At 47.4% G+C, this 57671-nt stretch carries 52 protein-coding genes, 1 tRNA gene and 1 pseudogene (1 of these 54 only partly in view); 36 read left to right on the forward strand and 18 right to left on the reverse strand.

The features are described from left to right. The 5 genes from tnpA to metA form a co-directional block, all read left to right on the forward strand. Positions 1-236, forward strand: a 236-nt coding sequence (tnpA, locus tag DWZ45_RS00135) for an IS200/IS605 family transposase (RefSeq protein ID WP_118467744.1), incomplete at its 5' end; no start/stop codon positions are given. 8 nt (positions 237-244) lie between these two features. Next, positions 245-1570, forward strand: coding sequence for an IS200/IS605 family accessory protein TnpB-related protein (locus tag DWZ45_RS00140; protein ID WP_118467001.1), 1326 nt, complete (start codon positions 245-247; stop codon positions 1568-1570). Between the two features lie 250 nt (positions 1571-1820). Beyond that, positions 1821-2609, forward strand: coding sequence for a pseudouridine synthase (locus tag DWZ45_RS00145; RefSeq protein WP_118467003.1), 789 nt, complete (start codon positions 1821-1823; stop codon positions 2607-2609). Positions 2610-2721: 112 nt separating this feature from the next. Next, a complete protein-coding gene (gene ligA, locus DWZ45_RS00150; RefSeq protein WP_118467005.1) occupies positions 2722-4683 on the forward strand; it encodes an NAD-dependent DNA ligase LigA in 1962 nt (653 codons plus the stop codon). A gap of 172 nt (positions 4684-4855) precedes the next feature. Then, positions 4856-5779 carry a homoserine O-succinyltransferase gene (gene metA, locus DWZ45_RS00155; RefSeq protein ID WP_118467007.1) on the forward strand — a complete coding sequence of 308 codons (924 nt, stop codon included), beginning with the start codon at positions 4856-4858 and terminating at the stop codon, positions 5777-5779. A gap of 308 nt (positions 5780-6087) precedes the next feature. On the opposite strand, the gene DWZ45_RS00165 is transcribed toward metA, so the two are convergent. The 4 genes from DWZ45_RS00165 to DWZ45_RS00180 all read right to left on the reverse strand — a co-directional run bounded on the left by DWZ45_RS00165 (position 6088) and on the right by DWZ45_RS00180 (position 11252). Next, on the reverse strand, positions 6088-7503 hold the full coding sequence (locus tag DWZ45_RS00165; protein ID WP_118467008.1) for an alanine/glycine:cation symporter family protein: 1416 nt from the start codon (positions 7501-7503) through the stop codon (positions 6088-6090). 40 nt (positions 7504-7543) lie between these two features. Further along, on the reverse strand, positions 7544-8476 hold the full coding sequence (gene glsA, locus DWZ45_RS00170; RefSeq protein WP_107001281.1) for a glutaminase A: 933 nt from the start codon (positions 8474-8476) through the stop codon (positions 7544-7546). Positions 8477-8710: 234 nt separating this feature from the next. After that, entirely contained in the window at positions 8711-9643 is a 933-nt protein-coding gene (locus DWZ45_RS00175; RefSeq protein ID WP_118467010.1) for a LysR family transcriptional regulator, read from the reverse strand. A gap of 118 nt (positions 9644-9761) precedes the next feature. Continuing rightward, positions 9762-11252, reverse strand: coding sequence for a polysaccharide biosynthesis protein (locus tag DWZ45_RS00180; RefSeq protein ID WP_118467012.1), 1491 nt, complete (start codon positions 11250-11252; stop codon positions 9762-9764). A 282-nt stretch (positions 11253-11534) separates the two neighbouring features. Between DWZ45_RS00180 and DWZ45_RS00185 the strand changes: the two genes are divergently transcribed. Both DWZ45_RS00185 and DWZ45_RS00190 read left to right on the forward strand, forming a co-directional pair. Beyond that, positions 11535-12830 carry a Na+/H+ antiporter NhaC family protein gene (locus tag DWZ45_RS00185; protein ID WP_118467014.1) on the forward strand — a complete coding sequence of 432 codons (1296 nt, stop codon included), beginning with the start codon at positions 11535-11537 and terminating at the stop codon, positions 12828-12830. A 19-nt stretch (positions 12831-12849) separates the two neighbouring features. Next, complete coding sequence (locus DWZ45_RS00190; protein WP_118467016.1) at positions 12850-13764, forward strand: AEC family transporter; 915 nt, start codon at positions 12850-12852, stop codon at positions 13762-13764. Between the two features lie 186 nt (positions 13765-13950). Here the strand turns inward: DWZ45_RS00190 and DWZ45_RS00195 are convergent, their stop codons facing one another. After that, positions 13951-14751 carry a helix-turn-helix transcriptional regulator gene (locus DWZ45_RS00195; RefSeq protein WP_118467018.1) on the reverse strand — a complete coding sequence of 267 codons (801 nt, stop codon included), beginning with the start codon at positions 14749-14751 and terminating at the stop codon, positions 13951-13953. A gap of 436 nt (positions 14752-15187) precedes the next feature. On the opposite strand from DWZ45_RS00195, the gene DWZ45_RS00200 reads away from it, so the two are divergent. Genes DWZ45_RS00200 through DWZ45_RS00210 form a run of 3 tightly spaced genes read left to right on the forward strand, consistent with a single transcriptional unit; the run spans position 15188 to position 18877 of the window. Beyond that, entirely contained in the window at positions 15188-15691 is a 504-nt protein-coding gene (locus tag DWZ45_RS00200; protein ID WP_107001275.1) for an NAD(P)H-dependent oxidoreductase subunit E, read from the forward strand. 1 nt (position 15692) lies between these two features. Beyond that, positions 15693-17156 (forward strand): NADH-quinone oxidoreductase subunit NuoF, encoded by a 1464-nt coding sequence (nuoF, locus tag DWZ45_RS00205; RefSeq protein WP_182426598.1) that lies wholly within the window; start codon positions 15693-15695, stop codon positions 17154-17156. Beyond that, positions 17153-18877 carry an NADH-dependent [FeFe] hydrogenase, group A6 gene (locus DWZ45_RS00210; protein ID WP_338126574.1) on the forward strand — a complete coding sequence of 575 codons (1725 nt, stop codon included), beginning with the start codon at positions 17153-17155 and terminating at the stop codon, positions 18875-18877. Before nuoF ends, DWZ45_RS00210 begins: the two co-directional genes overlap by 4 nt. Positions 18878-18883: 6 nt before the next feature. Here the strand turns inward: DWZ45_RS00210 and DWZ45_RS00215 are convergent, their stop codons facing one another. Further along, entirely contained in the window at positions 18884-19840 is a 957-nt protein-coding gene (locus DWZ45_RS00215; RefSeq protein WP_118467022.1) for a DUF3878 family protein, read from the reverse strand. A gap of 364 nt (positions 19841-20204) precedes the next feature. On the opposite strand from DWZ45_RS00215, the gene DWZ45_RS00220 reads away from it, so the two are divergent. Together DWZ45_RS00220 and DWZ45_RS00225 are read left to right on the forward strand one after the other, a co-directional pair. Next, positions 20205-20426 (forward strand): DUF1858 domain-containing protein, encoded by a 222-nt coding sequence (locus tag DWZ45_RS00220; protein WP_107001272.1) that lies wholly within the window; start codon positions 20205-20207, stop codon positions 20424-20426. Between the two features lie 312 nt (positions 20427-20738). Beyond that, positions 20739-21695 (forward strand): LysR family transcriptional regulator, encoded by a 957-nt coding sequence (locus DWZ45_RS00225; RefSeq protein ID WP_117795998.1) that lies wholly within the window; start codon positions 20739-20741, stop codon positions 21693-21695. A gap of 345 nt (positions 21696-22040) precedes the next feature. Here the strand turns inward: DWZ45_RS00225 and DWZ45_RS00230 are convergent. The 5 genes and pseudogenes from DWZ45_RS00230 to DWZ45_RS00250 form a co-directional block, all read right to left on the reverse strand. Then, a pseudogene (locus DWZ45_RS00230) lies at positions 22041-23306 on the reverse strand (recombinase family protein); the annotation flags it as partial. A 94-nt stretch (positions 23307-23400) separates the two neighbouring features. Then, positions 23401-23592: a hypothetical protein gene (locus tag DWZ45_RS00235; RefSeq protein ID WP_118467024.1), complete on the reverse strand. Its 192-nt coding sequence runs from the start codon at positions 23590-23592 to the stop codon at positions 23401-23403. A gap of 70 nt (positions 23593-23662) precedes the next feature. Next, positions 23663-24604, reverse strand: coding sequence for a MobV family relaxase (mobV, locus tag DWZ45_RS00240; protein ID WP_118467026.1), 942 nt, complete (start codon positions 24602-24604; stop codon positions 23663-23665). 185 nt (positions 24605-24789) lie between these two features. Continuing rightward, the gene (locus tag DWZ45_RS00245; RefSeq protein ID WP_118467027.1) at positions 24790-25185 is read right to left on the reverse strand and encodes a replication initiator protein A; all 396 of its coding nucleotides are present in this window, start codon (positions 25183-25185) and stop codon (positions 24790-24792) included. Positions 25186-25296: 111 nt separating this feature from the next. After that, positions 25297-25710, reverse strand: coding sequence for a cysteine-rich VLP domain-containing protein (locus tag DWZ45_RS00250; protein ID WP_117558696.1), 414 nt, complete (start codon positions 25708-25710; stop codon positions 25297-25299). Positions 25711-26041: 331 nt separating this feature from the next. On the opposite strand from DWZ45_RS00250, the gene DWZ45_RS00255 reads away from it, so the two are divergent. From DWZ45_RS00255 to DWZ45_RS00285, 6 genes are all read left to right on the forward strand, one after another. Beyond that, positions 26042-26842 carry a helix-turn-helix transcriptional regulator gene (locus DWZ45_RS00255; RefSeq protein ID WP_118467029.1) on the forward strand — a complete coding sequence of 267 codons (801 nt, stop codon included), beginning with the start codon at positions 26042-26044 and terminating at the stop codon, positions 26840-26842. Positions 26843-26888: 46 nt separating this feature from the next. Further along, complete coding sequence (locus tag DWZ45_RS00260) at positions 26889-28361, forward strand: glycoside hydrolase family 3 N-terminal domain-containing protein (protein ID WP_227589721.1); 1473 nt, start codon at positions 26889-26891, stop codon at positions 28359-28361. A 733-nt stretch (positions 28362-29094) separates the two neighbouring features. Beyond that, a complete protein-coding gene (locus tag DWZ45_RS00270) occupies positions 29095-30024 on the forward strand; it encodes a fumarylacetoacetate hydrolase family protein (protein ID WP_118467031.1) in 930 nt (309 codons plus the stop codon). Positions 30025-30090: 66 nt separating this feature from the next. Next, a complete protein-coding gene (locus tag DWZ45_RS00275) occupies positions 30091-30885 on the forward strand; it encodes an SDR family oxidoreductase (protein ID WP_107001269.1) in 795 nt (264 codons plus the stop codon). Positions 30886-31158: 273 nt separating this feature from the next. After that, on the forward strand, positions 31159-32406 hold the full coding sequence (locus DWZ45_RS00280) for a dicarboxylate/amino acid:cation symporter (protein ID WP_107001268.1): 1248 nt from the start codon (positions 31159-31161) through the stop codon (positions 32404-32406). A 129-nt stretch (positions 32407-32535) separates the two neighbouring features. Further along, entirely contained in the window at positions 32536-33714 is a 1179-nt protein-coding gene (locus DWZ45_RS00285) for a pyridoxal phosphate-dependent aminotransferase (RefSeq protein ID WP_107001267.1), read from the forward strand. Between the two features lie 270 nt (positions 33715-33984). On the opposite strand, the gene DWZ45_RS00290 is transcribed toward DWZ45_RS00285, so the two are convergent. After that, positions 33985-34923, reverse strand: coding sequence for a LysR family transcriptional regulator (locus tag DWZ45_RS00290; RefSeq protein ID WP_022358755.1), 939 nt, complete (start codon positions 34921-34923; stop codon positions 33985-33987). A gap of 781 nt (positions 34924-35704) precedes the next feature. On the opposite strand from DWZ45_RS00290, the gene nifS reads away from it, so the two are divergent. From nifS to DWZ45_RS00350, 12 genes are all read left to right on the forward strand, one after another. Continuing rightward, positions 35705-36892, forward strand: coding sequence for a cysteine desulfurase NifS (nifS, locus tag DWZ45_RS00295; RefSeq protein WP_022358754.1), 1188 nt, complete (start codon positions 35705-35707; stop codon positions 36890-36892). A gap of 64 nt (positions 36893-36956) precedes the next feature. Next, positions 36957-37394, forward strand: a complete 438-nt coding sequence (gene nifU / locus DWZ45_RS00300; protein WP_117795995.1) for a Fe-S cluster assembly scaffold protein NifU — start codon at positions 36957-36959, stop codon at positions 37392-37394. Further along, positions 37394-38473: a tRNA 2-thiouridine(34) synthase MnmA gene (mnmA, locus tag DWZ45_RS00305; protein WP_118467033.1), complete on the forward strand. Its 1080-nt coding sequence runs from the start codon at positions 37394-37396 to the stop codon at positions 38471-38473. The genes nifU and mnmA overlap by 1 nt, the downstream gene beginning before the upstream one ends. Before the next feature lie 145 nt (positions 38474-38618). Beyond that, positions 38619-39839: an N-acetylmuramoyl-L-alanine amidase gene (locus tag DWZ45_RS00310; protein WP_118467035.1), complete on the forward strand. Its 1221-nt coding sequence runs from the start codon at positions 38619-38621 to the stop codon at positions 39837-39839. A 300-nt stretch (positions 39840-40139) separates the two neighbouring features. Next, positions 40140-40898, forward strand: coding sequence for an IclR family transcriptional regulator (locus tag DWZ45_RS00315; RefSeq protein WP_118467037.1), 759 nt, complete (start codon positions 40140-40142; stop codon positions 40896-40898). A gap of 93 nt (positions 40899-40991) precedes the next feature. Next, positions 40992-41081, forward strand: a tRNA-Ser gene (locus tag DWZ45_RS00320). 343 nt (positions 41082-41424) lie between these two features. Beyond that, a complete protein-coding gene (locus tag DWZ45_RS00325; RefSeq protein ID WP_118467039.1) occupies positions 41425-42429 on the forward strand; it encodes a tripartite tricarboxylate transporter substrate binding protein in 1005 nt (334 codons plus the stop codon). Positions 42430-42438: 9 nt separating this feature from the next. Then, complete coding sequence (locus DWZ45_RS00330; RefSeq protein ID WP_118467041.1) at positions 42439-42888, forward strand: tripartite tricarboxylate transporter TctB family protein; 450 nt, start codon at positions 42439-42441, stop codon at positions 42886-42888. A gap of 11 nt (positions 42889-42899) precedes the next feature. Further along, on the forward strand, positions 42900-44402 hold the full coding sequence (locus tag DWZ45_RS00335; RefSeq protein WP_118467043.1) for a tripartite tricarboxylate transporter permease: 1503 nt from the start codon (positions 42900-42902) through the stop codon (positions 44400-44402). A gap of 309 nt (positions 44403-44711) precedes the next feature. After that, complete coding sequence (locus DWZ45_RS00340) at positions 44712-45542, forward strand: RraA family protein (RefSeq protein WP_118467046.1); 831 nt, start codon at positions 44712-44714, stop codon at positions 45540-45542. A 41-nt stretch (positions 45543-45583) separates the two neighbouring features. Beyond that, positions 45584-46375 (forward strand): RraA family protein, encoded by a 792-nt coding sequence (locus tag DWZ45_RS00345; RefSeq protein WP_118467048.1) that lies wholly within the window; start codon positions 45584-45586, stop codon positions 46373-46375. 250 nt (positions 46376-46625) lie between these two features. Further along, positions 46626-48008, forward strand: coding sequence for an MATE family efflux transporter (locus DWZ45_RS00350; RefSeq protein ID WP_118467050.1), 1383 nt, complete (start codon positions 46626-46628; stop codon positions 48006-48008). On the opposite strand, the gene DWZ45_RS00355 is transcribed toward DWZ45_RS00350, so the two are convergent. From DWZ45_RS00355 to DWZ45_RS00375, 4 genes are all read right to left on the reverse strand, one after another. Continuing rightward, on the reverse strand, positions 47983-48261 hold the full coding sequence (locus tag DWZ45_RS00355) for a DUF4160 domain-containing protein (protein WP_118467052.1): 279 nt from the start codon (positions 48259-48261) through the stop codon (positions 47983-47985). The genes DWZ45_RS00350 and DWZ45_RS00355 overlap by 26 nt on opposite strands. After that, positions 48245-48535, reverse strand: a complete 291-nt coding sequence (locus tag DWZ45_RS00360; protein ID WP_118467054.1) for a hypothetical protein — start codon at positions 48533-48535, stop codon at positions 48245-48247. The genes DWZ45_RS00355 and DWZ45_RS00360 overlap by 17 nt, the downstream gene beginning before the upstream one ends. Positions 48536-49015: 480 nt before the next feature. Beyond that, positions 49016-49864, reverse strand: coding sequence for an aminotransferase class IV (locus DWZ45_RS00370; protein ID WP_118467058.1), 849 nt, complete (start codon positions 49862-49864; stop codon positions 49016-49018). Positions 49865-49981: 117 nt separating this feature from the next. After that, positions 49982-51124, reverse strand: coding sequence for a hypothetical protein (locus DWZ45_RS00375; protein ID WP_107001263.1), 1143 nt, complete (start codon positions 51122-51124; stop codon positions 49982-49984). 212 nt (positions 51125-51336) lie between these two features. On the opposite strand from DWZ45_RS00375, the gene DWZ45_RS00380 reads away from it, so the two are divergent. Then, on the forward strand, positions 51337-52248 hold the full coding sequence (locus tag DWZ45_RS00380) for a LysR family transcriptional regulator (RefSeq protein ID WP_118467060.1): 912 nt from the start codon (positions 51337-51339) through the stop codon (positions 52246-52248). A gap of 210 nt (positions 52249-52458) precedes the next feature. Here the strand turns inward: DWZ45_RS00380 and DWZ45_RS00385 are convergent, their stop codons facing one another. Both DWZ45_RS00385 and DWZ45_RS00390 read right to left on the reverse strand, forming a co-directional pair. Continuing rightward, on the reverse strand, positions 52459-52803 hold the full coding sequence (locus DWZ45_RS00385; protein WP_107001261.1) for a cupin domain-containing protein: 345 nt from the start codon (positions 52801-52803) through the stop codon (positions 52459-52461). Between the two features lie 143 nt (positions 52804-52946). Beyond that, positions 52947-53744 carry a 4Fe-4S binding protein gene (locus tag DWZ45_RS00390; protein ID WP_107001302.1) on the reverse strand — a complete coding sequence of 266 codons (798 nt, stop codon included), beginning with the start codon at positions 53742-53744 and terminating at the stop codon, positions 52947-52949. 354 nt (positions 53745-54098) lie between these two features. Between DWZ45_RS00390 and DWZ45_RS00395 the strand changes: the two genes are divergently transcribed. From DWZ45_RS00395 to DWZ45_RS00415, 5 genes are all read left to right on the forward strand, one after another. Next, positions 54099-55274 (forward strand): aminotransferase class I/II-fold pyridoxal phosphate-dependent enzyme, encoded by a 1176-nt coding sequence (locus tag DWZ45_RS00395; protein WP_118467062.1) that lies wholly within the window; start codon positions 54099-54101, stop codon positions 55272-55274. 44 nt (positions 55275-55318) lie between these two features. Then, positions 55319-55888, forward strand: coding sequence for a VanZ family protein (locus DWZ45_RS00400; RefSeq protein WP_118467064.1), 570 nt, complete (start codon positions 55319-55321; stop codon positions 55886-55888). A 26-nt stretch (positions 55889-55914) separates the two neighbouring features. Next, positions 55915-56670, forward strand: coding sequence for a tRNA pseudouridine(38-40) synthase TruA (gene truA, locus DWZ45_RS00405; protein WP_118467066.1), 756 nt, complete (start codon positions 55915-55917; stop codon positions 56668-56670). A gap of 120 nt (positions 56671-56790) precedes the next feature. Then, complete coding sequence (locus DWZ45_RS00410) at positions 56791-57381, forward strand: sigma-70 family RNA polymerase sigma factor (RefSeq protein ID WP_118467068.1); 591 nt, start codon at positions 56791-56793, stop codon at positions 57379-57381. Continuing rightward, positions 57378-57671, forward strand: partial view of a hypothetical protein gene (locus DWZ45_RS00415; protein WP_118467070.1) — the 5' portion only. 1161 nt of this gene lie beyond the right edge of the window; the window shows 294 of its 1455 coding nt (coding positions 1-294); its start codon is at positions 57378-57380; the stop codon falls past the right edge of the window. Before DWZ45_RS00410 ends, DWZ45_RS00415 begins: the two co-directional genes overlap by 4 nt.

A 57671-nucleotide genomic window follows, 5' to 3' on the forward strand; every position in this document is an offset into this window, starting at 1 on the left:
ATCATATTCATTTACTTCTGGATTGCAAACCGCAATTTTTTATATCAGACATGATAAAGATTATGAAGGGGAATCTGGCACGTCAGTTGTTTCTTTCGCATCCAGAATTAAAACAGGAGCTGTGGGGAGGACATTTGTGGAATCCATCCTATTGTGCAGTCACCGTAAGTGACCGAAGCAGGGATCAGGTAGTGGCATACATTGAGGGACAAAAAGAGAAGGAAAAAAGAAAGTAGGAAACTTTATGCAGATTGTATCCAGCTATGGGGTAGAAATTAAAAAAAAGAATATACCGCTCCGCTCTACGCTGGATATTTTTCGGAAGGCAGTTTCCTATCTGATTCCGGTGTATGCAGAGACCTGGGAAGAACTTTCAGAAATCAGAAATCCACAAAAACGCTTTAATGAAGCGGAACATCTGGTACATGAGACAAAAAAGAATCATGCCAGATTTCTGTTTGACCGTCATTTCCCCAAGATGCCATCTTATCTGAGAAGAGCGGCGATTCAACACGCACTTGGAGCCGTGTCCTCCTATCAGACACGCCTTAGTTTGTGGGAAAAGGGAGAACTGAGAGGAAAACCGAAGCTGGTCTGTGAGAATCATGCGATGCCGGTATTTTATCGGGATGTCATGTATAAGGAAGCAGAACCGGGAGAAGATGCGGCACATTTAAAGCTGTTTGATGGGCGGGAGTGGAAGTGGTTTCAAGTAAAATTACTTCATACCGATATGGAATATCTGCGAAAAAAATGGAGTGGTAAAAAGGCATCTGCCCCTACTTTGGAAAGGAAACATCATAAATATTTCCTTCGGTTTTCATACACGGAGGAAGTAAGCTTATCAAAAACAGATGTAAAAGAGCAGGTGATATGCAGCGTTGATTTAGGAATCAATACGGATGCAGTCTGCAACATCATGCGTGCAGATGGCACTATCCTGGGACGTAAATTTATAAATTTCTCCAGTGATAAAGACCATTTGTATCATGTGCTTGGCAGAATCCGCCGTTTTCAGAGGGAACATTCCTCCAGACAGGTCCAAAGCCGATGGGATTATGCAAAAAGGCTGAATATGGAGCTGTCCCGCAAAATAGCTGCGGAGATCACGAAATATGCCGCAGAGTATCAGGCAGGTGTAATTGTGTTTGAGTATCTGGAAATGCAGGGAAAAATATCCGGAAAAAAGAAACAAAAGCTTCATTTATGGAGAAAGCGGGATATTCAGAAACTGTGTGAACATCAGGCACATCGGAACGGGATTCGTGTCTCAAGAGTCAGTGCCCGGAACACCAGCAGGCTGGCCTGTGACGGAAGCGGAGCGGTAGTAAGAAACCAGGAGAACCATAGCCTATGTACCTTCCGGACCGGAAAACAGTATAACTGCGACCTGTCAGCATCCTATAATATCGGAGCGAGATATTTTATACGGGAACTTTTAAAACCCTTGCCGGAAACGGAAAGGTCTTCACTGGAGGCAAAAGTACCTGCAGTGAAGCGTAGAACCTCCTGTGTTTATGCAGATTTGAGAAAGCTTTATGTAGAAGTAAACAATTTAAAAGCAGCATAAATGCAGGCAGATATACAGCGGACTACCTGTAATGTGGAAACCAGCCGTATCCGGCATGGGAAAAGTGCGTATCCGCACGAATTCTAAGTTACTGGCGTATCCGCCGATATTTAGTCTTGCCGTTTAAAACGGCTGAGAAGCATGTGACTTTAGCCATGTGAGGTTCACCCCCATGGACGAAAATGTTATAATTTTTATACTTTGGTTGCCGGAATCCTACGGCACAATAAATCGAAATGAGATGAATAAAATGCAAAAAAATCAAAATGATAAATCATACAAGAGAGTACAGCCAAGTGAAAAGCAGGAATCCCGGATTCCAGCGGAAGGCGTTCGTTTAAATCGCTTTTTGAGCGAGGCGGGCATCTGCTCCCGGCGGGAGGCGGATCGGCGGATCGCGGACGGGCGTGTGACGATCGATGGGCGCGTGGCAGAGGTCGGGCAGAAGCTGATGCCGGGACAGCGCGTGGCGTGCGATGGCGTAGCGGTGTCCGGCAAGGATGCACCGGTGCTTTTAGCGGTCAATAAGCCGCGGGGGATTGTCTGTACGACTTCTGATAAAGATCGGGCAGAAAATATCGTAGAATTTTTAGATTATCCGGTCCGGATTTACCCGATCGGGCGCCTGGACAAGGATTCAGAAGGGCTGCTTCTCATGACGAATGAGGGCGAGCTGGTCAACCGGATTCTAAGGGCTCGTTACGGACATGAAAAGGAATATCTGGTAACGGTGGATAAACCCATTGATAGTGAGTTTGTCCGGAAGATGAGCGCAGGAGTGAAGATTTTAGATACGGTTACCCGTCCTTGTGAGGTGGAAAAGACCGGGAAGACAAGTTTCCGGATCATCCTGACCCAGGGACTCAACCGCCAGATCCGCCGGATGTGCGAGGCGCTTGGGTACCAGGTACAGACATTAAAACGCGTCCGGATGCTGAACATTACGCTGGACGGACTGAAAACGGGCGAGTACCGGGAAGTGACAGTGGCAGAGAGACAGAAATTAGAAGATATTTTGAACGGAAAGAAGAATGGCTGAGACAATGTTGTCTGGCAGTCAGTGCAGGTTCACATATGAGGTTGCATAGAAATGCTTGAAAACGCATTCAGAGGCAGTTGGAGAGAGCGATGGGAAAGGTGGAGTCAGATAGATGGCAGAGGACAAGACAAAACGGATACGGGAGCTGATTGGGACGCTGCGGGCAGCAGGGCGCGCCTATTATCAGGAGAGCCGGGAGATCATGAGCAACTTTGAATATGACAAGCTCTATGATGAACTGGTTTCATTGGAGAAAGAGACAGGAATTGTGTTTGCAAACAGCCCGACGCAGAATGTAGGATATGAGGTGGTCAGCGCGCTTCCGAAGGAGCGCCATGAGAAGCCGATGCTGTCGTTAAATAAGACGAAGAGCGTGGAAGAACTGGCAGACTGGCTCGGCGGGCAGACCGGGCTTTTATCCTGGAAGATGGACGGTCTGACGATCGTCCTGACCTATCAGAATGGAACACTTGTCAAGGCGGTTACGCGTGGAAATGGTGAGATCGGCGAGGTTATCACGGCAAATGCAAAGGCGTTCGTCAATGTGCCGTTAAATATTTCCTACCAGGGTGAGCTTATCCTGCGCGGCGAGGCGATCATCCGGTATTCGGATTTTGAGAAGATCAATGAGCAGATCGAGGATGTCGATGCGAAATATAAGAATCCGCGAAACTTATGCAGCGGTTCGGTGCGTCAGTTAAACAGCGAAATCACAGCGCAGAGACAGGTCCATTTTTATGCGTTCAGCCTTGTAAAGGCGGATGGCATTGATTTCAAAAATTCGCGGAAAGAACAGTTTGAATGGCTGAAAACACAGGGGTTTGAGGTCGTAGAGTACCATGAGGTGACAAAAGAGACGCTGCCGGAGACGGTCAAAATGTATTCTGAGGCGATTGCGGAAAATGATACGCCGTCGGATGGACTGGTGCTTTTGTATGATGATATTGCCTACGGCCAGTCGCTGGGGCGGACGGCAAAATTCCCGCGCGATTCGATCGCATTCAAGTGGGCGGATGAGATTCAGGAGACGAAGCTTCTCTATATTGAATGGAGCGCGTCGAGAACGGGGCTGATTAACCCGGTGGCAGTATTTGAACCGGTTGAGCTGGAGGGAACGACGGTCAGCCGCGCCAGTGTTCACAACATCAGCATCATGGAGACGCTGGAACTGGGGTCAGGCGACCGGATTACGGTTTATAAGGCAAATATGATCATTCCGCAAATCGCGGATAACCTGACGCGCAGCGGCGTCCGGGATATTCCGGAGGCATGTCCGGTGTGCGGCGGTCAGACGGAGGTGCGCCAGCTCAACGATGTAAAATCACTCTACTGCACGAACCCGGACTGCCAGGCGAAGAAGATCAAGAGTTTTACTCTTTTTACAAGCCGCGATGCGTTAAATATTGCGGGGCTTTCAGAGGCGACGCTGGAGAAATTTATCGGCGTCGGCATGATTCATGAGTATGCGGATATTTTCCATCTGGACCGCCATCAGGAAGAGATCGTCGAGATGGACGGATTCGGGCAGAAATCGTATGACAATCTGATTGCGGCGGCTGAGAAAGCGTCCCACACGACCCTGCCGAGAATGGTGTACGGTCTGGGCGTTGCAGGCATCGGTCTGGCAAATGCCAAGATGATTTGCCGTCATTTTAAAAATGATTTTGAGGCGATGCGCCATGCCACCGTGGAAGAGCTGGTCGAGATTGATGGAATCGGGGAAGTTCTGGCGCAGGCGTGGACGGCATTCTTTTCGGATGGAAAGAATAATGCGATCGTCGATCATCTGCTGGCAGAGCTGACCTTTGAGGCAGAAGACGAAGAAAGCAGTGAGGGTGCAGATGAGGCATTCGCCGGGATGAATTTCGTCATTACCGGTTCGCTGGAACATTTCAAAAACCGGAAAGAGCTGCAGGAGCTGATTGAGCGCCGCGGCGGCAAGGTGACCGGAAGCGTGACGTCCAAGACGAATTATCTGATCAATAATGATGTGGCGTCGTCGTCCTCGAAGAATAAGAAGGCGCGGGAATTGGGGGTGCCGATTCTTTCGGAGGAGGAGTTTTTGAAGCTATAAGAGAGGTGAAAAAGCCGGACGCCAGACAGTGTTTAGCTGGCTTTTTTTTGCAGCTTGTGTTATGATTAGGAATGCTGATATAGTTTTTATTGTAAGTAGAAATGAATCATATCGGTATATAATAGAATCCTAAAATTCAAACGAATTTTATATAAAAAGGGGATATATAACCATGCCAATTAAAATACAAAAGGATCTTCCTGCTAAGGCAATTTTGGAATCGGAGAATATATTTGTGATGGATGAGGATCGGGCGATGAGCCAGGATATTCGTCCGCTTGAGATTTTGATTCTGAACCTGATGCCGATCAAGGAGGATACGGAGACGCAGCTTCTGCGGGCACTTTCGAATACGCCGCTGCAGGTGGACTGTTCATTCCTGATGTTGGAAACGCACGTTTCGAAAAATACATCGCAGACGCATTTGAATAAGTTTTATGTGACGTTTGACGAGATACGCCGCAAGCGCTTTGATGGTATGATTATTACCGGTGCGCCGGTGGAGAATATGGAGTTTGAGGAGATCAACTACTGGGACGAGCTGACGAAGATCATGGAGTGGAGCAAGACGCATGTGACTTCGACACTTCATATCTGCTGGGGGATGCAGGCGGGACTCTATTATCATTATGGAATCCAGAAACATCAGAGAAAGACGAAGCTTTCCGGCATTTACAGACATCGTCTTTTGAACCGGAAGATCCCGCTGGTCCGTAGTCTCGATGATTATTTTTACTGCCCGCATTCCCGTTACACGGAAGACCGGGAAGAGGACATTCTGAAACATCCGGAATTGCAGATTCTGGCGAAATCGGATGAGGCTGGCGTATTTCTGGTGATGAATCAGGATGGAAGCCAGATTTTCGTTCAGGGGCATCCAGAGTATGATCGCATGACGTTAAACAACGAGTACCACCGCGATCTGAAAAAAGGCTTAAATCCGCAGGTACCGTGCAACTATTACCCGGACAACGATCCATTTTCCATGCCGGTGCTGAAATGGAGAAATATGTCCAACACGCTGTACTCGAACTGGCTGAATTACTATGTATACCAGATGACGCCGTATGTGCTGAAAGAGGACGAGCAGGAGTAGGAATAGAAATCTGCTATTTATGAGAGTATAAGATATAGAAATAGAGATTTCGATAAAATTGATCGGGGAAAATATCTTCTTCGAACTGGATGGTGGGAGCCGCCGTCGGAGTGGTGCTGCTGGCAGCTGGAATGTTTTTGATTTGGAAGAACCGCAAATAAGGCTGCAGATTAATAAAACGGTAAAAAGATAGATATAATACAGATATGAAAAAATACAGGCAGGGCTGTCGGAATTTTGCACAGTGTGGTTGAAACCATGTGTGGGAAAGATTCTGACAGCCCTGTTTCTGCGGATTTTTGTTTTTATTAATTCCAGAAATCGGTTTCTTCTTTCAACTCAATATCAGCTGCTTTAAAGACCGGATTCTTCCCAGCCTGTTTCTGTGCCCGGTAGTCTTCCAGGCAGCGGAGCGCCGGCTTGGCAATCAGGAAGATAATTGGTACGTTGATGACTGCCATCAGTCCCATCAGAACATCGGCGGTATCCCACACGATGCCGAGACTTGCCACAGAACCGATGAGGACAATCACGATAGCGATCACTCTCTGGGTAATCCGGACGCCCTTGACCGGAGTTTTGCCGCAGAGATAAGCCATGCCGGTTTCAGCAAAATAGTAGTTTCCGAGTAGCGTGGTAAAGGCAAATAAAATCAGGGCAACTGTGATAAATACAACACCTGCGGTGCCGAATACGTTATTCATAGCTGCCTGCACATATGCCATGCCAGCCATGTCTGCACTCGGTGCAACGCCGGAGCAGAGCAGTAAAAATGCGGTTGCAGAGCAGATGACAACAGTATCGATAAATACGGATAATACCTGAACAAGACCCTGTTTGACCGGGTGGCTGACACCCGCGGAACCGGCTGCGGTAGCGGAAGCACCGACACCTGCCTCATTGGAGAACAAGCCTCTCTTGATGCCGAGCATCACAACGGATCCCATGAAGCCGCCGAAGATAGCCTGAATATCAAAAGCCCCTTCAAAAATGCTTGCGAACATACCCGGAATCATGTTTCCGTGGAGAATAATCATCAGCAGGGCAGCTGCAATGTAAAGTCCGCCCATTACCGGAACAAGAATTCCTGTGATTTTAGCGATCTGTTTGCCGCCGCCGCTGATGCAGATGCCGAAGATAACAGCCTGGATGATACCGATGAGAATCGGAGTCAGGCTTGGATTGTAGAAACTGTATACTTTAAAAGAATCTGCCACATTGAAGGATGCAACGAGGTTAAACCCAACCATGTAAGTCAAAATCATGAAAATAGCATAGAGAACACCCAGCCATCTTTTTTTCAGAACGGCTTCAATATAGTAGGAAGGACCGCCGTAGCAACTTCCGTCCTCGGCACGGCGTTTGTAGATCTGTGCCAGCGTACTTTCTACAAATGCGGTTGCACTTCCGAGGATCGCGGTCATCCACATCCAGAAGATAGCGCCCGGACCGCCGAAACAGATGGCGGTAGAAATGCCGGCGATATTTCCGGTGCCGACGCGCGAAGCAGTGGAAACCATCAATGCCTGAAAGGCGGAAATAGACTCATCTTCCTTGTCGGATGGCTCCAGGATAACCCGGATGGATTCAAGTAAGTAACGAAGCTGTACCCCTTTGGTGCGGATGGTAAAATAGATGCCGCCGCCTACCAGCAGGATGATTAACACGTAGCTGTAAAGATAGTTGCTTGCTGTGCCGATTATCTTTGCGTATAAATCTGCCATTTTAAAATACCCCTCTCATACAATTTACATATTGTTTTTGCTATAAAGTGTGCCGCTGCGGATCAAACATATGGAGATGCAGTTCATGTGACATATATTCAAGCACGCATTCTCCAGCGACGCTGTTCCCCTTTTTATCTAACGCCGGTCCGAAGATGCCGATTCCCATCTCGCCGTCTACCACTGATAAGATACCGCCGCCGACGCCGCTTTTGGATGGGATGCCGACCCGGACGGCAAATTCGCCGGAACCATCGTACATACCGCAGGTAAACATGAGTGTTTTGACGATTTTAACCGCCTGGCTGCTTAAAAGCCGTTTTCCCGTGTCTGGATGAATGCCATCGTTGGCGAGAATCAGTCCCAGTCCGGCGAGGCTTTCTGCCGTCACGCTGAGAGAGCACATTTTGACATAAAAATGCAGGCTGTTTTCCACATCTTTATTCTTTTCGATGTACCCCTTGCTCTCCAGCAGATAGGCGATTGCCCGGTTGCGGGAAATATGAGACATTTCCGAGTGATAAACCTTTTTGTCGAGGTTGATGTCCGGATCCATGCAGAGAGCCCGGATGGTATCAAGCATGGTATCAAAACTGATTTCGGAAGCAAGGCAGCTTGCCACTACGATAGCGCCTGCATTGATCATCGGGTTGTAGGGGGAACTGTCCGTATTTTCCAGTTTCATCAGCGAGTTAAATGGATCGCCGGTCGGCTCCATGCCTACTTTTTTAAAGACCTGGTCGAAGCCGCAGATTTCCAATGCGACTGCAAGGGTGATGATTTTGGAGATACTCTGAATACTGAATCGGACTTTCGTATCCCCGACGGAAATCCGTTTGCCGTTCCGGCAAAAAACACTGACTCCGAGCTGACTGCCATCTACCTTTCCAAGTTCTGGTATGTAGGTGGCAACTGCACCCTCATGGGTATGTGTTTTTCCCAGTGCAACGGCCTGTTCAAGTACATCTCTCATACTTAAACGCCTCCTGTTTTTTATTCGGTGTTGCTTTCTGATAGTATGGTAGCATGGGGAAGGCAGTTTTGTATAATGCGTGTCAGCTTTAAGGGATATGACAAAAAGGTATAACGGGATATATATGTCAGATATGAATAAATATTTATGAAGAACGGGGAAGAAGTGCTGAAAAGGATCAAAAAAACTGCCGGGAACAGTTGTAAATGTCCGGCAGCTTTGATTGTAAGTTATTTACAGAAGTTTTTTCTTTAAATCATAAATAAATTCTTGTACGATCGCCGTCATTGGCGTGTCTTTTCGCATTGCATATCCAAACTCCAGCATAAAACCACAGTTTGGAATCGGAATAGAAGTGGAGTGGTAGGAGGCTTCTTGTTTGGCGAAATCGTGGATGCCGATGCTGTAGCAGTCACTGATCGAGATCATGTACATCAGGGTGGCGCGGCTGGAAAGATAGGTGATTTTCGAGCGCATTTTTTCTGCATCCTGATCCCCTTCGGAGAGAAGTTGGTAAATATAATCATCGCATTGTCCAAGATACCAGAGAAAGCCGTACTCTGCCAGTGTGTGCAGGTTGACCGGTTTCTGTTGCAGCAGAAGCGGATGTTTGCGGGAAATGATAATGTGTGGTTCGATGTTGGCAAGAAAATGGTATTCCAGCCCTTTTGATTCGAGCAAGGCCTCCATTTCACGCCGTTTGCGGCTGTCAAAATGAAACACGCCTACATCGACACGCCCGGATACCACATCCTCGATGACTTCGTCTGAATTGCCTTCATACAGTCGATGGGAGAAGGATGGCTGATCGCGGTGACGCAGGATTATTTCACTGAAACTTTCCATGATATGAGAAAAACGTGTCATGGAGACAGCCAGCGGATCAGAAATTTTGATTTGTTCCTTCTTTTTCTGAAACCAGAGCTGTTCCATTTCGTCAATGATTTTTTCGGAATGTGTCAGAAATTCCATTCCTTCAGGCGTTAATGTTACGCCTGAGCGGCTGCGGTTAAAGAGCCTAGCGCCGAGATTTTCTTCCAGATCGTGCATGATTTTCCCAAGATACGGCTGGGAAATATAGAGCGCCTGGGCGGCTTTATTGATGGATCCGAGGCGCGCTACCTTGATAAAATATTCTAAATGCCGAAAATTGATATCGTATTTCAAAAAAGTTCCCCCTTTGTAAATCCCCCTGAATGTAATAAGTATAAAATAAAAAAATGTAAATTGCCAGAAAATACCTAAACATATTGCATTTAAGGGATATAGCAAAATAGCATATAATTTATTGTTTGACTGTACCTGTATGTAAGAGAAGCAGTCCTCCTATATACAGCAGGCAAAGGATACCGGACTGGATGAGGACAGGCGGAAACAGGTGAGGCAGGTAAGACGCGTTTGGAATAACTTCTAACATCCCAATCGAAACCAGCAGGCAGAATGACGGTTTTACAATGCCCTGGCTGACTGGTAGGCGGATCGGGACTTCGCAGGCGAGGGCGTGGATGTGGAGAAAGGCGAGCACCAGTTCGCTGATGAGAAGCGCCGCCAGATAGGCGAAAATTCCCCATCGCGGGATGGCGAAAAGGACGAGCGACAGGGTGAGAAGCATGGAAACCGTATGGTGGACGAAGACGGTTCCCGTTTTCCCAAGTCCGTTTAAAATACTTCCCATGGTAGTGGAGAGGTAGAGAAACGGGCAGAGCCAGGATAAAATCTGGATGAAACGTCCGGCATCGGCGTTGTGGTAAAAGGTTTCGCCCAGTGCTGGACCAAAGCGGGTGAAGAGCCCGACGCAGAGAATTCCCATGTACAGGCTGTAGCGGAGTGCCATGGAGATGGTGCGTTCGATTTTGTCCGGCTGATTCTGCGCCTGCGCTTCCGAGACTGCCGGGAGCAGGACGACGGCGAGGGAGTTGGTGATGGCGGATGGAAAGAGGACAAAGGGGAGTGCCATGCCTGTGAGGACTCCGTAAATACTGACCGATTCAACCCGCGAGAGCCCGGAGAGGAGAAGCTGGTTCGGTACAAAGATGGCTTCGAGACTCTGGAGAAAGCTGAGCGTGAGGCGATTCGCCATGAGGGGGAGTGCCATGGTGAGGAGGGGGAGGAGCAGGGGAGTAATAGGTGTGTTTGCATTTGGCAGTATGGCAACGGACTTCGAGCATCCATAAACCAGCAGACAGAACACCGCCGATGCCGCTTCCCCGATCAACAGCCCCCAGACAGCCAGCAGCACCGTGATCGGAATCCTGTTCGTGCGGCAGACATGGACGATCAGCAGGACGGAGAAAATGCGGATGCACTGCTCGACCACCTGTGAAAATGCCGGGACTGCCGTTTTTTTGAGCCCATAATAATACCCGCAGCAGCAGGCATGGATCGCGCAGAAGGGGATCGAGAGGGCGAGTGCGGGCAGAAGCGGCGCACATTCGGGCGCAAGAAGGACGCGCGCGGCGAGAAAATCGGCGAAGGTGTAGATCAAAGAGGTCAGCGGCAGGGCGATCGATAGTGAGAGTGCGAGGCTGACCCGCAAAAAGGCGCGTCCCTTTTCCGGGGAGGCGGCGGTCAGGCGGGAGAGTGAAGTCTGGATTGGACCGGCGCAGAGAGCAAATGCGATGCCATGTATGGGAAAAATCATCTGATATAAACCCAGACCTTCGGCGCCGATCGTCCGGGAGAGAAAGATGCGGTAGAAAAAGCCGAGAATCCGGCAGAAAAATCCGACTGCTGTCAGGAGCAGGGTTCCGGTAATCAAAGGATGAAATCTTCGCATAGCAGATCTCCGGGGAGGGTATGTCAGAAAAGTATATGAAGAAATAGAAAAAAGTAGAAGAAAGCTGGACGATTATAAAATGTTGGGAAGTCTTCTTTTTTAGATCAAGAAACAAACGAATAGAGAAAAAGCAGGGATTTTTTGCGTAAGATACAAAAATTAGCTGTATTTAATACATAAAATAACAGATGGACATTAAGGTGGAACAGGAATATACTAAAAACATCAAAAACAAAAGATTATGATGAAAAATAACAGGTTGGTAGGAAAGAGAGAGGAAGTATGCTGGAGGGAATTGTATTACTTGCATTTATCGCGGCGCTGGCAGGCTGCGTGTTTACCGGCGCGTCCGTGCTTTGGGCGTTGGCGGGTGGCTATCTGATTTTCTGTGCGTATGGCCTGATTCGGAAGCACAGCCTCGCGGAACTCGGAAAAATGTCGCTTTCTGGCGTTAAAACCGTCCGCAATATCCTGATGATTTTCGGACTTATTGGCTTTATCACAGCGCTGTGGCGGGCATCCGGCACGATCGCCGTGATCGTGTGCTGGTCGTCGAAGCTGGTGTCGCCGTCGGCATTTCTGGTGATCGCGTTCCTTCTTAACTGTATGGTGTCGATCCTGACCGGAACCTCCTTTGGAACCGGCGCGACGATGGGCGTTATCTGTATGGCGATGGGACGTGCGATGGAGCTTGACCCGTTCTGGATCGGCGGCGCGATTCTTTCTGGCATCTATTTTGGCGACCGCTGTTCACCGGTATCGTCCAGCGCGAATCTTGTCTGTGTGCTGACGAAGACGGATATTTATGAAAATATCCGCGAAATGATAAAGACATCGCTGGTGCCATTTGTGGCTACATGTATTCTCTATTATATAGTGGGACGTTCCATGAGTGCCGGAAACGGACGGATGGATGTGGAAGGGCTGTTTTCCAATCGTTTTGTACTTCATTGGAGCGCGGTAATCCCGGCGGCGATTATCCTGGTGCTGTCTGTGTTCCGGGTGGAGGTCAAGAAAACGATGCTGATCAGCATTGTGTTGGCGGCGTTTCTGAGCGTGGTGCTGCAGGGGCGGACAATCGAAGAAATTTTACAGATGTGCCTGACCGGTTATCAGGCAAGCGATCCGGCGCTCAATGCTATGATGAACGGCGGCGGACTGAAATCAATGATTAAGGTGGCTGCGATTGTGAGCCTGTCCTCCTGTTATGCAGGAATTTTCGAGGGAACTGGGCTCTTGAAGCCGATTCAGGGGAAAATAGAGGCGTTGAGCCGGAAAATTACTCCGTTTGGTGCGACCTTTGCGGTGGCGGCAGTTGCTTCCATGATCGCTTGTAACCAGACGCTTTCGATCATGCTGACCCATCAGCTCTGCAAGGAAGGAAATCCAGATAATAAACGATTTGCAATCGATCTGGAAAATACGGCGGTTGTGCTGGCACCGCTGGTTCCGTGGTCGATCGCCGGAGCCGTTCCTCTGGCAGCCGTCGGTGCTCCGATTGCGAGTGTGGTGGTGGCGTCGTATCTGTACATACTGCCGATCTGGAGTTTTTTGGTTCGTCTCATAAGAAGGTCGTAGGAAAAGGAGGAAGAGCCATATGAATTTACTCGAACTTTGCAACCTACAGGGTTCCTTATTCCTGATGATACTGGCGGGTGCGGTACTGAAACGTCGAGGGATCATCAGCAAGGAAGGCGAAAAATGTCTGACGGATCTCTGCGTGAATATCGTGATTCCCTGCAATATTGTGAAATCGTGCCTGATTTCATTTGATGCTTCGATTTTTAAAACGTGCGGGTTGCTGTTGGCGGTTGGATTTGTCTTGCAGCTTGTCTGTGTGGCACTCAACAAAGTGCTGTTTAAGGAATATTCAGAGCAGCACCGGAAGGTGCTTCAATACTGTACGATCGTTTCCAACGGCGGATTCCTTGGAAACCCGGTTGCGGAAGGCGTATATGGAAGTATGGGACTTCTCTACGCATCCATTTTCCTGATTCCGATGCGCGTTGTCATGTGGTCGGCGGGTACATCCTATTTTGTTGGAGGCGGTTCTGACCGGAAAAAGGTATTGAGAAATGTCCTGACGCACCCGTGTCTGGTCGGTGTCTACATCGGTATGTTCCTGATGGCGACACAGCTGCAGCTTCCGGGCGTGCTGAAATCGACGGTTACCTACATTGGAAACTGTAACTCGGCGCTGACGATGTTTATTATCGGTACGATTCTGACCGATGTGAAACTGCGTGAGATTATTAATCCGACGGCCCTCAAATTCAGTGTGCTCCGTCTGTTCCTTCTTCCGCTTCTGGCATATGGAATCAGCCTGGCGGCCGGATTGGATTCGGTGGCAGCAGGTGTGGCAGTCATCATGACGGGAATGCCAGCCGGTGCAACTGCAGCGATCTTTGCGGTGCGCTATGACAGCGATGCACCGTTTGCAGCGAAAACGGTAGTGCTCACGACGCTGATTTCGATGATTACGATTCCGGCGTGGTGTCTGTTTATAGGATAAAAAGAATAGGTAAGAAGCAACAATAATAGAAAGAATACTAGAAAAATTGAGAAAATAATGTAAATATGGTAAATGAATATAAAAAGACCTGAAAGGTGCGGTAAATGGCTGCTCTTCAGGTCTTTTATATTTTAAAATGAATCAAAGGTTAAGCAAACAGAGGTTGAAAGAATTAGTTTATGATTCTTATTCATTCGTTTCACTCTTTCGTGAAATCCGCGCTTCTTCCAGATAATTATACAGTGTATACTTGGAAATCTGCATCGCGTCGCACAGGAGCAGGCTGGTTTTTGTGATCTTGAAGACGCCTTTCTGGTCAAGATAGTCGAGTGCACGAATCTTTTCTTCCTTGTTCATCAGCATCATCGGTTTTCCGATCATGGACTCTGCCTGATAAATATAGTGCTGTAAAATATCATCGACATTCTTTTTGAGAATAAAGTCGCGGTCAGACATGGCTGCCTGATTTGCGCCATTCGTGCCGTCCGTGCTGCCAGTTCCGGAAAAGGTGCCATCAGAAGCCATTCCGGATGGTGTGCAGCCAGACATGCCATCGATCTGTGCGCCCACAGCTGCCGATACGCCGATGGTGCCTGGGCGTCCGATCAGATTTTGCAGGGCGCTCTGTGCCAGATAGAGATCGCGAACATCCATATTTAAGCAGACAGATCCGATAATTTTGTGATGTTCGTTCTCGATGAGCGTTGTGCAGGACTTAAAAAGCCGGTCTTTCTGGCTGGTATCGAGGGAAATGATCGAATGCTTGAGCGGCTCGATATCATTGCCAAGCTGTGTGATCATGCCGCCGCGCGGGGAACCGCCGACGTCGCGTCCGCTTAGCTGTGAGTTGAATGCGTAGACGATCGTGTGATCGTAGCCTTTGCGGTAATCGTGGACGATGATCTCACAGTTATCTCCGAGAAACTTTTGAAGTCCTTCGAGAAAACGGATGAGAAACTGAAAGTCCATGTAGTTGGAAATTTCCATGAATACCTCCTTTAGAATGCTCTGTGCCCCGAGTGTGTATCGCAAAATTTTGCGTCTTAAAATAATTCGGAAAATGAAATGCACAGGGATTGTCTTTCTTTTGTCAAAGTTCCTGAAAAAATTTTATCGCGTTAATTTTGCTGCGTCAATCCCGTTTCTATAGAAAAAAGTTAGTAGATAGGGAACATAAATAAGAGAATGTTCTCCCTTTTTTGTTTAAAAATCAAAAATTCAGGTGCAAGATAACGGGAAATGAGAGCAAACCTGTTTCTTTCATCATACTCTCAACCAAACTGTTTGTCAATTAACAAACCAGACTGTAAGTTTTTCTTGACAATTTGTCAGTGCATCCCTATAATTGAGAAAAAATCAAACAGACAGTTAGTCAAACAAAAAATAAGTTTGGAAAAATACAAACTGAAAGTGAGGGAGCAGGATGGACAGGGACAGTTATGTATATAAGACACCGGCTTCAAAGCTGGTACAGGTGGCTGCGATTGCGGCGGAATACAAGGGCAGACCGGATATGCTGATGACAGTGATCATCCGGGCGCAGAAGGTTGTGTCGGCATTTTCCAAGGAGGTGGCGTCAGTCATCGCCAGGGAGATGGATATTCCGATGAACAAGGTGTACAGTTTCATCACCTTTTATGCGATGCTGTCGGTAAAACCGAGGGGGCGCTACATTGTCCGGATGTGCAAGAGCGCGCCGTGCCACGTACATGGGGCGCAGGCAGTCGTTCAGGCGCTGGAGGATCAGCTCGGCATCAGCATCGGGGAGACGACCGAGGACGGAAGGTTCACCCTGGAATACTGTCCCTGCCTGGGACTCTGTGAAATATCCCCGGCGATCATGATCAATGAGCACGTGTACGGCAACCTGACGCCGGAATCGGTGCGGGATATTATCAAACAATATATACGGGAGGATGTGGAATAGTATGGAGGAAATGCACGTATTGCTGAAAAACCGCGGCAAGATTAATCCGAGAAGTTCACAGGAGTATGCGGACCGCGGCGGATTTGAAGCGCTGAAAAAAGCACTTTCGATGGACAGTGAAGCGATTATCGATGTGATCCGCGCCTCCGGACTTCGTGGACGCGGCGGTGCGGGATTCCCGACCTATCGCAAGATGGAGTTTACCGCCCACGCATCTGACCCAACGAGATACATCGTCTGTAACGCCGATGAGGGAGAGCCGGGAACGAATAAAGACCGGATTCTTCTCTCGACCGACCCGTGTGCGGTCTTCGAGGGCATGGCGATTGCTGGAAAAGCAGTCGGCGCCCATACCGGATATATTTATCTGAGAGCCGAGTATACATATTTGTTCCCGGTATTAAAAGATGCGCTGGAGGATGCGGAAAAACGCGGATTTTTAGGAAAAAATATGATGGAGAGCGGTTTTGACTTTGAAATCAAGTTCCGCTCCGGTGCGGGTGCTTACGTCTGCGGCGAGGAGACGGCATTGTTTGAGTCCATTGAGGGAAAACGAGGCGAGCCACGTTTCCGTCCGCCGTTTCCAAGCATTCACGGACTCTTTGGAAAACCGACCATGTTAAATAACGTAGAGACGCTGGCGAATATTGCACCGATCCTCTTAAACGGAGCGGAATGGTACCGCAGCATCGGCACAGCGAACAGCCCTGGCACAAAGCTTTTTACGGTCTGTGGAAATGTAGTCCGCAGGGGCGTATTTGAATTTCCGATGGGCGTGAACCTCAAAGATATCATTTATGAAGTGTGCGGCGGCATCGCGGATGGAAAAGGGCTTCTGGGCGTGCAGACCGGTGGTACCTCCGGTGCGATCATCAATGCCGATCAGATCGATATGACACTGGATATTGATACAGTTTCGGCATCCGGCGGACGTCTTGGCTGCGGTACGATTCTGGTCATCGACGACAGCAACTGTATTGTAGATATTGTGCGAAACAATTTGGACTTCTTCCGCGGCGAGTCATGCGGAAAATGTACACCGTGCCGCGAGGGCGGCCAGCAGCTTTACAATCTGGTTACCCGCATCAGCCGGGGGCTGGCGACTCTGCCGGATCTGGAAAAAATCGATGAGCTGACGGAGACGATGCGCCTGACTGCCCTGTGTGGTCTGGGACATTCGACCGCTGTTCCGGTGCAGACGAGCATCCAGAACTTCCGTAAGGAATATCTGGCGCACATCGACCGCGATTACTGCCCGGTCTGCGCTCAGGCAGCCGTGGCGGAAGGAATTTATGAAGCAGAAGAAGATTATAGAAACGATGGAAACAGCCGGATGGGAAGACGGCGTGCAGCAGTCGGTGAACGCGATGTCATGTATGATTCGTATGACGCGTATGCGAGACACCGCAGCCGGGGAGCATCCTACGCGGGACGATTTGAGCGGAGAGGGGGAAGAGAAGCATGATGGTACATCTGACAATCGACGGACAGCCGGTAGAGGTGGAGGAAGAAACGACGATCCTCCAGGCGGCGAAGAAAGCCTGTATCCACATTCCGACTCTCTGCTATCATGAGGATTTGAGCATCAAGGCGGTCTGCCGTATCTGTGTGGTTGAGGTAGAAGGACAGAGACTTCTTCCGACCGCGTGCAGTACACCGGTTTCGGAGGGAATGGTCGTGCAGACGGCATCCCCGAAGGTACTGAAAGCGAGAAGAAATATTCTGGAACTGATTTTTGCGAGACATCCGCAGGAATGCCTCGTATGTCCGAAGGACGGAAAATGCGATCTGCAGAAGGTAGCGCAGGATGTCGGAATGCACCTCGATATCCGCTATGACAAGCAGCTCCGCCATCAGAAGGAGGACTGGAGTTCTCCGGCCATCATGCGGAATCCGCAGAAATGTATTCTGTGCGGGCGTTGTATGGAGGTCTGCAATGAGATTCAGGGAATCAACGTCCTTTCGAAGGAAAACCGTGGATTCCATACGCTGATTGCCCCGGCCTATGGGGAAAAACTGGCTGATACCAATTGTATTAACTGCGGCCAGTGCGTGCAGGTGTGTCCGACCGGAGCATTGACGGTGCATTATCATACCTACGGGTTATATCGCCAGAAAGAATTAGGCAAAAAACTGATTATCCAGGTGGCTCCGTCCGTCCGCATTACGCTGGCGGAGGCACTGGGTGAGCAGCCGGGTGTTGTCAGCACGGGACGTCTGGTGTCGGCACTTAAGCGCCTGGGCTTTTACAAGGTATTTGATTCTGATTTTTCCGCGGATCTGACGATCCTGGAGGAGGGAACGGAACTGTTAAACCGCCTGCAGAATGGCGGAACTCTGCCGATGATCACCTCCTGCTGTCCGGCGTGGGTTAAATATTGTGAGACTTACGCGCCGGAGTACACGAAGCATTTATCGACGGCAAAATCCCCGCAGCAGATGTTCGGTGCGCTGATCAAGACCTGGTTTGCGAAGCGCGAGGGCATCGATCCGGGTGAGATCTGCAGTGTTTCCGTTATGCCGTGTACGGCAAAGAAATTTGAGTGTACCCGTCCGGAAATGAGGGACAGCGGCTATCAGGATGTGGATATTTCCATCACGGTACAGGAACTGGCAGCGCTGATCCGTGCCGGTGGAATCGATTTTTCTGAGCTTCCGGATACGCCGTTTGACGATCCATTTGGCGAAGGAAGCGGCGCGGGACTTATTTTCGGTGCGACTGGCGGCGTCATGGAGGCGGCACTCCGCACCGTTTATGCGGTGGTAACCGGCAAAGAGATGGAACATCTAGACTATACACCGGTCCGCGGTTTCGAGGGAATCAAGGAATCACAGGTTGATTTGAACGGCAGAGTCATCAAGGTAGCGGTGGCACATGGCATTAAAAATGCGAAAGTTTTGCTGGAAAAGGTAAAAAACGGAACCGCCGATTATCAGTTTATCGAGATCATGGCATGTCCGGGCGGCTGCATCGGCGGCGGTGGAAATCCGCCTAAGACATGGTCGATCATGGAGAAGCGGAAGAAAGCCATCTATGAGGCAGAGGCAGAGCTTCCGGTCAGACAGTCGCACAAGAACCCGGCGATCCAGAAAATTTATGAGACGTATCTGGGAGAACCGTGTGGGGAGCTGTCACATAAGCTGCTGCATACAGAGTACTGCAACCGGCAGGATCTGTTGCAATAGATTATGTTATTGATCTTCCCAAGTCTCAATCCGCGCCTTACGGTTCAAAATCCCTTTCTCCCATATCATTAAATGCATCTTAAATTCAATCGAATCCTGCGCTGTCGTAAAGGGTTCTTCACGCAGCAGTTCGGAGCGGATGCCGCGCTTTTCAAGCTCTTTCTGTCTTTTTTTGGCAAAAAGTTCGAGAGCCAGGTGACGGGTCTGCTGGGCTTTTCCGAAGGTGCGGGACGGGTAGGCGGAAGAGGCTTTTTGAAGCTTCCGGGTCAGGAGATCGACTGTCTTGGCATGGGCGTTCCGGTGCAGGAGGCGGGCAATCTGACGGGCGCGGCGCTTGGTGGGGTGCTGCTCATAGTCTTTCAGGCGATGTAGCAGTTTTGGATCACTGGCTTCGACGGCGATGGATTGGAAGACGCGCGAAGCGTCTTCGGAGAGATGCCAGGGATTTTCACGGATGACGCGGTATTTTTTCGGGACCGCCGGGTAGCAGCAGACGTTCAGTGGGGGAAATTCCGCGAGGGAGGCAAGCTCCCGCTCGTTTGCGTTGCAGGAGTTTTCCCCCAGATAGTCGAGTTTGTCGCGCAGGATGGCGATGCGGTATTCGAGCTGGCGGAGGTATTCGTAGCCTTTCATCCAGAAGTGCCCGAGCTGACTGTAGTCATAGTAGTGATTTTCGAGAGTCAGATCTTCGAAAAAGAGTGTGACAACCGAGTCTCCCTGATGGACGATCAGGGCATAGCGTTCGTTTTCATCCTGGGTTAAGAGGGCATCGAGTTCGCCCTCGTATGCCGGATCGTAGGTACCGGTCAGGCGGGCGTTGTGGAAGAGGAGGAAACTTTCGACTGCATCATTCATCAGGTAAACTAGGCGGATCGTGTCGGGAGCAGAAGTGCCGGTTTCCGGGAGAATAAGTTCGAACTGGTTTTCGGATAATAGTAATTCTAACATGGAAAAGGGATCCATTTTATAAAACTCCTTAATGTATAAAAATCAAAATGTTTTCCGACACAGGCAGAAAAACGGAGCCAGTGACTATCGTATTCTCAATACAGGAAAACATAGAACAATCATGGTAATTATAAGAGAAATAAGAAGAGGATGCAAGAGAAGAGTAATGCTGCTGCCGGATTGTACAAAATTTTCAGCTCAGAAAAATTTTTCCAGTGAATCGTAACATTTTCTATGTTTCACAAAAAAAGATAGTAAAACCGCGCGATTCGTGTTAATATAAGAAAGCATAAGAATAATCGCGGTGTTTTTGCAGCGGCGGTGAAAACCGCAAAGCTGCGTAAGAGACTGCAAGTATGAATAGAAAGGAAAATTTATCATGGAAATCACAAAAGCAACCACGATGGGCGAGATGCTTCAGTATGATATGGGTATTGCATATGTTCTGATGGAGGCAGGCATGCACTGTGTTGGCTGTCCGTCTTCGATCGGTGAGTCTCTGGAGGAGGCTTGCATGGTACACGGTCTGAACGCAGACGAGGTTATGGCAAACATCCAGGAGTACCTGAACGCAAAGAAAGAGTCTGAGCAGGCTGAATAATTCAAATTTTAGATTTTAATAAAATTCTGGATAAAAAGACGCTGTGTACGAAGTAATGAGGCTTCAGCATAGCGTCTTTTTCGTTGTTTTATAGGAAAGAACGCCTCATAAAGCAAGAGTGAAAAATGCTCGGATTGTTGTTTAGAGACTGAAAATTGTGTAAAAATAGTATACATTACAGAATTGACGTGATAAAAAGAACTCGTTATAATGGCATAAAAAATATTTTTACTTTTTTTCGGAGAGTGGCTTAAACATATAACCGGACAAAAGATAAAGTAGTACGTAAAGATACAATGGAGGGATGGGAGTATGTTCAGTAAGCGAGAGTATGAATACGTGATGGAAATTGCGAAGGAAGGAAGTTTTTCAAAAGCAGCCCAGAAACTCTATATTTCCCAGCCAGCCCTCAGCGGTGCGATTAAAAAGATTGAGAAAGAGTTATATGGGATCTCGCTTTTTGACCGGAATGTGAACCCGGTGGCACTGACCCCGGCGGGGCAGTATTATCTGGAAAAAACGCGGAAGATATACGAGCTCAGCAATGAGATGGAGCAGCATTTTGCAGAGCTGGCGGGTATCCGTTCCGGTGTGATTAACATCGGAAGCTCCGGATATTTCTGTGCGTATTTTCTTCCGGAGGTGATCCGGGGCTATTGCAGACTGAATCCAAAGTGCCGGATCAACGTGACGGAGACGGATATTTCAGGGATGGATGCTGGGCTTAGAACCGGGCAGTTTGATATCACGATGGATGTCGAGGCACTCGACCCGGAGATGTTTGAGAGTGTGACGCTGGGGTATGAGTATATGATTATGGCGGTTCCTGCTTCCTTTGCTGTGAATGAGAAGCTGAAAGAGTTTCAGATCTCCAGGGAATCAATCCTGGAGCGGAGTTTTCTGGATGAAGCGGTGCGTGCGGTGGACCTTTCCAAAGTCTCGAAAGAACCATTTCTGATGCTGAAAAAGAATCAGGATTCTTATAAAAGGAGTATGGATATCTGCGCCCACGCTGGTTTCGAGCCGAAGGTGATTATGTATTTTGATCAGCTTCAGACTGCCTATAATGTGGCGCGGAGCGGACAGTCCGGTATCATCTTTTTTAGGGATGCACTGCTGAAATACACAGAGAAAACGGAAAAACTCTGTTATTACAAGATTGGCGATCCGCTGGCAAAGCGTGCAATCCTTTTGTCGATGAAGCGCTATCCGGGCGTGGGGGCAACAGTAGATGATTTTATCAAATACATTCTACTGGCTAAAAAATAGTTTAAAATTTCACAAAATACTGATAGGAAATTGCTTATAGTGCCATATTTAAAAATAACTCGGATTTTTAACCAGATAAAATACTGGAGTATATCCCATAGCTGAAAAAATAGAAACTCGGATGCAGAGCCTGGGCGGCGGCTATTCCCATGACTGTGCGAAAGCGATTGCACTGGTGCCGTTTTTCAAGGCTACATATTAAAATAAGTGTTCAAATTCTCAGTGCCATGGACAGGCATAAGGATTCTCCTATGGACATCAAACATACTACTAGAATGATTAACTTATAAAAGCCATAAAGTACAGTTTACAAGGGACTACACAGGGTAGGTATCTGACGGGGGTTGCACCCGTCAGACTGTCCACCAGCTTTTCAATCTCGCTGTCCACATGGGCAAGCTCCACTTGCAGTGCTGCAATTTTCTGGTTTGCCTTTGCCGCTTTCTTTCTGCCTGTCAGAGTCTTGTAGCTTGCCAGTTTCTTTACCATCTGCTGATAAACAACCGCTTCCAGCTCCGAAGTGATGATTTTCCCGCACCCGGCACAGCTTTTATTGTCCAGCCGTTTCGTACAGCGAAGGTATTGCTTGCCGGAGGAATTGAAGATACTCATAAGGGCATACCCTCAGTTCCCGCACTTGATTTTTCCCGCCAGCCATGTATGGGTGGCTTTCCGGGCAGACTGGATTTTCATGTTGTTCATCAGCTTCTTGCGGCAGGTCAGCCAGATGTAAGAGGGGACAATGCCCTCATGGGGAGCCAGTACCAGCATTTGGTCTTTCAAGTCGTTCTTTTTGCTGGGCTTCACATCCCGCCCTTGATACAGATAGCAGCCGTTCATGCCAGTAAAATCGGCAGCGTCATTGACAATGACCGTCCCTTGACTTTTGAAAAACTCATACACATCAAGGTCTGCCTGCACATAGACAGGATTGCGTAACATCTGCGCCAGCGTGGGGCGTATCAGATCTTTGCCATGGAACAAAATCCCCTGTTCGGCAAAGTACCGGGTAATGTCCCCGTAGGAGGTTGTGGGCTGAGCATACATCTCAAACATCAGCCGGATATTTGCCGCTTCGTCTGGATTTACCACCAGCTTTTTTGTATTGATACCGTCCATCTTAATCGGCTCTGTATGGAAGCCGTAAGGGGCTTTCCCACCCATCTTGAAACCTCGCTGGCTGCGGGAATAGTAAGCGTCCGTTACTCGCTTCTGTATGGTTTCCCTCTCAAGCTGGGCGAACACGATACAGATATTTAACATCGCCCGCCCCATCGGGGTGGAGGTATCAAACTTTTCCGTAGAGAACACAAACTCTACATTGTACTGCTGGAACAGCTCCATCATGTTGGCAAAGTCCAGAATGGAACGGCTGATACGGTCGAGCTTGTAAACCACGACCTTTGCAATTAAGCCCCGCTTGATGTCCCGCACCAGTTCTTGAAACTTCGGACGGTCTGTATTCTTGCCGCTGTACCATTTGTCTGTGTATTCCTTGCAGTTACCGCCTTTCAACTCGTATTTGCAAAATTCAATTTGGCTTTCAATGGAAATGCTGTCCTTTTTGTCTACCGATTGTCTTGCATAGATTGCGTCTATTCGATTATTCATATTGTCGCTCCTTTTCTTAAAAAAGAAACGGAGCTGCTGACACCTTTATTATACCGTCAGCAGCCCCGCAAATCAACGATGGCTTTGGAAAACCTTATGCCCCGGCTTCCTCACTCTGCCGTTTGTCGGCATACTTGCGGAACACCTCATAAAGCTGCTGTTCCAGCTCCCGGCGTTTTGCCGCTTCCTGCTCCGGCGTGAACACCGGGGAGAGATTTTCCAGCGTGATTTCCTTTCTCTGAAAAGTCACGACTTCGGTTTCTTTCTTGTATCTGATATGCTCCATAGTACCTCCGTATTTAATTTTCAAAGTGTAGTGCCGTCATACCGCGGCGTGAAATGTTTTCTGTCATCGATCACCGTTCCCTTGTGTGCCGCTGCTGCCGTTTCAGTTCTGCCAGCACCTCCGGCGGGATACGGTCTACCAGCCGCTGAATGTCTTTCAGCTCGCTTTCCAGCTTTGCCCGTTCCATCGTATCTTTCATCTTGCCTTTTTCGCTGGCTTTGGCTCTGGCTTCCAACTGTTCATTTTCTGCCAAAAGGTCGTTTATCGTGACCTTGTATTTTTTGAACTGTCCGAAGAAGTTCTCCATCTGCGGAAACCACTTTTTCAGCAGGGAGAGGGCTTCCTCTTTCTTCTTTCCGGCATTGAACGGGGTAATACCGTCCAGCGTGGCTTCAATGGCTCTTGCCTGTTTGGAGAGATTGACCGCCTGCTTAAACAAACGGGTGGGGATATGCTTCCTGCCTGTCTTGCTGGCACTTTCCCCACGCTCCAAGTCGGGATATTTCTCCACCATATAGGCGTGAAAATCGTCCTGCCATTTTGTGAGGTTGGCTCTATTCCCAATAATCTCCTTTGCACACAGGCGGTTGTCCTCTGTCAACGGGACAAAGACCAAATGCAGGTGGGGCGTTTTCTCGTCCATGTGTACCACCGCCGACACGATATTTTCTTTCCCTACCCGCCCGATTAAGAAATCAGCCGCCCTCTGGAAAAACGCCTGTATCTCCTTTGGGGATTTTTTCTTGAAAAACTCCGGGCTGGCGGTTATCAGCGTATCGACAAAGCGTGTGCTATCCTTGCGGGTGCGGCATCCGGCTTGTTCAATGCGGCTCTGAATGAAATGGTAATAGCGGCTCTCCGGCTTGACGATATGGAAGTTGTATTTACTCCGGCTTGTGTCAATGTCGGGATTGCTGGCGTACTGTTCCTTTTGCCGTTCGTGATGGGCTTCCAGCGGTCTTGCCGGATTGCCTTTGTGTTTTTCAAATCGCAAGATTGCGTGTTGTGCCATGAAACTCCTTTCCCTATTCCGTTCTTTTCCGGGACTTTTCCACAGGAAAATCCCGCAGAAAATATCTCAGATAGGATAGGAATGGATAAGATATAAATAAAATCGTTTTAATCTCTGTATTTCTATATACCGTCCGGTTTTCGTACTTCAAGAGGATTGATTATCGTACTTGTGGAGTGCGGTTTTCAGTCCTCCGGCGTACCATAACCGGATTTCTTGAAGTCGGTGTTTGGAACCGCTTCATAGGATTTGGGGTAAATGCGGTTGGGTTTTCCACAGCCCTGCTTCTGGATCTCCACCAGTCCGGCATATTGCAGCTCCCGCAGGGTGTTGACCGCCTTCTGCCACCCGCAGTGGAGCAGTTCCACTACCTCATTGATGGGATAGTAGAGGTAAATGCGCCCATATTCGTCCGCCCAGCCGTTTTTCCGGGACAGGTCTGTCCGGCGCAGGATAAAGGCGTACAGTACCTTTGCTTCGTTGGACAGGGGTGTGAATGTGGGGGCTTCAAAGAGGAAATTGGGAAGCCGGATAAAGCTGACCACCTTTTCCGGCTGATGGATATAAATGGTGTTTGTCATATCGTGTTTTGTGGACGGTTAGAAGCCTGTTTCCGGGGGCAGACGGTAGTTTCTATTGCCTACCCCTGTTCTGTGCTTGTAAAGCCTTGTAAATCAAGGACTTTTCAGCCCCTAACTGTCCACACAAGACCTCCTTTTCCGTTCACTTTCTGTTTTCTGCCGCCTGTGAACTCTGGCGGCGCAGTCGGGACAGTATTTCGCCCGGTTGGACTTTGGGACGAACACTCTGCCGCAGACCGCACAGCGTTTTAGCTCCTTATCCCGGAAAACCTCCGCTTCCAGCGTTCCGATTTGCGGCAAGACCGACCAGCGGAACCACTTGCAGCAGACCGAGAAAGAAATGGTCTGGGGGCAGGCGTGGATGTCTCCATCGTCAAGGAACATACAGTTCCCGTCCTCATAACAGCAGCACTCCCGGCGGATCAGGGCGTTTGCCTGTTTCCTCTGTGTCGGTGTCATGCGGTAAAGGGAGCCGTCCGGCTTGCGCTCTATGGGCGGCAGTTGTTTATATGGGTTCTCTCTCATGTGTTCCCTCCATTTTTCCTTTGCCGTTCTCCCCGAAAAGGCTTCCTGCCCCATTCCTGCGGCGTGTTCCAGCGTTGGCACGCTCCCCGGACTTCGGGACATTTTGTCCCGAAGTGGCTCGTTGCGGTGCTTCCCCTGCCGGGGTATTCCTTTTCGGATGGTCATTCATTTTTCAAGGTGCAGTTCATCGATGAACTACCCTAAGTCTACACGAAAAAAATGCAATTCCCGGAATCTTGCGAGAATTGCATTTTAGGGCAATATTCAATTTCAAAATTGCAGTTCTGCAATTTTCTTGTATAATGGGAAATAGGAAAAGGAGGTGCTGTGTATGGCTTTACCCGGAACACCCGGACAAAGGATTTCTGATTTGTGCAACGGCAATCATATTTCTCAAAAGCAACTTGCGGAGAAGATAGGCGTATCTGCTTCCCAGTTGAGCCGCATTGTCAGTGGGGAAACAAAGACGGTCAGCAGCGATATTCTCATAGGCGTGGCAAAGAAATTTAAGGTATCAACGGACTACATATTAGGCTTGTCCACCTTGAGTGTCCGTAAAAGTTATGATATTTCTGAATTAGGATTGTCCGAGGGAGCTGTGAGAGGGCTTGTGGCAGGTACAGTCGATGTGCAAATCCTTAACCGTCTGTTGGAACACAGGAACTTCCCGAAACTGATGGATTTGATACGGATTTATTTTCAAGACACAGCGGCAAAGGGTATCATGGCACGAAATCAGCTGATTGAACTGGAAACGGCTTCCTTGTCCGATCTGATGAAAGAACACCCGGAACATCGGGCAGAAGCAAAACAGGATTTGCAACTTCTGAACGCACAGAAGATGGGAGAACATGAAGCGGAAATTGAAAAAATCAAGAATGTATTTCTTGCTATCCTGCGAGATATTAAGAAAGATATGGACAACAGAGAACAGCCAGGAGAAGCTGTGACCACCGCTATGTTCCAAACCATGCAGGAAACCATGAAAGACCACCAGCAGGAGCTGCTTTCTATGGACGATGTAACTGCTATGATTGCCGGACAGATTGGGAAGTTTCTTCCGATGGACGAGGAAACGGCGGAACAGTTCCGGCAGTTGGCAAAGAGGATGATGGAGCAGGTAGGAAAATAATTGCAGAAAAATATATGTAGTTTTATAAAACAATCAGGAGGATTACATGAGACGGGTAAAAAAAGAAAAAAGGAATAAAGTGCTTATTTTTAGTGTGATTATCTTGCTTCTTGTATGTGCAGGCATTGCGATAGCCAGTTTGCATAAAGTAAATAATATTTTGTTGGAAAACTCGTCTGAGGCAACAATAGAAATTATTGGAAATTCAAGTACAACTGAACCTGCACAAGAGCTTCGAGGAACTGTAAAAGATGCAACAATGAATACTCTAACTGTTCAAGGTGAGGATAATCGTGAATATTATTTTGGAACAGAAGGTGTAAATATTTCAACTGGTGAGACAGGAATAGTGATTGGGAATCCAGTGACAGTTTCATATCATGGCAAATTGGATTTGAATGCATCTGTACAAGAGGTTGAATTACTTTCCATTACGGTTACGGATTCCAGTTTGAATACCGAAAATCCTGAACCAACAACTGGTGAAACAGAGCCAAGTCCCCCTTCTGCTTCCGTGACACAGAAAGCACAAGAAATTCTAAATGCAATGACGCTGGAAGAAAAAGTTGGACAGATGTTTATTGCACGCTGTCCCGAAATAAATAGCGTACAGAAGGTAAAGGAGTATAATCTTGGAGGTTATATTCTTTTTAGCCGAGACTTTTCTGGAAAAACAAGAGATGAAATTATCCAGAATATTCAAAGTTACCAAAGTGCAGCAAAAATCCCCATGTTTATCGGAGTAGATGAAGAAGGAGGCACTGTCAACCGTGTTAGCACAAACCCTAATTTGCGAGCTGTGCCTTTCTGGTCCCCTCAAGAACTCTATGCTGAAGGTGGCTTTGATTTGATTCAAAGTGACACACAAGAAAAATGTGAATTATTGAATAGTTTGGGGATTAATTTGAACTTTGCCCCAATCTGCGATGTTTCGCAAAATCCAGAGGATTTTATTTATGACCGGAGTTTTGGACAGAACGCAGAGCAAACTGCCGCTTATGTCCACTTAGTTGTGCAAACCATGTTTCAAGAAGGTATGGGGAGCGTCCTAAAGCATTTCCCCGGGTACGGAAATAATGTGGATACACATACAGGTATTGCTTATGATAATCGCACCTATGAAACATTTTTGAACTCAGATTTCTTGCCGTTTCAAGCAGGAATTGATTCTGGAGCCAATATGGTATTAGTTTCTCATAATGTGGTATCCTGCATGGATAGTCAAACCCCTGCTTCGCTGTCTTCACAGGTACACAAAATCCTGCGGGAAGAATTAAAATTTACTGGAGTTATTATTACAGATGACTTAGCTATGGATGGTGTGCGCAATTTTGCAGAAGACACAAAAATTGCAGTTCAAGCTGTGAAGGCAGGAAATGATATGTTATGCTGCACAGATTTTGAGGTGCAAATTCCAGCCATACTTGAAGCAGTCAAACAGGGAGAAATTACAGAGGAACGAATCGATGAATCTGTTTTACGCATATTAGAATTAAAAATTTCACTTGGGATAATATAAAGGTTTATTTACAAATAGTCTAAAATTTCAGTTTTTACGGGAGTGTGTCCACAAGTTCGGTGTAGAACGAGGAACGGGGACTTTCATATACGCCCTGTCTGCTGATGAAACCAGTCCTGCGCTTGCGGCTCCACGTCACGCAATCACAACCCTGTTTTCCTGCTGCTTCAAACGCCTTTGCCCTCCCCGGCGGCAACCTTATTTTCGCAGCAACGCCGACAGAGCGTATAACACACTACACTTTGCAAGCAAAGTCGTGTGCCAAGGGGCAAGCCCCTTTGGAAACCCCGGACAACAAAACAGGCTGAATATCTCGCACTTTCCCGGTGCTTGATACTCAGCCTTTATTTGTTGTCAGCAGCCCCCGTTTCGTGGTCTGCGTGTAGTTCCTTGTAAACTGACCTAATAAAACGATTATATATATTTAAAATCATACGTCTGGAACAGGCATTTCCACTTCCTCCAACTACAAGGAAAGCCTGTATCCAGGCGTATTTTCGCTTATTAGGGAAGGTCAAGTATCATTTTAGACACGTTATGGTCCATAACCATTTACCTATACGTCCATATTCGAAAGAGAGTTGGAACATTTTTGGTGGGAATGGTAAAGTAATGTCAGAAAGAAACAGAGAGCTTCAAGAGGTTGGGTTTCAGACGCTGAAACAAAATGAAAAGAAACAGACAAATAGAACTTCTGAAGAAGCAATCTCTGACAGATAAAGGAGGAAACCATATGAGATTTGCAACTATCAAAGTGAACGGAACAGAAAAAGCCGGTATCGTCTTAAAGAATGGAGTGCTTCCGATTGAGGCACTGAATGCAGCAAAGGGAACTGCATGGGCCGAGGATGTCATGAGTCTCATCCAGAAGCAGCAGATTCCGGGACTGACAAAATGGTATAACGCAGGCGGCAAGGAAGAGCTGGAGAGCATTCCGGGACTGGTTCCGAGTGAGAAAGTTGTATATGGACCGCTCTACCGCAATCCGAAACGTATCTTTGGTATCGGTCTTAACTATGCAGACCACGCTGGAGACATCGGTTCCGCAGCTCCGAAGGGATTTCCGGGAAGCTTCTTCAAACAGGCAGACACCCTGATTGGTCCGGACGATGAAATCCTGCTTCCGAAGTTGAAAGAAGCACAGAAAACCACCGCAGAGGCAGAGCTTGGAATCATCATGGGCAAGGATTGCAGAGATATATCCGAAGAAAACTGGCAGGATGCCATCGTCGGTTACACCACCATCCTTGATATGACTGAGGAATCCATCTTAAAGGGAAATGATTATGTAAGCGGCAACCCGAGATATTTAACCATCGTAAAGAACTTCCCGACCTTCTTCTCCTTCGGTCCGGAGCTTGTAACCCCGGATGAGGTACCGGATGTCAATGAACTTCTGGTCCAGAGTGTTCACAACGGTGAAGTTCATGCAGAAAACGTAGTAGCAAACATGACCCACAGACCGCCGCGTCTGGTATCCCTGCACAGCAGCATCCAGGGATGGTACGCAGGAGACATCCTTTCCACCGGAACACCGAGAGCGTTCCACATCCAGGATGGCGATGTAGCAGAGTGCCGCATCACCGGACCGGACGGATTCGAGATGACACCACTTGTAAACCCGGTTGTTGACTTAAAAAAACATCCGGAAAAGGAAGTGTAGGAAAATAAAAAATTCAAACAGAACATTCAAATCATTTTATATATTCATTTTACAGGAGGTAACAGTATGGATTTAGGATTAAAAGACAAGGTAGTTCTCTGTATGGCATCAGCAGCCGGACTTGGCAAGGGAATTGCAACCGAGATGGCAAGAGAAGGTGCAAAGGTTATGATTTGTACCGCAGAACCGTTTAAAGATCAGCTTCTGGAAGCACAGGCTGAGATTGAGAAAGAAACCGGAAACCGTCCGGAGACCTTCCTCTGCGATGTTAACAAGGCGGAGGACATCGAGGCACTTGTAAAACACACCGTTGAAACACTGGGCGATATCTACGCACTCGTAAATATGTGTCCGGGTCCGAAGCCGGGACCGTTCGTAAGCTTTGATGATGCGGCATGGGAGGGCGCTTTTGAGATGTGCCTGCTCTCCTACGTAAGAACCATCCGTGCGGTACTCCCGTCCATGAAACGTCTCGGCGGCGGCCGTATCGTAAACTCAACTTCTTCTTCCGTTAAGGACTGCCTGGACAACCTGATTCTTTCCAATACCATGAGAATGGGCGTTGTCGGCATGAGCAAGACCCTGGCGAGTGAGGTCGGCAAAGACAATATCTTAGTCAATGTCATTGGACCAGGTCGTATCGGCACCGCAAGAATTGAGAATCTGAACAAGATGCGTGCAGACAAGGCTGGCATCAGCGTAGCAGATTACGAGAAGGAAGACCTGAAGAAGTTCCCGATGGGACGCTACGGCACCATCGATGAATACGGACGTCTGGCTACATGGCTGTGCTCCGAGGCGAATACATACGTATCTGGTCAGACCATCCTGTTAGACGGTGCGATGACAAGAGCATACTAATTGCAAAACATGGCAAAGATGCATTTCCGGAATGCAGGACATCCGGAAGAGTTCACGGAAGGCATGTTTTGCAGGTGAATTGGGAAATTTACCCGGAACTGCAGATACCTCTCTCCCGGAGGACATTTGGGGAAATGAAATCTGGGAGAGAATATAGCATAGAGGAGGTTGTTTAAAGCAGGCACTTTTGAAATAGAAAGTGCTGTGAAACAACATGGTGGTCACATATGTGTGAACAGTAAGTGAGGGTATTGCATAAGAAGGGGAATATTCATGAAAGAAAAAAAGAAATTGAGCTTGGCGACAAAGACGTTCATCGGTTTTGGCCTTGGTATTGTCATCGGACTCGTATTTGGAGAAAAAGCAACCATTGTAAAACCTCTGGGAACCATCTTTTTAAATATGATTAAAATGATTGTCGTTCCGATGGTATTCTTTTCCATCACAGCGGGAGTCGCGAGCTTAGGAGACTTGAAAAAGCTTCGGAACATTGGCGTGAAGGTGGTTGGACTGTATGCGCTGACATCTGCACTCTGTGTAGGATTAGGGCTTATCATGGCAAACATCATCAATCCAGGAAAAGGATTTGATTTAACCGCGTTATCACAATCGACTGATTATGAGGCGCAGGCGATGCCGAGTATCATTGATACGTTAATCGATATGTTCCCATCCAACATTTTCACTTCTTTTACCAACACAAATATGCTGCAGATTATCGTATTTTCGGTATTCTTAGGCGTAGCACTTATCATGATGGGAAAAGAGGGGGAACGCCTTTTAGCAGGTGTACAGAGCTGTGCCAATGCAATGTATAAAATCACAGCTATTGTTATGGAGTTTTCTCCGATTGGTGTATGTGCACTGTTAGCAGATTCAGTTGGTGCATATGGTCTGAAAATCTTTGGACCGCTCGGAAAGCTGATTCTCACGGTTTATGCTTCCGATGTAATCCTTGTTTTACTGATGTATATTCCGATGGTAGCGCTTCTGGCAAAGTTCCCGGTAAAGAAATGGCTGCAGGGTATCTGGAAAGTATGGGTTGTAACGGCCAGCACCACCAGCAGCAGCGGTTCTCTTCCGATCACAACCTCTGTTACGAATGATGAGTTTGGCGTATCTTCCGAGTTATCATCGTTCTCCCTGCCGCTTGGCGCAACCATCAACATGAATGGTGGATGTATCTACTATGCAGCAGCTATCGTCATGACGGCACAGATTTATGGAATGAACCTGACACCGTCCGCATTGGTAAACATTATTATTTCTACTGTATTAGTAGCTATGGGCTGTCCGGGTGTTCCGGGAGGCGCGATCATCATGACCACGATTCTTCTGACGAACATGGGACTTCCGCTGGAGATTGTAGGTCTGATTGCCGGTATCTTCCGACTGATTGATATGGCAAATACAACCTTTAACGTAACCGGTGATGTGGTAACTACCATGGTAGTAGCACGCAGCGAGGGCATGATGCATACGCTGGGAACTGGTGCGGAAACCGAGACGAAGGCAGCGTAAGGGCTGGAGAACAGAAAAACGGAATTCCGGTCGGCTACCAGGAAAAATAAAATATTCTTGGAAAAGTGTCAGCAGATGCGGACCAATGAGAATCTGAGAGTATATGCAGAATGAAAAGGAGATTTTATTATGGATAAATTATTCGCAAAAAGAATGGATGAACTGGTTCCGTCTGGAATCCGTAAAGTAAACGAAAAGGCGCTGGCAATGGAGCGCGCAGGAGAGACGGTCATTCACTTTGAGTTAGGGCGTCCGGATTTCGATACACCGGAATACATCAAGAATGCCTGCATCGAGGATATCAAAAAAGGCGATGTATTCTATACTTCCAACTTTGGTACCATGGAGCTGCGGGAGGCGATTGCCTGGAAATTAAAGACGCAGAACAATGTAGAGTACAAACCGACTGAGATCATCGTCAGTGTAGGTCTTTCCGAGGCAGTTTTTGATGTCATGGCAGCAATTCTCGACGAGGGCGATGAGGTTCTGGTTCCGAATCCGGGCTGGTTAAACTACTTAAATGTTCCGAAGCTTCTGGGCGCGGTTCCGATTACCTATACATTGAAAGAGGAGAATGATTACCAGATTGATCTGGATGAGATTCGTGCAAAGGTTACCCCACGGACCAAGGCACTCGTTCTTATCACTCCGAGCAATCCGACCGGCGGTGTGCTGGCAGAGGATGTGCTGAAAGAACTGGCAGAGATTGCTGTGAAGAACGATATCATGATTATATCAGATGAGGTATATGAGAGACTGTTATACGATGATGCAAAACACATCAGCATCGCCTCTCTTCCGGGCATGAAGGAGAGAACCATCACATTAAACGGCTTCTCCAAAGCATACTCCATGACCGGCTGGCGTCTCGGCTACGCAGCCTGCAGCGAAGAGATTGTCAAGACTGTCAATAAGCTGCATCAGCACGTGGTTACCTGTGCAAGTTCCTTCGTACAGAAAGCCGGCGTCGTAGCGCTGAAAGAAGAGAAGAACGAAGTAGCAGACATGGTAAAAGAGTATCAGAGACGCCGCGACTATGCAGTTAAAGCAATCAACGAGATCGACGGACTGAGCTGCCGTTGCCCGAAGGGTGCATTCTACATCTTCATCAACATCGAAAAGCTTGGCATGAGCGGCCAGGAATTTGCTCCGCTGCTTCTTGAAAATGCCAAGGTAGCAATGGTACCGGGCGATGTATTCGGAAGCGAAGGCGACCACTATATCCGTATGTCCTTTGCAAACAGCTATGAGAATGTTGTTGAGGGATGCAAGAGACTGAAGGAATTTGTGGAGAAGATTCGTAAGTAAAAGTTACTTAAAAAATTTGCTTTACGAATTGAAAGACCGAGTGAATGGTCGGAATCTGGATAAGGAAGAATAGTAGAATAAAAATTCTTCAAATGTTAAATAAATTCGACCAAGAAATGATAGAAAAATATGAAATAAAACACAGGCAGCTTCGACGGATATCGTCTAGGCTGCCTGTGTCTATTAGGGGCTGAAGTCCCATTTTGTACGTTTTGTGCAAAAATTCTAAAATATATGTAGAAACAGAATGCACAGAGAAAGAGCAAATTCTTATGCCTTAATCTTCTTTTCCTCCAGATTCCGGTAATACTCCTTCACCATATCGATAAAATCCTTCGCGTGTGGTGAAATAATGCTGTTCTTCTTATATAAAAGCAGCAGCGGCACGCTGAACGGTGGATTGTCTACGGTGAAGAATGCAAGCTGCTCCACGTGGGCAGTGTGGCGGATTCCGCCTTCCGGCAGGAAGGTGATGCCGAACCCTCTTGCCGCCAGGTTGACCGAAGTCGTACTGCTGGTGGTGTATAGGGCATCCTTTGGTTCCATATTCATCTTGGCAAAGAGGTTTTTCATGGCGTGTCCCATGACCTGATCCTCCTGCAGCAGGATGAAGCGTTCCCGGCGCAGCTTTTTCATGTCGATTGGAAGCGGATGGTCCGGAGTGCCTGCTTCCAGACCGCGGATAGCCGGATGGTCCTTGCTGGCTACCAGAAGGAGGCGCTCATTGAAGACGGTGTCATAGACGAAATCATCCAGATTGAGCGGCATATTCATCAGAGCGAAATCGATCTGATCCTCCTGTAACAGCTTGGAAAGCTGGGCAGTGTGGTGTTCACGTAAGGTGATGCGGACATCCGGGTGGCTTTCAGAGTAGCTTGGCAGGATATCCGGCAGCAGGACGGATCCGCGCCACAGCGTCATGCCGACATTCAGAGTACGGCTGCGCCCCGTTTTCAGCTCGCCGAGCTGTTCCTCAAACTGCCCGGTCAGGACTCCGACACTTTCCAGATAACGCATATAGATTTTTCCTGCCTCAGTTAGTTTGAGCGGCATATGGCTGCGATCGAAGAGCTTGACGCCTAATTCCTTTTCGGTTCGTGCGATACACTGGCTTAAATATGGCTGTGACAGATATAATTTTTCAGCCGCTTTGGAAATGCTTCCCTCACGGACGGTGGTAATAAAATACTCCGGGTTTTTAATATACATTTTTCCGCCTCCATTTAGCTTAATTAGCCTTTGCTTTATAGGACTATTTTTAAATGCTTATATTATTGTAAAAAAACAATATTTATATTCTCGTTCCGGGGATGGTATTTCAAGTTGATGCGTGTTATATTATAGCCATCAGGAAAAAACAAGAGTTTTCACTTAGAAGTATCCTAATAATATATAATAATATTACAATAGCGATATGTCAAGTGAAGAACCGACCTGATTCTATACCAATCCCTTTTATGTATAAGTATTGACAGGTATCCGTTACCAGTTTATTTCTTTTTATTTATGTAAACCCTATTGCATCAACCCTCCATGTGCGGTCAGAAGCCAATGACAGCACTACAGCAGTTATCCGAAGATTCCCTCTTGGAGGATAACATGCGTTTCCACGGAATTGCTGCCGATTGGGTAACGGATTTCAAGGCAGAAGTGGAGCAAAGATTTAATAAAAAACCGTTTAGTCAGGAGTTGACCCCTCCTAGCTGGACGGTTTTTTATTGTCTGGATAAGTAGGGTGGAATAGCTTGAGCGCATTATATACCCCATTTTTAACTAGGTTTTTTCAAAAAGCCGCTCATTCTTGCTTGTATTTTTTCAATTTTCCTATATAATAATAAAGAACGTAGATGAAGCTTTTACCTTTATTGCTACAAACTATGTACGCAGCAAATGTTTACAGGCGGGGAGTTCCTGCCGTGAGATTCCGTGTGATACAATCACAATAAAGGCAGGCGTGCATACACTAAGAAGAAAGGCGGATTTATTAGTTATGAAACAGTTGATTTATCTGGACAATGCGGCGACAACCAAAACGCGTCCGGAAGTAGTGGAGGCAATGCTCCCGTATTTTACGGAGTATTACGGCAACCCGTCTTCCGTTTATGAATTTTCGGCAGAGCCGAAGAGAGCGATTGCACAGGCTCGCGAGACGATCGCGAAAGCGCTGGGCGCAAAGTCCAACGAGATTTACTTTACCTACGGCGGCACGGAGTCTGATAACTGGGCGCTGATTTCCACAGCAGAGGCATATCAGGCAAAGGGCAAGCATATTATCACGACCAAGATTGAGCACCATGCGATTCTGCACACCTGTGAGTACCTGGAGCAGAGAGGTTTTGAGGTTACTTATCTGGATGTAGATGAGTTCGGTGTTGTTAAATTAGACGAGCTGGAGAAGGCGATCCGTCCGGACACCATCCTCATCTCTGTTATGTTTGCAAACAATGAGATCGGTACGATTGAGCCGATCAAGGAAATTGGTGAGATTGCGAAGAAACACGGCATTTTATTCCACACCGATGCGGTACAGGCATTTTGTCATGTTCCGATCAATGTAGATGAGTGCCATATCGATATGCTCAGTTCCAGCGCTCACAAGTTAAATGGACCGAAGGGAACCGGCTTCCTTTATATCCGTACCGGATTAAAGACTCGTTCCTTCATCCACGGCGGCGCACAGGAGCGTAAACGCCGCGGCGGTACCGAGAATACGGCTGGTATCGTAGGATTCGGCAAGGCAGTTGAGATTGCGATGGCGACGATGGAAGAGCGCACAGCAAAAGAAAAAGCGATGCGTGACCACCTGATCGAGCGTGTATTAAAAGAAATTCCATTTGCACGCCTCAACGGACATCCGTCCCAGAGACTTTCCAACAATGCAAACTTTGCATTCCAGTTCATCGAGGGTGAATCCATGCTGATCATGCTTGACATGGAAGGCATCTGTGGTTCCAGCGGTTCTGCATGTACCTCCGGATCCCTGGATCCGTCCCATGTACTTCTGGCGATCGGACTGCCGCATGAGATTGCACACGGTTCCCTGCGTCTGACCCTGTCAGCCGAGACAACCATGGAGCAGATTGATTTCACGGTAGACTGCTTAAAGAAGATTGTAGAACGTCTTCGTTCTATGTCTCCGCTGTATGAGGATTACATTAAGAAACATCCGCAGCAGTAAGATTTAGACATTTTAAGCAAAATGAACATTCACAGTGAATGAAGATATAGAGAGGAAACACCCGATGTATTCAGAAAAAGTAATGGATCATTTCCAGCATCCGAGAAATGTAGGCGAGATTGAAAATGCCAGCGGTATGGGTACCGTCGGCAACGCAAAATGCGGCGATATTATGCGTATTTACCTGGATATCGATGACAACCAGATCATCCAGGATGTAAAATTTAAAACATTTGGCTGCGGTGCAGCCGTTGCGACCAGCAGCATGGCGACCGAGATGGTAAAAGGAAAAACTATCCAGGAAGCGATGGAAGTTACCAACAAAGCCGTTATGGAGGCACTGGACGGACTTCCGCCAGTTAAGGTACACTGTTCTCTGCTCGCAGAGGAGGCAATTCACGCTGCTCTCTGGGATTATGCTCAGAAGAATGGCATTGAGATCAAAGGACTCGTAAAACCGAAGACGGATATCGGCGAGGAAGAAGTCGAAGAAGAGTATTGATGAAAAAGAAAAAAGTAGTAGTCGGCATGTCAGGAGGAGTTGACTCCTCCGTGGCTGCCTGGCTTTTAAAAGAGCAAGGATACGATGTGATCGGCGTCACAATGCAGATCTGGCAGGATGAGACGAATGTAGAGCAGGAAGAGCACGGCGGCTGCTGTGGTCTGAGCGCTGTCGATGATGCCAGACGGGTTGCGGAACGGCTTGAGATCCCGTATTACGTGATGAACTTCAAAAAAGAGTTCAAAGAAAATGTCATGGATTACTTTGTACAGGAATATCTGGACGGACACACGCCGAATCCGTGTATTGCCTGTAACCGATATGTAAAATGGGAGTCCCTTCTGCAGAGAAGTCTGGAAATTGGGGCTGATTATATTGCAACGGGACATTATGCGCGCGTGAGGAAGCTGCCGAATGGCCGCTATGCGATCTGCAAGTCTGCGACGGCGGCGAAGGATCAGACCTACGCGCTTTATAACCTGACCCAGCATCAGCTTGCACATACTTTGATGCCGGTCGGCGAATATACGAAAGACAAGATTCGAGAGATGGCGGAGGAGATTGGACTTCCGGTGGCACACAAGCCGGACAGTCAGGAGATCTGTTTCGTGCCGGACAACGATTATGCAAAATTTATCGAGGAAAATAGTAATTGCCGGATTGACGAAGGCAATTTTGTAGATAAGTACGGCAATATTTTAGGTCATCATAAAGGAATTACCCATTATACAGTGGGACAGAGAAAGGGCTTAAATCTGGCACTCGGTCATCCGGTGTTCGTGACGGAGATCCGTCCGGAGACGAACGAGGTTGTGATTGGGGAAAATGAGGACGTCTTTTCTAACCGCCTGACCTGCCGGAATCTCAACTGGATGGCGATTGAGGATCTGGGCGATCAGGAGATGCGCGTCAGTGCGAAGATTCGTTACAGCCACAAAGGGGCATCCTGTACGATCCGCAAGATTGGCGAAGATCGGGTGGAATGCGTATTTGATGAGCCGCAGAGAGCGGCGACGCCGGGACAGGCAGTCGTTTTTTATGACGGCGAATATGTCGTAGGCGGCGGTACGATCGAATAATTTAGAAATGAAAGAAGATTTTAATTGGGCAGAAATGTCTGGTCTGTCGGCATCAAAGTTGTGCTGCGATGAGATTGATTGGAAACAGTGAATGCGCGGATCATGGAGAGGTTAGAATCTTCTGTAAGATTGGAGTTTTTTATAAATGGCAAGAGGAGAAAGCAGAAAAAAAAAGCCAGGCACACCGGATTACCGGAAACGTTTCTGGGCGGCGGTGACCGCGATTGTGGTCGCGGCGGGTTCCATTGGCGTAAGCCATGCGGGATTTACCCTTCCGAATCAGGCACAGAAGCAGGTGCAGATGGCGGCTGCTGAGACAGAACCGGCGGAACAGACAGCGAAGAAACAGGTGCCGAATGCGGCAAAGCGAAGTCTGGAGCTGGAAGATGCACAGGGCATTCAGGAGGCGGATGCAGCGGCGGTTGCGGACCAGAGCGAGCTGGAGAGTGACAAAACGACGGCGAGCGGCTTCCGGAGTGTCGATGAGACAGTGTATGCGACTGAGAACCTGCTCAATGTGCGTTCGGGCTGTGGAACGGAGTATGAGATTGTGACACAGCTGAATCAGGGTGACAGCGTGCAGCGCGTCGGTATCGGAGACGGCTGGAGCGAGGTGCTTTATAAGGACAAGAGCTGTTTTATCCGTTCCGAATACCTGACGACGACCGAGCCGGGCAGTGAGAAAGCGACGGTCACAGCGCAGGGGGCAGAAGCGGATGCACAGGGTGCACCGGTGTCCAACGGACGTATCGTAGCGATCGACGCGGGACATCAGGCAAAGGGCAATCCGGACAAAGAACCAGTCGGACCGGGCTCCTCGACCATGAAGGCGAAGGTGGCTTCCGGCACCGAGGGCGTATCGACGAAGCTGCCGGAATATGAACTGACTTTATCAGTTTCGAAGAAGTTAAAACGGATTCTGGAAGAGAGAGGCTATCAGGTCGTCATGATCCGGGAGTCCAACGATGTCAACTTAAGCAATGCGGAGAGAGCGGAGATCGCCAACAAGAGCGGCGCCTCCATTTTTGTCCGGATTCATGGAAATTCGCTGGATAATACGACGGTCAACGGAACACTCTCCATGTGCCAGACGGCGACCAACCCGTACAACGGCGGGCTTCACGCGGCAAGCTATTCTCTTTCCAAGAAGATCACGGACTCTGTCTGCGCGGCAACCGGCTTCAAGAACCGCGGTGTGCAGGAGACAGACAGCATGAGCGGCATCAACTGGTGTAAGATTCCGGTTTCCATTGTCGAGATGGGCTTTATGAGCAACCCGGAAGAAGATCAGAAGATGGCACAGGATGATTATCAGGAATTGATTGCCGGGGGAATTGCGAACGGAATTGATGCGTATTATCAGTAAAATCGTTCAACAGGTAGAATAGAGATAAAATCAAAAATACCAGTTATTTGAGAAATGTTTCTTTGGAATGAAGACGCATATTTCAGGTGACTGGTATTTTTTTGGTCACAGAAAGAAATTAAAAAGGATAAGGGAAACATTTTGAATAAAAATAAAAAAGTGTTCTAAAATAGGAATTGGAGTTTCTAAAAGGTTGACAAAGAGACTGGTTTTTCGTAGTATAGAAAGAAATGACAACTATTCGACGGATTTTAGAAGGGAAAAAGGTATAATGGTTGTGAAGCGAAGGGAGAGGAGCCTATGAATTCATCGGAAAAAACGGCAACTTTATTAAAATTATTGGGACGGGCACCTTATGTACATAGTGTGACGGAGCTTGGCGAGCAGATCAGCTGTAGTAAGAGTGGGACCTTTAAATTGCTTGCATCACTGGTAAAAACAGGACTGGCAGCGCAGACACCGGAACATAAATATACATTGGGACCGGCGGTTTATGTGTTGGGACGTACATATGAAGACAAGATTGGTTTATCAAAGATGGTGAAACCATATCTGGTTCGTCTCCGGGATATGACAGGGGAAAATGCTTCATTCAGTATGCTGATCAATGGAAAGGCAATTCTGATCTACCGGGAAGAAAGTCAGCAGCTTGTTCGTGTTATGGGAAATGTTGGACAGGAACGTCCCTTATATGCAGGAGCAACCGGCAAGATTCTGGGCGCTTATCAGGAAGAAAGTGTGATTCGCAAACGTTTGATGGAAGAACCGATGAAAGCGTTTACAGAAAATACAATCTTGTCCCCAGAGGGACTTTTGAACGAATACGCGAAAATACGTGAGCAGGGATATGCGATCAGTGATGGAGAACTGAATTCAGAAACAATCGGAATCGGCGCACCGATTTATGATGAATCTGGAAATGTCTGGGCGGCGGTTTCGATCGGCGCGCCTAAAATGCGGGTGGATGCAGTCAAGATGGAACGTTATATCTTCCTGATCCGGGAAATTGCGAAGGAAATGTCGGAGCAGATGACGCAGGGAGAAAGCATTTCTGAATAAAAATACTGAATAAAAACAAAAATAGTAGATGACAAACAGGGAAAAATCGGGTATAATAGTACAGGTGTTTCGAGTAGAAGCACCTGTATAATTGGAGACGTAGCGAAGCGGCCGTAACGCGGCGCACTCGAAATGCGTTTGTCGGTTCATCCCGGCACGAGGGTTCGAATCCCTCCGTCTCCGCTTTCTATCCCCTGAACAGACTCAGGGGATTTTTTTTGTTCTTCTATAGGAAATCGTCTCTTATGAAATAGATAGTGGAAATAAAGAAACAAAAAAAGAGAAAAAGAAAATATAGAAGCATATAGGAAACAGTATACAATAATGTACTCAAATAAGAAACAAATTGAATAAAAATACTCAAAAATATATTTTTCGTATTGACTTTTTTCGTCATTAGTGATAGTGTTTCTTATATAGAAAACAAGGTTTTTTATTAGAGAACGTTCGCCAAACGATTCATGTAAATCAATTTGTAAAGGAGCAAGCAGATTAGTGAAGTTTTAGGGTCAAAGGAGAATGTAAGATGAAAAAGGTAATTTGCGCGGCAGCTGCAGTTTTGATGGTAGCATCCCTGACCGCTTGCAGCGGACAGAGTGGAGAATCAGCAGCGGCAGGAGAGGGAAACACGCAGCAGGCAGATGGATATCCGAATAAAACGATTCAGGTAATTGTACCGTTTAACGCGGGCAGTACGACCGATACACAGTGCCGATTTATTCTTCCGTATCTGGAGAAAGAACTGGGAGTTTCCATGGCAGTAGTAAATAATGGTGGCGCTTCTGGTGTTATCGGAACAACTGATTTCTTAAGCCGGGAGGCAGATGGATACAATGTTCTGTTTTCACTGCCGACACCTACTCTTTACAAACCAGCAGCGGGAGAGACTGAATATACGGTGGAAGATTTACAGCCGGTTTCGGAAGTGTTCAGCGCTCCGATGTACTTAATTGTAAAGAACGATTCGCCGTATGAAAATGCAGAGCAGCTGATTGACTTTATCAAAGAAAATCCGGGCAAGTTTTCGTATGCAAATGCAGGTAACGGAGGAATTGCCCAGCTTGCATTTAGCGTTTTTCTTCATGGCGAGGGGTTAGATGCAACGAGCGTACCGTCTGCAGGCGGTTCGGCTGACAATTACACAGCTGTTATGGGCGGTCATGTAGATTCTTATTCAGGAAATGAGAGCGAACTTTTAGGAAGAGACGATGTGCGCCCGGTTATCAACCTTGGAAGTAAATCCAATAATCCGGAATATGCCGACATACCAACCTTAGAAGAACTGGGATATAAAGGATATTGCACAGATACATATTCAGGCTTCTATTTCAGCAAGGATGTAGCACCGGAAATTGTAGAGACGTTTGATGCGGCAGTTAAGAAAGTATTAGAGGATCCGGAGGTAATTGCAGAAGCAAAAAAGCAGTCCCTGACCTTGTCTTATGCAGATTCGGAAACATTTGCGGCTGAGATCAGCCAGTCAAAAGAAGCGATCATTCCGGTTCTGGAAGAACTTGGCTTTAAGAAATAGGAGGACGCGATGAATCGAAAAAATTGTGTTTCTGGTATTTTTTGGACACTTTTTTTCCTTTTCTTTCTTTATCTGGATGTACAGATGGGAGAAAATGCATCGTATTGGCCGGGGATCATTGCGAAACTTGGCATTGCCCTCTCCCTTTTGTCAACGCTGGTATCAGGAATGAAATGGAAATCGGAAAAAGATGAGAAATTATTTCCGTTCACCGGCGCACAGTTAAAACGTCTGGGGATTGCATTGGCGCTTTTAATTATCTGGGTTGTATGCATCCGTATTCTGGGCTTTTTAACTTCCTCTGTGATTGTGATGGCGGCAACGGGGCTGATATTTGAACTGGCGCTTTCGTCGAAAACAGTGGTGCGTGATTTGATTGTAACAGTTATTTTTGCAGTAGGAATGTACGCACTGTTTACAGCACTTGGTATTACCTTCCCGAAGGGCATATTGATATAGGAGGACGGAAGATGGCAGATATTCTTACATATTTTGGAATGGCATTTACCGGGATCAATTTGCTGCTGGCACTTTTGGGAACGGTAATTGGAATCGTAATCGGTGCACTTCCAGGCTTTACTCCGACCATGGGTATTGCGGTGCTGATACCGGTTACATACACATTAGAGCCGACAGCAGGTCTGGTTTTTCTGGGCGCACTGTACTGCGGTTCTATGTTTGGAGGCTCGATCTCGGCGATTCTTATCAATACGCCGGGAACCTCGGCGGCCGCTGCGACAGCGATGGATGGTTATCCGATGACACAGTCTGGCCGGGCACACGAAGCACTGACAGAGGCAGCGGTTGCCTCTTTCTGGGGCGGCTGTATCAGTCTGATTGCACTTATTTTCCTAGCGCCGCCTCTGGCAAAATTTGCGTTTGAGTTTGGTCCACAGGAACGCTTTATGATGGCGGTGTTCGGGCTTACGATTATTGCATCTTTATCCGTAAAAAATGTTCTGAAGGGTCTTATGATGGGCTGCGCGGGACTTCTGGTTGCTTGCATTGGCATGGATCCGGTTCTGGGGCGGGCACGTTTTACCTTTGGACAGACGTTTTTAATGGGTGGAATCAATATGATTCCAGCAGTTATCGGTCTGTTTTCGGTTTCTCAGGTTCTGGGAAATCTGAAGAATCCGATTGAAATCGCGGACAAATCATCGATTGCACAGTTCAAATCAGCGCGGGTACGGCTGCTTGATTTAGTCCGGTATCCGGTTACATATATCCGTTCGGCAGTTCTGGGAATTATTATCGGAATTATTCCGGGTACAGGCGGAGATGTGGCTTCCTATGTTGCACACAATGTTGGTAAAATGTTTACCAAGGAGGAAAACTTCGGAAATGGAGCAAGAGAGGGCGTGGCGTGCTGTGAATCTGCAAATAATGCGGTAACAGGCGGAACCCTGATTCCAACTCTGACGCTGGGCGTACCGGGCAATGCGACAACGGCAATTCTGTTGGGTGCGCTGACAGTTCATGGACTGATTCCAGGATACGGGCTCTTTACAACCCAGAAAAGCATTACATATCCATTTATTGCGGCACTTTTTATTGCTAATGTGATTATGATGCTGATTGGCCTGTTTGGTGCAAAACATTTTGCGCTGGTTACATTGACCCCGAAAAATATACTTTCAGTCTGTGTTTTGATGCTGAGTATTATGGGATCCTACGCAATCCGCGGAAACGTGGGCGACGTCTTCGTAATGCTGGTATTCGGCGTAGCAGGCTTCTTTATGAGGGCATATCAGTATAATGTTGTTCCGATTGTACTGGGACTGATTTTAGGACCGATTGCGGAAGAAGGACTTTCTCAGGCATTGACCCTAAATCAGAATTCATTATCACTGGTTTTAGGTTCCTTGTTTACGAGACCGATTTGTGTCGTATTGATGATATTTATGGTTATTTCCGTTGCATATCCATTTTATACAGAATGGAAAGCGGAGAAGAAAAAAGAAACGAAATAAAGAGATAGAAAAAATGCTGTTGTGCGGGAAAGCTGCATGACAGCATTTTTTTGCAAGAAACAAAAAGAAGTCCAATGACACATAGTTTCTTAATAAGAAATAATAAAGCATAGATAGAAAACAAAATGTACAAAAAGTGAAAAATTATTTGTGCATGACGACAAAACGTGTCGAAATAGAAAAAATGGATTGACAATAAAAGATTGGTGTAGTATTGTTTAATTACAAATTGAGAACAAGGTTTTCTAATGGCGAACAGATAACCGAAACAAAAATAAATCTGGTAAAACCAGTGAAGGGAGAACAAAAATGGATTTAGATCAGGTAAAATCTTACAATGAGGATGTAGCAAAACTTCGCGAGCAGAGAGATGCAGATTATGCAGAATATGAGAAAGCTGGAAGAATCTGGGGACTGGTTCCAAGAGAGAGAATTACCAAGATTAAATTCCCGCGTGTTAAGAAAGAGATTATCGATCGTTATTATGCACTGGAAGATATGTCCACAACCGTTTCGGATATTCTGGATGGATATGGAATCGACGGAGCTATCCCAACTTCCTATTTAAAACCGGTCATCCCGGGTTCCAAGATTGTGGGACCGGCTGTTACGATTCGAAATATTCCGGTTCGTAAGACTCCGACACAGGGCGCACATGACCATGATTTCATTGCAATGTCTACCCGTGATATTTATTATATCGGCGAGCCGGGCGATGTTCTGGTATCTGACTTCGGCGGAAACCTGGAAGTATCCAATATGGGCGGACAGAGTTGTACTGTTGGTAAAAGCTGCGGATTTGCAGGAAACATCGTAAATGGCTGCTGCCGTGATGTAAGCTCCATCCGTGAGATGGGATATCCGGTATTCAGCTGCGGTACAACCCAGGTGACCGGAAAGTATCGTATGGAGTGCGTAGAGATGAATGGACCGATTACCCTGTGCGGCAAATTGGTTGAGCCGGGCGATCTGATGGTTGCAGATGATTCTGGTGTCTGCATTGTACCGGCAGAGCTGGCAGAGGCAGTTATCGAGGAAGCAGAGAAGATTGCAGCATCTGAGGAAAGAATGCGTCAGTTAATCGAGGAGAAGAAACCGATCAGCGAACTTCGCCCACTGTTCAGAGCACGTTACAAATAAATCGAAGCGTGTAGGGCGAAGTAAGAAAAGGAGAAATAGTTATGATGGATCCGAAGGTAGAAGCGGAGTATGAGGAATATAAAGCGGCTGGAAGAATCTGGGGAGTCATTGATAAGGAAAATATCAAAAAAATCAAATTTCCACGGGTTCCAAAAGAAATCGTAGATGGTTTTAAGACACTGGAAGACGATCTGACCGGTACAGTCAGCGATATTCTGGATGCACTGGGATATAATAAAGTGATTCCGGGAAGCTATTTAAAACCGATTGAACCGGGACATATGATTGTCGGAACAGCAGTGACACTTCGCAGTATTCCGATTGAGAAAACAACTACACAGGGTTTGATAGACCATGATTTTATCAAAATGGCATCGAGAGAGGTAAATTATCTGGCAGAGCCGGGTGATGTCCTGGTCGGAGATGCCGGTGGAATGACCGATATGAGCAGCATGGGAGGACAATCCTTCGTATCTGCAAAAGCACGTGGTCTGGAAGGTGTTGTAATCGATGGCGCGGTACGCGATGTGGGTGAAATTCGAAAATATGGCGTTCCTACCTGGTGCCGTGGCGTGACACCAAAGACTGGAAAATGCCGTATCGAAGCGATGGAGATCAATGGACCGGTTGTCCTGAACCGCATTCAAATTAATCCGGGTGATTTGATTATCGCAGATGATTCCGGTATCTGTGCGGTTCCGCCGCAGCACGCAGAATTTGTCCTGAAAAAGTGTCAGGAGATTCTCCCGGATGAGGAAATCATGCGTGAGTTGATTGAAAAAGATGCTCCGATTGCGGAAATCAAAAAATTGTTCCGGAAACGATATGTATAAGTAAGTTTGAATAATCGTGAAAACTATATAGTACGCTTAACAGAAAGTACGACTTCCTCATGCTAGGAAAGATGTTAAGTGTATTATATAGTTTTTTCGTCATTTAAGAAATGTTGCATTTACATACTATTTGGGGACATTTTTTAAATTTTAAATTGAACGTATTTAACATATTTTTCACAAAATACTATCATTATGGTAACGTAGATCTCAGCGTATAGATTTCAGCAAAGGAAAAGGATACAAACGTATGGAACGAGACAGCACACAGGAACAATATGAAGAAATGACGCAGACGCCGGTTCCGAAACTGGTACTGCGGCTGGCGGTTCCCACCACCATCAGTATGCTGGTAACTAGCATTTACAATATGGCAGACACTCTGTTTGTCAGCCAGCTTGGAACGAGTGTCAGCAGTGCGACCGGAGTGGTATTTGCATTAATGGCAGTAATCAATGCGTTTGGATTCATGTTTGGACATGGTGCGGGCAGCAATATCAGCCGGAAATTAGGGGCGCATGATGTGGAGAGTGCCCGTGTGTTTGCTTCCACCAGCTTCTTTTTAGCGTTCTTAGCCGGAGGTTGCATTGGAATATTAGGACTTTTATTTCATGTTCCATTTATGCGGCTTTTGGGAAGCACAGATTCTATTTTGCCTTATGCGCTTGAGTACAGCACATGGATTCTCATTTCCGCACCGGCGATGGCTTCCAGCTGTGTGATGAACAACATTCTTCGTTATGAAGGGAAAGCTTTTTTCGCCATGCTGGGGCTGGCATCCGGCGGTATTCTCAATATTTTTGGTGATATGTTTCTGATTTTTGAACTAAATCTGGGAGTGCGCGGTGCCGGTATCTCTACGGCTGTTTCGCAGTACATCAGCATGGCAATCTTGATCAGCCCGTTCTTTAGAAAAAAGGTACAGAGCCGGATTCATATCCGCTATATGACCCGGAGACTTTCCGATGTGACCAACATTATCGCAACCGGTTTTCCAAGCCTGATGCGTCAGGGACTTAACAGTATTTCTGTGATGATTTTAAACCAGTGTTCGGCTCCTTACGGTGATGCCGCCATCGCTGCCATGAGCATTGTGACCCGGGTCATCATGTTCCTGTTCTGTATTGCACTTGGCATCGGTCAGGGTTTTCAGCCTGTCAGCGCCTTCAATTACGGCGCGAAAAAATACAGCCGTGTGCGTGAAGCATTCTGGTTCAGCATCCGAAGCAACCTTGCTGTTATGAGTGTTTCTGCTTTGTTTGGAATAGTATTTGCTGCTCCTATTGTAAAAATGTTCCGCGATGATCCGGCGGTTATTTCCATCGGAATCACCGCGCTGCGTATCCAGTGTATTGCCCTGTTTTTCATGCCATTTTCCCTCTGTGGAAATATGCTGTTCCAGAGCATCGGACAGAGTGGAAAAGCAACTTTTTTGTCCATGATTCGAAGCGGTCTCGTCTTTATTCCGGTTTTGTGGATTCTCAGTTATCTGATTGGGCTTTTTGGAATTCAGACGTCACAGACGATTGCGGATGGGATAGCTGCGGCGATTACCATTCCGATGGTGGTGAGGTTCCTTCGGCGGATGCCGGAGGATGGGGAAGAATTTAGCAATAAAAGCGGATTTCTCTAAAAGTTGAATACCACAAATCAATAACCGATTTATTCCGGGCTTCGATGATCTGCATGATGATTCGGAGTTGTTTGTCTGGAATTTTCGAATTATTGTGGCACAAAAGACATTTTCCGGACTTTGTAATCCATATTTTGGTAGCATTGGGAGAAGGAACGCCCTTAGCAATATGAACGTGGACTGGTTCGAGCGGATTGTTTTCATTGACCCAGAAATAAACCGTATATCCAGCAATTTTAAAAACCTGCGGCATGATCAAGACCTCCTTCGATTCCACCTTCTCTTGCCAGCTGCAAAATGATGTGGGCGACGGATTCCAGAAGCTCCTGAAAATAATGGATATCTTCCTGAGAGAATCCCTGAATGTTTTCCCAGCGGTATTCCGGAAGCCAGCAGGTGGCGGAATAAAAGCCGCCCTGAACTGGTTTTTCGATTCGAACTTCGACTTCTTCTTTTCCTGAATTTTCCAGTATTTCGGAATGGACAATTTCTGTATTGTCATTTAAGGTCATAAAAGGGTATAACATTTTAAAAACGCCTCCTATATTTTTATATATTGCAAGTGATTCTATGTTGAGTTTGATTTTGTGAATTTTCAGCTATATGGTTGAACTTCACAGAATTTAAATGTTGCAGATTTTAGTGATTCTTTAACAAATCATTGATTTTGATGCTCAGACCCGGATAGATCCCAACCGGAATATCAGAATCAAACGAGTAAAGACAAGGGTCACTATCACGGTCATAATAGTAAACCACAACTTTTTCCTTTGCAGGATCGATAATCCAGTATTCCCGGACACCTGACTGGGAATAGATTCCATTCTACAGTTCGATTTCTATTACTGTTAAAGTAGCATATGAAAATAAAAATTGCAAGATACTTCGGTAATCTAAGATGAGGCGGCACTAAGATTTCAGACGGACAGCGGGAAAAATATGAAAAGAATTAAAAAAGAGCTGCCACGTTTTGAGTGACAGCCCTTGATTGGCAAATTTATGGATTTTTACCGTACCTTCGTATCTTCCGCATAAAACTCCGCATAAGCATCCTGCAAAGTCTTCAGCGTCTTCGGATCTTTTCCTCCGATTGGTTTTCCATCGAGTTCAACGGCCTGGATGCAGAGCCCACCGGAGCTGCTGACGATGATTTCGTCGGCGTCTGCCAGTTCCTGCATGGTAAATGGTGCCTCGCTGGTCGGGATGCCGTTTTTCTCAGCTAACATCAGCAGGTGTTTTAACGTGATGCCCGGAAGAATCAGATTATCTCTCGGTGGGGTGCAGAGAACGCCGTCCTTGATGATTAAGATATTGCTGTGGGCGCATTCGGTGACGCGTTCGCCGCGGTGGAAGACCGTTTCCTGGCAGCCCTGTTCGATGCAGCGCTGGTAAGCGATGACACTTGGAATCAGGTTCAGCGTCTTGATGTTGCAGTGCAGGAAACGGGTGTCCTCCATCGAGATCAGGCGGAAAGTCTTATCAAATGGAATCAGGTCGCACGGAACAGTAAAAATCATCAGATTTGGTTTTACGGTAGCAGGTGGAAACTGATGTCCACGATAGGTAGTTCCGCGGGAACACTGCCAGTACAGCATACCGTGGTCAATCTCATTGGCATCGATGCATTTCTGCAGCTCGGCACGCAGTTCTTCGCGCGACATTTCAAACGGGATTTCCAGCAGCTTGCAGCTGTTGTAGAAACGGTCGAGGTGGTCGTCTGCGGCAAAAATGTTGTTGTTTGCAAAGGTGGTGGCATCGTAGCAGCCATCTCCAAAATAAACGGCGCGGTCCAACATCGGGATTTTCATTTCCTCGAGGGGGCCGATTTCTCCATTGTAATATCCGACATATTTCATTGCATATACTTCCTTTCTATGTTGATTCGAAAATACCTCGTCAAGTGTTTACATTATACCACATCCGCCTATAAGATGAAATCTCCCACAGGCGGATGTGTTCTTATCATTACATATTTATTTGTCTTTATGTTTAATAATCTTATATCCGCCTACCAGCAGCGTCGGCAGCAGGTAGAAGAGGATAAATCCGTAAGACAGGTACGAATAGCCCTGCTCGATCAAGGTAACAACGCCGACGCGGGATAATACGAGTGCAGCGATCAGCGTGATGACCGTAATCAGACCGCGGTTTGTATCGGACAGCTTGGCAGCGCCCTTTTCCTCCATGGCAACGTCGAAACGGTCGATGATCATGTGGATGCAGCCAGTTGCCGTCTCAACCAGCGTCCAGCCCATAACGAGACTGAACAGTGCCATCAGTGCCGGTCCGCCGTTGACTGCCTTGATCATTTCCATCCACGGGGTTGTGACATCCGCGCCGACGATGGAGGTGTCACCGTAGAAGCACATCATCGCAAAGTAAGACAAAAACCACGGAATAACCATCAGAAGACCGGCGATCAGACCGGAAATAAAGGTTTCTTTCCGTTTGGTCTGGCGTGTCAGGGAGAACATGCCCATCGGGATGGAATTGATGTTGTAGGCAACATACAGGATACCGGTGTAAATGCACAGCGGAACAGTGACAGAGCCGTCGTAGGTGCTGGTGTCCATCGTGCTGAATACATGGGAAATGTTGCCGCCCTTGTTGACGAGTACCAGAATTGTAAACAGAATATAGCCGCCGTACAGTAAAATAGTACCGATCGATTCAAATTTCTCGATCATCTTGGAACCCTTAAAGTTCAAGAGTCCGCAAATCAGAACGATCACAACGGAGCCGAGAATATTCGGAAGTCCGACCTGCTCGAAAATACTTCCGGTTGCGGCTGCCATAACGGCAATCAGCAGAATCGCGATGAGGACAGTTAAAATATCCATCATCGGCCAGAGCGGTCCAATGACCTGCTTGATATAGTTTTTATAATCGTAAACCTTGTAGATCCGGCAGATCTCAAAGGTCAGGAAGGCAAACAGGGCAAAACCGATGCCGATCGTCAGTCCGGAGATCCAGCCCATTGCTCCGAATTTCGCACCGTAAGAATAAATCTCACGTCCAGTTGCATAGCCGCCGCCAATCAGAACCGATTGCAGCAGGACGCCCGGCAGAATGTACTTGGCGTATGTGCCTTCGTAGAAATTTTTGAATTGTTTCATACCTTTCACTCACTTTCTTTTGTTGACTATTAAAAATTATAAAGGATGAATGAAAAACTTGCCAATAGAAAGAACAGATATTATAATAAGGGAAACTTATAACAAAACAGGAAAAGCCAGATCGAAAGCCCGTAAATTGGGCGGCATGATTCATTTTTCTGCTCGATCGAAAAGACGCGATTACATATAGGATATAGAAATGGGGAAATAAGATGAATTTAAAACAGATGGAATATTTTGTGGCGGCGGCGGAGCAGCTGAATTTTACGCGGGCGGCGAAAAAATGTTTTATTTCGCAGACAGCGATGACACTGCAGATTCAGTCGTTGGAGGAGAAGATAGGGGTGCCGCTTTTTGTGCGGGACAAGCACCATGTCGAGCTGACGGCGGCGGGAAAGGTATATCTGAACGAGGCGCGGGCGATTCTGGTCCGCGCCGAGGAGGCGGCGAAGCTCGCGCGGACGGCAGCGGAAGGCGTAGCTGGGGAGCTGACGATCGGATTTATCCGGGGATATGAGCAGAGTCGTTTTTCGGAGACGCTCAGAAGTTTTCATGAGGCGTACCCGAATATTTCGATTCATCTGCTGCGGGAAAATATGAGCGCGCTCTATGAGCTGTTAGATAATGGAACCTGCGATCTTGCGTTTAATCTGTCTCTGTACACGCAGAATTACGAGGATTTAAAGCATCGGTTCCTCAAACGGTTTCCGATGATGGCGGTTCTTTATCCGGGACACACGCTGGCGGGAGAGAGCCATCTGATGTACCGTGATCTGGCGCGGGAAGACTTTATCATCATGCAGCCGCAGGGGCGCTCCAACGATGAGGCGGAAGAAGTATTGATTTGTTACAATAAGGGCGGTTTTATACCGAATATCGTGGCGCGTGAACGGGAGGTACAGACGGTGCTTCTGGAGGTGTCAGCGGGATTTGGCGTGGCGATTCTCCCGGAATATGCCGTCCGCCATTATCGGAATGCGCGGAATCTGGTGGTGGTTCCGCTTCTCCGCGCGGACGGCAGCCCGGAAGAGCTTGATTTTGAGATCGCATGGCGTCAGAGCAACCCGAATCCGGCGATTGAAAAGCTGCTGCAGTGGGTGGAGACACATGAGTATGTGGAATAATGAAAGCTGGAAGCTGCTGTTCATATCTGTTGAAGGGAGATTAACTGGAAAAATGAACACAACCATGTGCTTATAAAATGAAAAACAGGCATATCGCAGAGAAAAGGATGAAAATCATGCATGGATTCCTGCGGTATGCCTGTTTTGGAATAAATGGATAAGGGCTGCTATCAGTCGGGCTGCATGGTAAAAAGAGTTTGAGAGCAGTCTTTATTTAAATGGGAAAACAACCGTCAACATCCATTTAAATGCTTCCGGTGCATAAACGGCGTGCGGCTTTTTCGCCGGCATGACGAGAACTTCGCCTGCGTGAACCAGGTGCTCGACGCCATCGACCGTGAAGCGGCCGGTGCCTTCCAGAACGGTCACCATCGCATCTCCGGTGGAATCATGGGTGGAGATTTCTTCGCCTTTTGCAAATGCAAACAGAGTAACGCTGACAGCTTCGTTCTGTGCCAGAGTCTTGCTGACGATCTGACCGTCTTCTGCGTTTACCAGGCCGGCTAAAGACTGCACTTTTTCGTGAGTAATGTTTTTGATGTATGGGTATTCCATAATGAACCTCCTTAATAAAATCTCGTTTAGATATATAAATTTTCGTATTCTTTTGAGTCTGATTGAGTCCATTCGGCAGGTGTGTATGGAGAGCGGAACCTGCACGAAATGGTTGGGTAGGTCAATCGGGGGAATGGCAGATATTAATCTAAAATCCGCCCATCGATCGAAATGGTTGTTACCTGCCATGGAATGAATTTTCCGCTTGCCTGCAAGGCATTTTTAACTGCCTGTTCAATGCCTCCGCAGCATGGAACCTCCATGCGGACAACGGTCACGCTCTTGATATCGTTGCTGCGGATAATTTCGGTCAGTTTTTCGGAGTAATCGATGCTGTCCAGTTTCGGACATCCGATCAAGGTTATTTTACCATGGATAAAGTCCTGATGGAAGCGGCTGTATGCGTAAGCGGTGCAGTCGGCAGCGACCAGGAGCTTTGCCCCATCGAAATACGGTGCATGGATCGGAGCTAATTTAATCTGAACCGGCCAGTTTTGAAGGGCGCTCACCGGGATGGATGCTGAATCAGAAGGATTAAAAGTCTCGGCGCTATCTGCATGAGTATCGTCATGTTCAGAAGGAGCGCTTTCAGTGCGCTTCAGGAAACGGCTCATGGATCCTGGACATCCGCTGAATGCAGGGCGGGCGGAAGCGTTTGCAGAAGCAGCAGTATTTGCATTTTCCAGCACCTGTTTTGCCTTGCGGGCAGCCATATGAACCTGGACGGCCGCTTCATCGTAAGCCGCTGCTTCGCGCTCGACAAAAGAGATGGCACCGGTCGGACAGGCTGGCAGGCAGTCTCCCAGACCGTCACAGTAATCATCTTTTAAAAGAGCTGCCTTTCCATCAACCATGCCGATGGCGCCCTCGTGACAGGCAGAAGCGCAGAGCCCGCAGCCGTTGCATTTTTTTTGATCAATTTCAATAATTCTTCGTATCATGATAAAAACCTCGTCTTTCTTAACTTTCATGTATGAATTTCCTGTCCGTGAGGATAAAAGCACGGAACAATTACTGTTTCAATTACGAGATTAAGTATAATTGTTTTGCTGAGAAAAGTCGGTTGTTTTTACAACGTTTTTAGAAAAGCTACGGCAAATTCCGTTGTTGGACACGCCTTTACTTTCCTATATGCTTGTACTATAATTAATACTTATATAGCCAGATAAAAAGAATGGCGGAGAAAGGCTGAGAACCAGAAAAATCAAAGATAGAACGATGGAGAATGACAGAGTCAGGGGCTGTTGACTCAGCTGGTGGATAGAAGAACTTCTGAAAGCGAGGAAAAACATAAGATGAAATTTGCAAATAGAATGGACCGGTTTGGCGAGGGCGTGTTCTCCATGCTGGCGCAGATGAAGAAGAAAAAATTGGAAGAGGGGGAGATGATCGTTGATCTGAGCATCGGCGCACCGAATATTGCCCCCGCACCGCATATTTTAAAGGCGCTCAGCGAAGCCTGTCTGGTACCGGAAAATTACCTGTATGCAATTCAGGATCAGCAGGCACTTCTGGAGGCAGTGTCCGACTGGTATGCGCGCCGCTATGGAGTGGAGCTGAACCCGGAGACAGAGATTTGCTCTTTGCTCGGTTCCCAGGAGGGACTGGCGCACATCGCACTTTCGATCGTGGACGAGGGCGATGTGGTTTTGGTACCGGATCCGTGTTATCCGGTGTTTGCGGATGGTCCGTCTTTGGCGGGGGCAGAGCTTTACTATATGCCGCAGCGCGAAGAAAATCACTACATCATTGATTTGAAGGAAATTCCGGAGGAAGTCGCTCAGAAAGCGAAATTTATGATTGTTTCCTACCCGAACAATCCGACGGCGGTGCTGGCTCCAGACAGTTTCTATGAGGAATTGATTGCATTTGCAAAGAAATATGATATTATCGTTCTTCACGACAACGCCTACAGTGAGCTTGTGTTTGACGGAAGAACCTGCGGAAGTTTCCTGCGTTTTCCGGGCGCACGCGAGGTCGGCGTGGAGTTTAATTCGCTGTCAAAAACGTACGGATTGGCGGGCGCGCGCGTCGGCTTCTGTGTGGGAAATGAGGAAGTGGTCAGTCATCTGAAAACATTGAAATCCAATATGGATTACGGTATGTTCCTGCCGATCCAGAAGGCAGCGATCGCGGCGATTACCGGTGACCAGAGCTGTGTGGCTTCGACGAGGGCGGCATATGAGAGACGGCGCGACTGTCTGTGCGACGGACTTGCATCCATCGGTTGGAAGATGGAGAAACCGGAGGGAACGATGTTTGTCTGGGCACCGATTCCGGCTGGATTTACGGATTCACTGGAGTTTGTAAAGGCTTTATTTGAAAAAGCAGGTGTTCTGGTAACACCGGGCAACGCATTTGGACCGTCGGGCGAAGGTCATGTGCGGATGGCACTGGTGCAGGACGAGGATGCGATTGCGCTGGCGGTGCGCCGGATTGCAGAGAGCGGCATTTTACAATCCAATCAGTAAAGATATAAATCAATAGAAGATAGAATGGATACAGGAATTTATAGATGAATGTGGAAAAAAATATCCGGGGAAGACAGAGAGTCCTGGTGACGGTCTGGATCTGGCATATTGTTTTAATTTTATATATTTTGTTTATCTACTCCAATTCCATGCGTCCGGCAGTACAGTCATCGGCGGAGAGCGGACGGATCCTCCGGTTTTTGCAGAAGCTGGCAGCAGAGTCCGGAGTGGCTGTACCATGGCTGACCGAACATATTGTGCGCAAATGTGCTCATTTTATTGAATATACAGGGCTGGGAATGCTGCTTAGACAGAGTGATGCCTGTGTGCGCAGGAACCGGACTGTCTCAGAAAAAATGCGGATAGAGGATTTGGTTGATCGGGGAGATGGGACTGGGAGAATGTGTGCGCTGACACCGGACGGACATGTATGGCTGGAACTCCATCGTATCGCTATTTTTGCGGTCCCGTTTCTGGATGAGACGATTCAGCTGTTTACCGAAGGACGTTCCGGGCAGCTCAGCGATGTATGGCTGGATATGGCGGGAGCACTGACTGGAACGGTGCTATATCTGGCAGCGAGGCGGATATATTTGCGAATAAAGAAAGAATGAAGATAGATAACACATGGAGAAAAAATATGTCGGATCGAAATATAAAAATTACCCTGCAATATGACGGAAGCCGTTATGACGGCTGGCAGAAGCAGGGAAACACGGACAAGACGATACAGGGAAAATTAGAGCAGATTCTGGAGAAAATGGCAGGGCAGACGGTAGAGGTGCACGGTTCCGGACGGACAGATGCGGGGGTCCACGCATGGGGACAGGTGGCGAATTTCCATCTTCCGGCGTCCTGTGCCGGGATGAGCGCGGAGGAGTTGAAAGCGTACCTGAACCGCTATCTCCCGGATGATATCGCTGTTTTATCGGCACAGGAGGCGGGAACGCGTTTTCACAGCCGTTTAAATGCTGTTTCCAAGACGTACTGCTACCGGATTGAGACGGCAGCGAAGAAAAATGTATTTGAGCGCCGATATGTGTACGGTCTGGGGGAACCGCTGGACATAGCGTCTATGAGACGGGCGGCTGCGTATCTGACGGGTGAGCACGATTTTAAAGCATTCTGTTCGTTGAAACGGATGAAAAAATCGACGGTGCGGAATCTCACTGCTATTGAGCTGACCATGCAGGAAAGTGTGTGCGAACTGCATTTTCGTGGTAATGGCTTCCTATATAATATGGTAAGAATCCTGACCGGTACACTGATCGAGGTAGGACTTCATAAGCGGACACCGGAATCAGTGGCGGAGGCGCTTTTTTCCTGTGACCGAGCGCTGGCAGGTTTTACGGCGCCGCCGGAGGGGCTTTTTCTGGAACGGGTCGAGTATGAATAAAGCTGCATTGATTTTTGCCAGCTGCCGTGAGGAGCTGGACAGAAATCAGAAAAAATTCATAACAAATGCAATAAGAACTGGTTTCTCTGCATTAAGTTATATAGAAAGGAAATTTCGTCCATGTTTTTGATGGGGCTTTTAACGACCATGGAAGAGCCGGTCGCCTATGATAAGATGAGCGATGAAAAGCTGCTTCTGCGAGTGGCAGAGGGAGATAAGGCGGCGTTTCAGCAGCTTTATCAGAATACGGATAAAACTATATACGGTTTTATTCTATCGATTTTGCGGAATCCGCAGGACTCTGAGGAGGTCATGCAGGAGCTTTATTTAAAGGTCTGGACTTCGGCTGGAAGCTATCAGTCGCAGGGCAAACCGCTGGCGTGGATGTTTACGATCGCTAGAAATCTTTGCTATATGCGCTTCCGTGACCAGAAGCATGAAGCGGATATCGGGCTTTCGGATCTTTCTGAGATGGAGACAGGGGAATTCTGTCCCCAGATAGAGGATGCTGCGGATAAGATGGTATTACACGCAGCACTCAAAATATTAAATGAAGAAGAACGGCAGATTGTACTTCTGCGGACATCAGCGGGGTTAAAACATCGTGAGATCGCGGCAGATTTGGAGATGCCGCTGGCAACGGTGCTTTCCAAGTACAACCGTGCTATGAAAAAACTGAAAAAACACCTGAGAGAGGAGGGAGTACATTGACCGATCACTCTGAAACAGCGTGGGAACAGGATGAGATTGAGTCACATCTGCGATCGGCGATGGACGCCCTGACTCCCAACGTATTCGATAAAATCGATCTCTCGACGCCACAGGAGATCTATGTAAAACCATCCCGCCGTGTACGGATGTACCGCCGGATGCGGACCGTGGCGATGGCAGCAGCCGCCTGCCTGTGTGTGGCTGTGTTAGGAGGCGGTGTTTCATTTTACCAGAATCACCGTGTCGATTCGGTGATTGGCATCGATGTCAATCCGAGTATTGAGCTTTCC

The sequence above is a fragment of the Clostridium sp. AF32-7AC genome (assembly GCF_003477925.1).
Classification (GTDB): domain Bacteria; phylum Bacillota; class Clostridia; order Lachnospirales; family Lachnospiraceae; genus Otoolea; species Otoolea fessa.

What these genes read in the sequence shown, in the direction of transcription:
- DWZ45_RS00140 (WP_118467001.1), top strand. Translation starts at nt 245, where the DNA reads ATGCAGATTGTATCCAGCTATGGGGTAGAAATTAAAAAAAAGAATATA.
- DWZ45_RS00145 (WP_118467003.1), top strand. Translation starts at nt 1,821, where the DNA reads ATGCAAAAAAATCAAAATGATAAATCATACAAGAGAGTACAGCCAAGT.
- ligA (WP_118467005.1), top strand. Translation starts at nt 2,722, where the DNA reads ATGGCAGAGGACAAGACAAAACGGATACGGGAGCTGATTGGGACGCTG.
- metA (WP_118467007.1), top strand. Translation starts at nt 4,856, where the DNA reads ATGCCAATTAAAATACAAAAGGATCTTCCTGCTAAGGCAATTTTGGAA.
- DWZ45_RS00165 (WP_118467008.1), bottom strand. Translation starts at nt 7,503, where the DNA reads ATGGCAGATTTATACGCAAAGATAATCGGCACAGCAAGCAACTATCTT.
- glsA (WP_107001281.1), bottom strand. Translation starts at nt 8,476, where the DNA reads ATGAGAGATGTACTTGAACAGGCCGTTGCACTGGGAAAAACACATACC.
- DWZ45_RS00180 (WP_118467012.1), bottom strand. Translation starts at nt 11,252, where the DNA reads ATGCGAAGATTTCATCCTTTGATTACCGGAACCCTGCTCCTGACAGCA.
- DWZ45_RS00185 (WP_118467014.1), top strand. Translation starts at nt 11,535, where the DNA reads ATGCTGGAGGGAATTGTATTACTTGCATTTATCGCGGCGCTGGCAGGC.
- DWZ45_RS00190 (WP_118467016.1), top strand. Translation starts at nt 12,850, where the DNA reads ATGAATTTACTCGAACTTTGCAACCTACAGGGTTCCTTATTCCTGATG.
- DWZ45_RS00195 (WP_118467018.1), bottom strand. Translation starts at nt 14,751, where the DNA reads ATGGAAATTTCCAACTACATGGACTTTCAGTTTCTCATCCGTTTTCTC.
- DWZ45_RS00200 (WP_107001275.1), top strand. Translation starts at nt 15,188, where the DNA reads ATGGACAGGGACAGTTATGTATATAAGACACCGGCTTCAAAGCTGGTA.
- nuoF (WP_182426598.1), top strand. Translation starts at nt 15,693, where the DNA reads ATGGAGGAAATGCACGTATTGCTGAAAAACCGCGGCAAGATTAATCCG.
- DWZ45_RS00210 (WP_338126574.1), top strand. Translation starts at nt 17,153, where the DNA reads ATGATGGTACATCTGACAATCGACGGACAGCCGGTAGAGGTGGAGGAA.
- DWZ45_RS00215 (WP_118467022.1), bottom strand. Translation starts at nt 19,840, where the DNA reads ATGGATCCCTTTTCCATGTTAGAATTACTATTATCCGAAAACCAGTTC.
- DWZ45_RS00220 (WP_107001272.1), top strand. Translation starts at nt 20,205, where the DNA reads ATGGAAATCACAAAAGCAACCACGATGGGCGAGATGCTTCAGTATGAT.
- DWZ45_RS00225 (WP_117795998.1), top strand. Translation starts at nt 20,739, where the DNA reads ATGTTCAGTAAGCGAGAGTATGAATACGTGATGGAAATTGCGAAGGAA.
- DWZ45_RS00235 (WP_118467024.1), bottom strand. Translation starts at nt 23,592, where the DNA reads ATGGAGCATATCAGATACAAGAAAGAAACCGAAGTCGTGACTTTTCAG.
- mobV (WP_118467026.1), bottom strand. Translation starts at nt 24,604, where the DNA reads ATGGCACAACACGCAATCTTGCGATTTGAAAAACACAAAGGCAATCCG.
- DWZ45_RS00245 (WP_118467027.1), bottom strand. Translation starts at nt 25,185, where the DNA reads ATGACAAACACCATTTATATCCATCAGCCGGAAAAGGTGGTCAGCTTT.
- DWZ45_RS00250 (WP_117558696.1), bottom strand. Translation starts at nt 25,710, where the DNA reads ATGAGAGAGAACCCATATAAACAACTGCCGCCCATAGAGCGCAAGCCG.
- DWZ45_RS00255 (WP_118467029.1), top strand. Translation starts at nt 26,042, where the DNA reads ATGGCTTTACCCGGAACACCCGGACAAAGGATTTCTGATTTGTGCAAC.
- DWZ45_RS00260 (WP_227589721.1), top strand. Translation starts at nt 26,889, where the DNA reads ATGAGACGGGTAAAAAAAGAAAAAAGGAATAAAGTGCTTATTTTTAGT.
- DWZ45_RS00270 (WP_118467031.1), top strand. Translation starts at nt 29,095, where the DNA reads ATGAGATTTGCAACTATCAAAGTGAACGGAACAGAAAAAGCCGGTATC.
- DWZ45_RS00275 (WP_107001269.1), top strand. Translation starts at nt 30,091, where the DNA reads ATGGATTTAGGATTAAAAGACAAGGTAGTTCTCTGTATGGCATCAGCA.
- DWZ45_RS00280 (WP_107001268.1), top strand. Translation starts at nt 31,159, where the DNA reads ATGAAAGAAAAAAAGAAATTGAGCTTGGCGACAAAGACGTTCATCGGT.
- DWZ45_RS00285 (WP_107001267.1), top strand. Translation starts at nt 32,536, where the DNA reads ATGGATAAATTATTCGCAAAAAGAATGGATGAACTGGTTCCGTCTGGA.
- DWZ45_RS00290 (WP_022358755.1), bottom strand. Translation starts at nt 34,923, where the DNA reads ATGTATATTAAAAACCCGGAGTATTTTATTACCACCGTCCGTGAGGGA.
- nifS (WP_022358754.1), top strand. Translation starts at nt 35,705, where the DNA reads ATGAAACAGTTGATTTATCTGGACAATGCGGCGACAACCAAAACGCGT.
- nifU (WP_117795995.1), top strand. Translation starts at nt 36,957, where the DNA reads ATGTATTCAGAAAAAGTAATGGATCATTTCCAGCATCCGAGAAATGTA.
- mnmA (WP_118467033.1), top strand. Translation starts at nt 37,394, where the DNA reads ATGAAAAAGAAAAAAGTAGTAGTCGGCATGTCAGGAGGAGTTGACTCC.
- DWZ45_RS00310 (WP_118467035.1), top strand. Translation starts at nt 38,619, where the DNA reads ATGGCAAGAGGAGAAAGCAGAAAAAAAAAGCCAGGCACACCGGATTAC.
- DWZ45_RS00315 (WP_118467037.1), top strand. Translation starts at nt 40,140, where the DNA reads ATGAATTCATCGGAAAAAACGGCAACTTTATTAAAATTATTGGGACGG.
- DWZ45_RS00325 (WP_118467039.1), top strand. Translation starts at nt 41,425, where the DNA reads ATGAAAAAGGTAATTTGCGCGGCAGCTGCAGTTTTGATGGTAGCATCC.
- DWZ45_RS00330 (WP_118467041.1), top strand. Translation starts at nt 42,439, where the DNA reads ATGAATCGAAAAAATTGTGTTTCTGGTATTTTTTGGACACTTTTTTTC.
- DWZ45_RS00335 (WP_118467043.1), top strand. Translation starts at nt 42,900, where the DNA reads ATGGCAGATATTCTTACATATTTTGGAATGGCATTTACCGGGATCAAT.
- DWZ45_RS00340 (WP_118467046.1), top strand. Translation starts at nt 44,712, where the DNA reads ATGGATTTAGATCAGGTAAAATCTTACAATGAGGATGTAGCAAAACTT.
- DWZ45_RS00345 (WP_118467048.1), top strand. Translation starts at nt 45,584, where the DNA reads ATGATGGATCCGAAGGTAGAAGCGGAGTATGAGGAATATAAAGCGGCT.
- DWZ45_RS00350 (WP_118467050.1), top strand. Translation starts at nt 46,626, where the DNA reads ATGGAACGAGACAGCACACAGGAACAATATGAAGAAATGACGCAGACG.
- DWZ45_RS00355 (WP_118467052.1), bottom strand. Translation starts at nt 48,261, where the DNA reads ATGCCGCAGGTTTTTAAAATTGCTGGATATACGGTTTATTTCTGGGTC.
- DWZ45_RS00360 (WP_118467054.1), bottom strand. Translation starts at nt 48,535, where the DNA reads ATGTTATACCCTTTTATGACCTTAAATGACAATACAGAAATTGTCCAT.
- DWZ45_RS00370 (WP_118467058.1), bottom strand. Translation starts at nt 49,864, where the DNA reads ATGAAATATGTCGGATATTACAATGGAGAAATCGGCCCCCTCGAGGAA.
- DWZ45_RS00375 (WP_107001263.1), bottom strand. Translation starts at nt 51,124, where the DNA reads ATGAAACAATTCAAAAATTTCTACGAAGGCACATACGCCAAGTACATT.
- DWZ45_RS00380 (WP_118467060.1), top strand. Translation starts at nt 51,337, where the DNA reads ATGAATTTAAAACAGATGGAATATTTTGTGGCGGCGGCGGAGCAGCTG.
- DWZ45_RS00385 (WP_107001261.1), bottom strand. Translation starts at nt 52,803, where the DNA reads ATGGAATACCCATACATCAAAAACATTACTCACGAAAAAGTGCAGTCT.
- DWZ45_RS00390 (WP_107001302.1), bottom strand. Translation starts at nt 53,744, where the DNA reads ATGATACGAAGAATTATTGAAATTGATCAAAAAAAATGCAACGGCTGC.
- DWZ45_RS00395 (WP_118467062.1), top strand. Translation starts at nt 54,099, where the DNA reads ATGAAATTTGCAAATAGAATGGACCGGTTTGGCGAGGGCGTGTTCTCC.
- DWZ45_RS00400 (WP_118467064.1), top strand. Translation starts at nt 55,319, where the DNA reads ATGAATGTGGAAAAAAATATCCGGGGAAGACAGAGAGTCCTGGTGACG.
- truA (WP_118467066.1), top strand. Translation starts at nt 55,915, where the DNA reads ATGTCGGATCGAAATATAAAAATTACCCTGCAATATGACGGAAGCCGT.
- DWZ45_RS00410 (WP_118467068.1), top strand. Translation starts at nt 56,791, where the DNA reads ATGTTTTTGATGGGGCTTTTAACGACCATGGAAGAGCCGGTCGCCTAT.